The 57,287-nt window shown below is 52.2% G+C and carries 54 protein-coding genes, 3 tRNA genes, 2 rRNA genes and 1 pseudogene; 22 read left to right on the top strand and 38 right to left on the bottom strand.

Annotated elements, in window-relative coordinates:
- Positions 1-84 precede the first annotated feature (84 nt).
- Positions 85-339: a hexameric tyrosine-coordinated heme protein gene (locus HMPREF2981_RS05925; protein WP_172884782.1), complete on the bottom strand. Its 255-nt coding sequence runs from the start codon at positions 337-339 to the stop codon at positions 85-87.
- 350 nt (positions 340-689) lie between these two features.
- Here HMPREF2981_RS05925 and HMPREF2981_RS05920 point away from each other — a divergent pair, with 350 nt between their 5' ends.
- Positions 690-1,658 carry an MIP/aquaporin family protein gene (locus HMPREF2981_RS05920; protein ID WP_070449352.1) on the top strand — a complete coding sequence of 323 codons (969 nt, stop codon included), beginning with the start codon at positions 690-692 and terminating at the stop codon, positions 1,656-1,658.
- Between the two features lie 155 nt (positions 1,659-1,813).
- Here the strand turns inward: HMPREF2981_RS05920 and HMPREF2981_RS05915 are convergent, their stop codons facing one another.
- The 11 genes from HMPREF2981_RS05915 to HMPREF2981_RS05865 all read right to left on the bottom strand — a co-directional run bounded on the left by HMPREF2981_RS05915 (position 1,814) and on the right by HMPREF2981_RS05865 (position 15,043).
- Positions 1,814-2,437, bottom strand: a complete 624-nt coding sequence (locus HMPREF2981_RS05915; RefSeq protein WP_244864838.1) for a VanZ family protein — start codon at positions 2,435-2,437, stop codon at positions 1,814-1,816.
- 183 nt (positions 2,438-2,620) lie between these two features.
- Complete coding sequence (locus HMPREF2981_RS05910) at positions 2,621-3,070, bottom strand: fluoride efflux transporter FluC (RefSeq protein WP_238382438.1); 450 nt, start codon at positions 3,068-3,070, stop codon at positions 2,621-2,623.
- Positions 3,058-3,516, bottom strand: a complete 459-nt coding sequence (locus HMPREF2981_RS05905; RefSeq protein ID WP_070661627.1) for a fluoride efflux transporter FluC — start codon at positions 3,514-3,516, stop codon at positions 3,058-3,060. The genes HMPREF2981_RS05910 and HMPREF2981_RS05905 overlap by 13 nt, the downstream gene beginning before the upstream one ends.
- A 230-nt stretch (positions 3,517-3,746) precedes the next feature.
- Positions 3,747-6,497, bottom strand: coding sequence for an MMPL family transporter (locus HMPREF2981_RS05900; protein ID WP_238382439.1), 2,751 nt, complete (start codon positions 6,495-6,497; stop codon positions 3,747-3,749).
- Between the two features lie 58 nt (positions 6,498-6,555).
- Entirely contained in the window at positions 6,556-7,209 is a 654-nt protein-coding gene (locus tag HMPREF2981_RS05895) for a TetR/AcrR family transcriptional regulator (protein WP_070661624.1), read from the bottom strand.
- Between the two features lie 128 nt (positions 7,210-7,337).
- Entirely contained in the window at positions 7,338-8,903 is a 1,566-nt protein-coding gene (locus tag HMPREF2981_RS05890) for a sensor histidine kinase (RefSeq protein ID WP_070449358.1), read from the bottom strand.
- Positions 8,904-8,988: 85 nt separating this feature from the next.
- Complete coding sequence (locus HMPREF2981_RS05885) at positions 8,989-9,732, bottom strand: response regulator transcription factor (protein WP_004005894.1); 744 nt, start codon at positions 9,730-9,732, stop codon at positions 8,989-8,991.
- 184 nt (positions 9,733-9,916) lie between these two features.
- Positions 9,917-10,780 (bottom strand): hypothetical protein, encoded by an 864-nt coding sequence (locus HMPREF2981_RS05880; RefSeq protein WP_070661620.1) that lies wholly within the window; start codon positions 10,778-10,780, stop codon positions 9,917-9,919.
- A 350-nt stretch (positions 10,781-11,130) separates the two neighbouring features.
- Entirely contained in the window at positions 11,131-12,603 is a 1,473-nt protein-coding gene (locus HMPREF2981_RS05875) for a hypothetical protein (protein ID WP_070661617.1), read from the bottom strand.
- 11 nt (positions 12,604-12,614) lie between these two features.
- Positions 12,615-14,006 (bottom strand): hypothetical protein, encoded by a 1,392-nt coding sequence (locus tag HMPREF2981_RS05870; RefSeq protein WP_070661614.1) that lies wholly within the window; start codon positions 14,004-14,006, stop codon positions 12,615-12,617.
- Positions 14,007-14,269: 263 nt separating this feature from the next.
- Positions 14,270-15,043 carry a hypothetical protein gene (locus HMPREF2981_RS05865; protein ID WP_070661611.1) on the bottom strand — a complete coding sequence of 258 codons (774 nt, stop codon included), beginning with the start codon at positions 15,041-15,043 and terminating at the stop codon, positions 14,270-14,272.
- A 250-nt stretch (positions 15,044-15,293) separates the two neighbouring features.
- On the opposite strand from HMPREF2981_RS05865, the gene HMPREF2981_RS05860 reads away from it, so the two are divergent.
- The 6 genes from HMPREF2981_RS05860 to HMPREF2981_RS05835 all read left to right on the top strand — a co-directional run bounded on the left by HMPREF2981_RS05860 (position 15,294) and on the right by HMPREF2981_RS05835 (position 20,691).
- Positions 15,294-16,145, top strand: coding sequence for a PRD domain-containing protein (locus tag HMPREF2981_RS05860; protein WP_070661608.1), 852 nt, complete (start codon positions 15,294-15,296; stop codon positions 16,143-16,145).
- A 443-nt stretch (positions 16,146-16,588) separates the two neighbouring features.
- Positions 16,589-17,578: a mannose/fructose/sorbose PTS transporter subunit IIA gene (locus HMPREF2981_RS05855; RefSeq protein WP_070661605.1), complete on the top strand. Its 990-nt coding sequence runs from the start codon at positions 16,589-16,591 to the stop codon at positions 17,576-17,578.
- Positions 17,575-18,447 (top strand): PTS mannose/fructose/sorbose transporter subunit IIC, encoded by an 873-nt coding sequence (locus HMPREF2981_RS05850; protein WP_070449374.1) that lies wholly within the window; start codon positions 17,575-17,577, stop codon positions 18,445-18,447. The genes HMPREF2981_RS05855 and HMPREF2981_RS05850 overlap by 4 nt, the downstream gene beginning before the upstream one ends.
- A 9-nt stretch (positions 18,448-18,456) precedes the next feature.
- Positions 18,457-19,320: a PTS system mannose/fructose/sorbose family transporter subunit IID gene (locus HMPREF2981_RS05845; protein WP_070449377.1), complete on the top strand. Its 864-nt coding sequence runs from the start codon at positions 18,457-18,459 to the stop codon at positions 19,318-19,320.
- 104 nt (positions 19,321-19,424) lie between these two features.
- Positions 19,425-20,192 (top strand): HAD family hydrolase, encoded by a 768-nt coding sequence (locus HMPREF2981_RS05840; protein ID WP_048755410.1) that lies wholly within the window; start codon positions 19,425-19,427, stop codon positions 20,190-20,192.
- 70 nt (positions 20,193-20,262) lie between these two features.
- Positions 20,263-20,691 carry a hypothetical protein gene (locus tag HMPREF2981_RS05835; RefSeq protein ID WP_048755411.1) on the top strand — a complete coding sequence of 143 codons (429 nt, stop codon included), beginning with the start codon at positions 20,263-20,265 and terminating at the stop codon, positions 20,689-20,691.
- 170 nt (positions 20,692-20,861) lie between these two features.
- Here the strand turns inward: HMPREF2981_RS05835 and HMPREF2981_RS05830 are convergent, their stop codons facing one another.
- Together HMPREF2981_RS05830 and HMPREF2981_RS05825 are read right to left on the bottom strand one after the other, a co-directional pair.
- Positions 20,862-21,749 carry a nucleotidyl transferase AbiEii/AbiGii toxin family protein gene (locus tag HMPREF2981_RS05830; protein WP_048755412.1) on the bottom strand — a complete coding sequence of 296 codons (888 nt, stop codon included), beginning with the start codon at positions 21,747-21,749 and terminating at the stop codon, positions 20,862-20,864.
- Positions 21,750-21,778: 29 nt separating this feature from the next.
- Positions 21,779-22,576, bottom strand: coding sequence for a type IV toxin-antitoxin system AbiEi family antitoxin domain-containing protein (locus HMPREF2981_RS05825; protein ID WP_070661599.1), 798 nt, complete (start codon positions 22,574-22,576; stop codon positions 21,779-21,781).
- Between the two features lie 96 nt (positions 22,577-22,672).
- On the opposite strand from HMPREF2981_RS05825, the pseudogene HMPREF2981_RS05820 reads away from it, so the two are divergent.
- Positions 22,673-23,443, top strand: a pseudogene (locus HMPREF2981_RS05820) (LLM class flavin-dependent oxidoreductase); the annotation flags it as partial.
- A gap of 346 nt (positions 23,444-23,789) precedes the next feature.
- Here the strand turns inward: HMPREF2981_RS05820 and HMPREF2981_RS05815 are convergent.
- From HMPREF2981_RS05815 to HMPREF2981_RS05800, 4 genes are all read right to left on the bottom strand, one after another.
- The gene (locus HMPREF2981_RS05815) at positions 23,790-24,158 is read right to left on the bottom strand and encodes a hypothetical protein (RefSeq protein WP_070661597.1); all 369 of its coding nucleotides are present in this window, start codon (positions 24,156-24,158) and stop codon (positions 23,790-23,792) included.
- A 9-nt stretch (positions 24,159-24,167) separates the two neighbouring features.
- Positions 24,168-24,599 carry a hypothetical protein gene (locus tag HMPREF2981_RS05810; RefSeq protein ID WP_048751395.1) on the bottom strand — a complete coding sequence of 144 codons (432 nt, stop codon included), beginning with the start codon at positions 24,597-24,599 and terminating at the stop codon, positions 24,168-24,170.
- 172 nt (positions 24,600-24,771) lie between these two features.
- Complete coding sequence (locus HMPREF2981_RS05805) at positions 24,772-26,508, bottom strand: cation:proton antiporter (RefSeq protein ID WP_070661592.1); 1,737 nt, start codon at positions 26,506-26,508, stop codon at positions 24,772-24,774.
- A 252-nt stretch (positions 26,509-26,760) separates the two neighbouring features.
- Positions 26,761-27,651, bottom strand: coding sequence for a biotin synthase (locus HMPREF2981_RS05800; protein ID WP_070661589.1), 891 nt, complete (start codon positions 27,649-27,651; stop codon positions 26,761-26,763).
- Positions 27,652-27,811: 160 nt separating this feature from the next.
- Between HMPREF2981_RS05800 and HMPREF2981_RS11215 the strand changes: the two genes are divergently transcribed.
- The 5 genes from HMPREF2981_RS11215 to HMPREF2981_RS05775 all read left to right on the top strand — a co-directional run bounded on the left by HMPREF2981_RS11215 (position 27,812) and on the right by HMPREF2981_RS05775 (position 31,564).
- Positions 27,812-28,405 carry a TetR/AcrR family transcriptional regulator gene (locus HMPREF2981_RS11215; protein ID WP_037231446.1) on the top strand — a complete coding sequence of 198 codons (594 nt, stop codon included), beginning with the start codon at positions 27,812-27,814 and terminating at the stop codon, positions 28,403-28,405.
- A gap of 126 nt (positions 28,406-28,531) precedes the next feature.
- Positions 28,532-29,923: a galactokinase gene (locus tag HMPREF2981_RS05790; RefSeq protein WP_070661586.1), complete on the top strand. Its 1,392-nt coding sequence runs from the start codon at positions 28,532-28,534 to the stop codon at positions 29,921-29,923.
- Between the two features lie 101 nt (positions 29,924-30,024).
- A complete protein-coding gene (locus tag HMPREF2981_RS05785) occupies positions 30,025-30,189 on the top strand; it encodes a ribosome recycling factor (RefSeq protein WP_070661584.1) in 165 nt (54 codons plus the stop codon).
- A gap of 231 nt (positions 30,190-30,420) precedes the next feature.
- Entirely contained in the window at positions 30,421-30,726 is a 306-nt protein-coding gene (locus tag HMPREF2981_RS05780) for a glutaredoxin domain-containing protein (RefSeq protein WP_013398139.1), read from the top strand.
- Positions 30,727-30,745: 19 nt separating this feature from the next.
- Positions 30,746-31,564 carry a shikimate 5-dehydrogenase gene (locus tag HMPREF2981_RS05775; RefSeq protein ID WP_070661581.1) on the top strand — a complete coding sequence of 273 codons (819 nt, stop codon included), beginning with the start codon at positions 30,746-30,748 and terminating at the stop codon, positions 31,562-31,564.
- Between the two features lie 361 nt (positions 31,565-31,925).
- On the opposite strand, the gene HMPREF2981_RS05770 is transcribed toward HMPREF2981_RS05775, so the two are convergent.
- Both HMPREF2981_RS05770 and HMPREF2981_RS05765 read right to left on the bottom strand, forming a co-directional pair.
- The gene (locus HMPREF2981_RS05770) at positions 31,926-32,567 is read right to left on the bottom strand and encodes a rhomboid family intramembrane serine protease (RefSeq protein WP_246825343.1); all 642 of its coding nucleotides are present in this window, start codon (positions 32,565-32,567) and stop codon (positions 31,926-31,928) included.
- Positions 32,568-32,840: 273 nt separating this feature from the next.
- On the bottom strand, positions 32,841-33,368 hold the full coding sequence (locus HMPREF2981_RS05765; protein ID WP_004005916.1) for a peptidylprolyl isomerase: 528 nt from the start codon (positions 33,366-33,368) through the stop codon (positions 32,841-32,843).
- Positions 33,369-33,586: 218 nt separating this feature from the next.
- Between HMPREF2981_RS05765 and HMPREF2981_RS05760 the strand changes: the two genes are divergently transcribed.
- Entirely contained in the window at positions 33,587-33,928 is a 342-nt protein-coding gene (locus HMPREF2981_RS05760; protein WP_013398143.1) for a hypothetical protein, read from the top strand.
- Positions 33,929-34,075: 147 nt separating this feature from the next.
- On the opposite strand, the gene HMPREF2981_RS05755 is transcribed toward HMPREF2981_RS05760, so the two are convergent.
- The 18 genes from HMPREF2981_RS05755 to dnaA all read right to left on the bottom strand — a co-directional run bounded on the left by HMPREF2981_RS05755 (position 34,076) and on the right by dnaA (position 50,413).
- The gene (locus HMPREF2981_RS05755) at positions 34,076-34,465 is read right to left on the bottom strand and encodes a hypothetical protein (protein WP_070661575.1); all 390 of its coding nucleotides are present in this window, start codon (positions 34,463-34,465) and stop codon (positions 34,076-34,078) included.
- A 317-nt stretch (positions 34,466-34,782) separates the two neighbouring features.
- Positions 34,783-34,899 (bottom strand): 5S ribosomal RNA (gene rrf, locus HMPREF2981_RS05750).
- Positions 34,900-34,902: 3 nt separating this feature from the next.
- Positions 34,903-34,975, bottom strand: a tRNA-Ala gene (locus HMPREF2981_RS05745).
- Between the two features lie 83 nt (positions 34,976-35,058).
- The gene (locus HMPREF2981_RS05740; protein ID WP_004005919.1) at positions 35,059-36,102 is read right to left on the bottom strand and encodes a hypothetical protein; all 1,044 of its coding nucleotides are present in this window, start codon (positions 36,100-36,102) and stop codon (positions 35,059-35,061) included.
- 217 nt (positions 36,103-36,319) lie between these two features.
- Positions 36,320-36,805 (bottom strand): DUF3349 domain-containing protein, encoded by a 486-nt coding sequence (locus HMPREF2981_RS05735; RefSeq protein WP_004005920.1) that lies wholly within the window; start codon positions 36,803-36,805, stop codon positions 36,320-36,322.
- 47 nt (positions 36,806-36,852) lie between these two features.
- Positions 36,853-37,155 carry a hypothetical protein gene (locus tag HMPREF2981_RS05730; RefSeq protein ID WP_004005921.1) on the bottom strand — a complete coding sequence of 101 codons (303 nt, stop codon included), beginning with the start codon at positions 37,153-37,155 and terminating at the stop codon, positions 36,853-36,855.
- Positions 37,155-38,420, bottom strand: a complete 1,266-nt coding sequence (locus HMPREF2981_RS05725) for an inorganic phosphate transporter (RefSeq protein ID WP_070661572.1) — start codon at positions 38,418-38,420, stop codon at positions 37,155-37,157. Before HMPREF2981_RS05725 ends, HMPREF2981_RS05730 begins: the two co-directional genes overlap by 1 nt.
- Positions 38,421-38,832: 412 nt before the next feature.
- Positions 38,833-38,949 (bottom strand): 5S ribosomal RNA (rrf, locus tag HMPREF2981_RS05720).
- 3 nt (positions 38,950-38,952) lie between these two features.
- Positions 38,953-39,025: transfer RNA gene (locus tag HMPREF2981_RS05715), tRNA-Ala, on the bottom strand.
- Between the two features lie 27 nt (positions 39,026-39,052).
- Positions 39,053-39,166 carry a DUF2648 domain-containing protein gene (locus HMPREF2981_RS10795; RefSeq protein WP_115333524.1) on the bottom strand — a complete coding sequence of 38 codons (114 nt, stop codon included), beginning with the start codon at positions 39,164-39,166 and terminating at the stop codon, positions 39,053-39,055.
- A 22-nt stretch (positions 39,167-39,188) separates the two neighbouring features.
- A tRNA-Ile gene (locus HMPREF2981_RS05710) sits at positions 39,189-39,262 on the bottom strand.
- A 195-nt stretch (positions 39,263-39,457) separates the two neighbouring features.
- A complete protein-coding gene (locus HMPREF2981_RS05705) occupies positions 39,458-40,039 on the bottom strand; it encodes a DUF3566 domain-containing protein (RefSeq protein WP_070449406.1) in 582 nt (193 codons plus the stop codon).
- The gene (gene gyrA, locus HMPREF2981_RS05700) at positions 40,039-42,678 is read right to left on the bottom strand and encodes a DNA gyrase subunit A (protein ID WP_070661569.1); all 2,640 of its coding nucleotides are present in this window, start codon (positions 42,676-42,678) and stop codon (positions 40,039-40,041) included. Before gyrA ends, HMPREF2981_RS05705 begins: the two co-directional genes overlap by 1 nt.
- A gap of 79 nt (positions 42,679-42,757) precedes the next feature.
- Positions 42,758-44,818 (bottom strand): DNA topoisomerase (ATP-hydrolyzing) subunit B, encoded by a 2,061-nt coding sequence (gene gyrB / locus HMPREF2981_RS05695; RefSeq protein ID WP_179958860.1) that lies wholly within the window; start codon positions 44,816-44,818, stop codon positions 42,758-42,760.
- Positions 44,819-45,065: 247 nt separating this feature from the next.
- Positions 45,066-45,734 carry a DciA family protein gene (locus HMPREF2981_RS05690; RefSeq protein ID WP_083313861.1) on the bottom strand — a complete coding sequence of 223 codons (669 nt, stop codon included), beginning with the start codon at positions 45,732-45,734 and terminating at the stop codon, positions 45,066-45,068.
- Complete coding sequence (recF, locus tag HMPREF2981_RS05685; RefSeq protein WP_070661566.1) at positions 45,731-46,942, bottom strand: DNA replication/repair protein RecF; 1,212 nt, start codon at positions 46,940-46,942, stop codon at positions 45,731-45,733. The genes HMPREF2981_RS05690 and recF overlap by 4 nt, the downstream gene beginning before the upstream one ends.
- Positions 46,943-47,008: 66 nt before the next feature.
- Positions 47,009-48,136 carry a DNA polymerase III subunit beta gene (gene dnaN, locus HMPREF2981_RS05680; RefSeq protein WP_048752405.1) on the bottom strand — a complete coding sequence of 376 codons (1,128 nt, stop codon included), beginning with the start codon at positions 48,134-48,136 and terminating at the stop codon, positions 47,009-47,011.
- A 615-nt stretch (positions 48,137-48,751) separates the two neighbouring features.
- Positions 48,752-50,413 (bottom strand): chromosomal replication initiator protein DnaA, encoded by a 1,662-nt coding sequence (gene dnaA, locus HMPREF2981_RS05675; RefSeq protein WP_070661562.1) that lies wholly within the window; start codon positions 50,411-50,413, stop codon positions 48,752-48,754.
- A gap of 444 nt (positions 50,414-50,857) precedes the next feature.
- Between dnaA and rpmH the strand changes: the two genes are divergently transcribed.
- The 8 genes from rpmH (at position 50,858) to HMPREF2981_RS05635 (ending at position 57,216) form a co-directional block, all read left to right on the top strand.
- Positions 50,858-50,995, top strand: coding sequence for a 50S ribosomal protein L34 (gene rpmH, locus HMPREF2981_RS05670; protein ID WP_004005930.1), 138 nt, complete (start codon positions 50,858-50,860; stop codon positions 50,993-50,995).
- A 64-nt stretch (positions 50,996-51,059) separates the two neighbouring features.
- A complete protein-coding gene (gene rnpA, locus HMPREF2981_RS05665) occupies positions 51,060-51,464 on the top strand; it encodes a ribonuclease P protein component (RefSeq protein ID WP_083313860.1) in 405 nt (134 codons plus the stop codon).
- Positions 51,445-51,891, top strand: coding sequence for a membrane protein insertion efficiency factor YidD (gene yidD / locus HMPREF2981_RS05660; RefSeq protein ID WP_070661556.1), 447 nt, complete (start codon positions 51,445-51,447; stop codon positions 51,889-51,891). Before rnpA ends, yidD begins: the two co-directional genes overlap by 20 nt.
- Positions 51,892-51,945: 54 nt before the next feature.
- Entirely contained in the window at positions 51,946-52,971 is a 1,026-nt protein-coding gene (gene yidC, locus HMPREF2981_RS05655; RefSeq protein ID WP_070661553.1) for a membrane protein insertase YidC, read from the top strand.
- A gap of 29 nt (positions 52,972-53,000) precedes the next feature.
- Positions 53,001-53,555, top strand: coding sequence for a Jag family protein (locus HMPREF2981_RS05650; protein WP_070661550.1), 555 nt, complete (start codon positions 53,001-53,003; stop codon positions 53,553-53,555).
- The gene (gene rsmG / locus HMPREF2981_RS05645; protein WP_048778926.1) at positions 53,556-54,188 is read left to right on the top strand and encodes a 16S rRNA (guanine(527)-N(7))-methyltransferase RsmG; all 633 of its coding nucleotides are present in this window, start codon (positions 53,556-53,558) and stop codon (positions 54,186-54,188) included.
- Positions 54,189-54,696: 508 nt separating this feature from the next.
- Positions 54,697-55,533, top strand: a complete 837-nt coding sequence (locus HMPREF2981_RS05640) for a ParA family protein (protein ID WP_004005936.1) — start codon at positions 54,697-54,699, stop codon at positions 55,531-55,533.
- Positions 55,534-55,743: 210 nt separating this feature from the next.
- A complete protein-coding gene (locus HMPREF2981_RS05635) occupies positions 55,744-57,216 on the top strand; it encodes a ParB/RepB/Spo0J family partition protein (protein ID WP_037231457.1) in 1,473 nt (490 codons plus the stop codon).
- Positions 57,217-57,287 lie beyond the last annotated feature (71 nt).

Raw genomic sequence — 57,287 nt, 5'->3', positions numbered from 1 at the left:
AAAAGTACCTTTATGTGAATAAAGCGTTAAAAACCCGCTTTATTCACATAAAGGCACTTTTTATCGGGTAAATCCAGGTGAGGGTTAGCGCCAGTAGTTGTTGGCCGCTGCGATGGTCTGGAACTCGATGGCTACCACCTGCGCCGCAGCTGTCAGCGAGTCCGGGTCTACCGCGTATTCCGGGCGCCCCGCTTTGAGAGCATCCGGGTTAGGTTGAATCTGGTGGATGGTGTGCCGCGCGATGAGCATCGCCAACTGCCGCCCTTCTTCGGGGGTTTCGGTGATGAGAGTACCGCCGGGAATACCCTGTAGTTCTTCTGCCGGAAGTCGCTGACTCATGGTAAATACTCCAATCTGCATATACTCCTTCAACGCCACCATAATGAACTGCCCCGGGCACCCTCAAGCAAGTTTCCCCTGATGCTCGGGTTAAGCCACCCCTTATAGCCAGCACCGCATCGGCAAGCATATCCGCATCAACATCCGTGCCGCTTAAACACGCGCAATGAGCCTCCAAACCCTGAACTGTCACACGTGATGTACGCCCCACTTTTCCACACAAACCCACGAATACCGCTTATGTCTTTGGGTTACTTTATCCCAAAGTATTGCTATTTCAAGCTTCATCACGTCTTATAGAAACACATATAAAACCAAATATTCCAACATAAACACAAGCGGAGGGTTCCGTGCACACCATCAGCCCCTACCTCGCCGAATTCCTAGGTACACTCATCATGTGCACTATCGGATGCGGCGCCATCGCCACCGTCGAGCTGCGACGCTCCAAAGGGCACGGCGACAACTTCTTCACTATCGCCTTCGGCTGGGGTTTTGCCGTAGCCTTCGGTGTCTACGCCTCACACCCGTATTCCGGCGGGCACCTGAACCCCGCGGTCTCGGTAGGGTTGGCGGCTTTTGGCGAATTTGATTGGGCTAAAGTCCCCGGGTATGTGATCGCCCAGCTTCTTGGAGCCATGGCTGGCGCGGGGCTGGTGTACCTGAACTACCTGCCGCATTGGAAGGCCACCGCCGATCAGAAAATTAAGCTCGGCGTATTCTCCACAGTTCCCGCCATTCACAATTATTTCACGAACGCGCTCTCTGAAATTATCGGTACGTTCATGCTCGTCTTCTCGGCTCTGTACACCGGCGTGAACTTCAAGCCCACGATTACTACCGGCGGAGTGGAACTCTCCCTGAACCTCAACGATGTGCTCAAACCCCTCGCCTTCGGCTTCATGGTAGCTGTGCTCGTGGTCGGGCTAGGCGGGCAGACCGGGTACGCCCTGAACCCGGCGCGCGATCTGGGGCCGCGCATTATGCACGCCCTGCTGCCCATTCACAATAAAGGAACCTCACGCTGGTTCTATTCGTGGGTTCCCGTCTTTGCCCCGCTTGTGGGCGGTTTTATGGGAGGAGCGTTCTTCAAACTCTATTACGAGAGTGAGTTCACTCTCTGGGTTGTCATCTCGTCGGCATGCGCCATCGCGCTTTTAGGGTTTGCGTATTGGGCAAATAGCCACCTGTACCGCGCACCCAGTGCCGAGGTGATTCCCCAAGGCGAAGACACCCAGGCGACGGCGGCGAGGGCTGCGGCAACCTACACCGCTACCGGATCCATCCCGATTATCGAGAAGCGAACCTATCAGCAGTAGGCTCAGGTTAAGTTTGGGAGCGAAAAGTTGCAGCGGGAACGTGTCCTTCTGACTCGTTACCTCGTCAGCTTCGGAACGTTATTAGGTGCCTCGCACGCTCGGAATAACGTCCCTCAGCAACTGCAACTTTTCACTCCCAGATTCTCGATGCACCCTTACCCGATATGATCCGGCAGGTGGCGGTAGCGCATCCGACGGCGGATCCGACGCCACACAAGCACAAGGAGCGCACCGATCAAGGCGCCGACGGTGTTGTTGATAATATCGTCCACGTCGAAAGTGCGGTATGCGCAGGGCACCAGGCCCCAGTTGCCGCTCAACTGGCTCAGTTCGATGAAGAGAGACAGTCCGAAACCTGCCAAGGCTGAGGCACGCAGACCCCAGCGCAGGCATCCGGCAGTAAACAGCCCTATAGGAATAAACAGGCCGATGTTAAAGAAGAGTTGGGCGAATGCCCGCGAGGTCGCGCCGCCGGTTCCCGGGGTTTGCAGCATCTGGAATGCTTGAATCCAGCTCCAGCCAGCATAGAGGCGTGGATAGTATAGCTCTGAGTGGCATTTTCCATCATCCACCCCGATGGGGGTGAGGGTCAGAACCAAAACCACCGCCAAGAATAGTGAAAATATGCCGGTGATGATATAGTGCCGGGCTGTCAGCGACGATCCCGCGCGGCGAGCGCGCGTTCTCATCAGAAGAAAACCGAGGGCAAAAAGAGCGAGGGTAGCGCAGATGATTTCAAGACTAACCGTCCCCATCTGCTCCGATAGTAGTTTCCTCATCCACATTCCTCGTCAATAATGTACAGCGTCATAGGCAAGCCGTGAGTGGTAAAAACTCGCCTACCAACAGTGTAAAGCTATTGGGGCAACATCCAAGAACCGGAGCTTCACACGCCGCCGAATGCGCCCCTCACTTGTGCTGCACCCCACACGGATGCACCCTGTAGACCCTACCTAGCCGGGTTAGAAGAAAATATCGATAGGGATGATGGGGGCTACATCGTCCCCCAGCAACAGGACGAAGCAGAGCGTGCCCGCGAGCGCCGCGAGAACTGCCCCGATAACCTGCACGAGCCAGAGCATCAGGAATTTGGCCCGTTTGCCTTCGCGGCGTGCCGTAAGCGCTTCGACCATCGCGGTGGAGAAGGTGGTGAACCCGCCGAGCAGACCGGTGGTGATGGCGGTACACCAGAAGATGACGGATCCGGAGGCGCCGTAGTGAATATCGAGCGCATTCGGGTTAGCGACCGGCATAATCAGCAGCCCGTAGAGGAATGACCCCACCAGGTTAATCACGAATACGGGGCTGATAATAGAGCGTTCGGTGCGCAGCCGGGGCGACATTTTGACGTCGAGAAAATACCGGGTCATTGCCCCTAAACCGCCGAGCAGAAAGACCGTTAGTGAGAACATGATGAGTCCTCCTGAGCACTGGCACGGCGTGCCTCCCAGCGGGCGGCGATTTTTCCACCCATGAAAAGACCTGATGCTGCGGCCGCTAGACCGCCGATAAAGAGCACGGCAAGGCTGAGCAGAACGTACCACCCGTGCACCGTGTAATGAATGAATACCGCCTGCGCTGTCACCGCCGCGATGGACGAGTAGGTGGTGTACCCGCCCATCATTCCGGCACCGAACAGGAAGCGGAACGGGCGTACAGCATCCTCGCCGTGCATGCGAGTGCGCGATGCCCACAGCGCGGTCAGAAGCCCCAGGGTGAAGGATCCGATCAGGTTCGCAGCAAGCACGCCACCGGGTGTGTGGATGCGGCAGAAGGCGCCTATGCCTCCTCCTAAGAAAACCAGCAGCGGCGCGGGTATGCGGTTCAAGTATGCGGCGAGCGTTCGTCTTTCTGCCATCGTACGGTGCGCCCCTTCGATGCGCTCGGGGTGAGAACTCGTGTTCTCGCGGCGATCCCCTACTTTCACCTTAGACCACGGAAGTACAAAGACGTTAATAAGCGTGTTTTGTGTAGCCTGCCGCTCATCACCTAAAAGGCGCGAGCAGGTCTTTTTTGCTCCGACAAGGTAGAATTTTCCTACCTGCTCGGCACAATACGACCTGCTCGCGCGGTATGCTATATCAGCGCTTATTCAGTTTTCTTCTTCGCCCAGGGAATCTCGACCTCGGCTACTTTTTTCGCCGCGGACTCCTGTGCTGCTTCAGATTCCTGTGCTTTGGTTTCTTTCTCTTCGGACTCGCCGGATGCTTCAGATTCGCTAGACCCTTCATCACCATCGTCGGATTTATCCGAGTCTTTGTGGTCCAGCTCTTCCAGAAGGGTCGCGCCTTCCACGTCCATATTCGGAACGAGCTTATCGAGCCACTTCGGCATCCACCATGCTTTATCGCCCAGCAGGGTCAAAACCGCGGGGGTGATAGTCATGCGAACCACGAAAGCATCAACCAGCACGCCGAAGGCCAGGCCGAAGCCGATGGGGCGAATCATTGCGGATTCGGCGAAGATGAACCCGCCGAACACCGAAATCATGATGATCATCGCGGCAACCACCACACGCACCGCATGGTTGTACCCGGCGACGACGGCGGTTTTCGCATCCTTACCGTGCACATATGCCTCGCGCATGCCAGAGACCAGGAACACCTGATAGTCCATCGCCAGGCCGAAGAGGATACCAATCATCAGGGTGGGTAGGAACGCCAGGATCGGACCGGGATCGTGCACCCCGAAGATGGTACCCATGAAGCCCATCTGGTAAACCGCAACCACGGCACCGAAGCTTGCCAGAATCGAGAAGAGGAACCCGATTGAAGCAACCAGCGGCACCAGAATTGAACGGAACACCAGAATCAGCACGATAAATGACAGACCCATGACGACCGCCAAATACAGCGGCAGTTTCTGCGCCAATGTATTGGAGACGTCGATATTGCCGCCGGTCAGACCGGTCACACCCAGGCGCACATCGGTACCCTGCACGTTAACATCAACCTGCCGCAGCTTCTCAACCAGGTTCACGGTTTCAACCGAGCTAGGCCCATGTTTGGGGATCACCTGGAAAATCTGCAGGGTGTGATCATCAGTTTGTCCGATGGGAACTACGGTTTTTACGTTGTCGGGGTCTTTCTCCTCAACCGCATGGGCGATATCGAGCTGTGCCTGCTCGGCCTGCGCATCGCTCATGCCTGCAGGGGTGTGTGCCACTGCAACCACAGGACCGCTCATGCCTTCACCAAACTTGTCTTTAACAATCTGGTAGGCCTGGTACTCGGTGCTTTCCACCTGCGAGCTTTCTGCCGAGGGAAGACCCATGCGCATCTGACCCATGGGAATAGCGATAGCACCCAGTGCAGCCACACAGAGCAGAATGGTCACCACAGGTTTAGCGAGCACGATGCGCAGCCAACCGTGCGGGGTAGCCTCACGCTTTTCCTGCTCGGCGTGATGCGCGGCGATCTTCTCGGGAGTATCGATAGATGCCCACGTTTTCTTCGACATGACCCTGCGGCCGATCAGCGAGAGCATAGCGGGGGTCAGGGTTACCGAAATCAACACGGCCACGAATACGCACAGTGCCGCCGCATCGCCCATGTATCCCAGGAAGGGAATACCTGTCACGTTCAGGGCAAGCAAAGCGATAATCACAGTTGTTCCGGCGAAGAGAACCGCGTTCCCACTGGTGCCGTTAGCGACCGCGATAGATTTCCGCAGCGGCATACCGTCCATCAGGTTAGACCGGTGCCTGTTGAGAATGAACAGTGAATAGTCGATGCCCACCGCAAGACCAAGCATCATGCCCAGCATATAGGTGGTTGAGCTCATATCGACGAGGGATGAGAACGACAGGGTTCCCAGAATACCTATCGCCACGCCCACAAGCGCCATGATGATAGGCAGCCCGGCGGCAATAAGAGTGCCGAGCATAACGATAAGCGTAATGAGTGCCACCACAATACCGATAACCTCACCAATACCCATACCCACATTGGGAGATTCGGCGATATTCTGGTCAAAATAGACCTTCAAACCCTTCAGATCAGCACTCTTGAAGTGTTCCATGAGCTTTTCTTTATCAGCCTGAGGGGTTTCTGCACTCTTTGTCTTGAAGAAAACCCCGGCGATTGCGGTCGAATTATCTTCAGAAACCGTTCGGTAGTCGCTTGTCAGCTCCAAAAGCGCAGATTTGCGGGCGTATTCCGACTGCTGTTCGGGGAGTTTCTTCTCAGCATCGGCAAGTTCAGCAGACTTAGCGTCATATTCTTTCTGAGACTCTTCCAACTTGGCGCGTTGCCCATCCAACTGTCCCTGTTGGGAGCCGAGCTGTTCGCGCATAGACTCTAAAGCGCCAGCCGCTTTGGCTTGTTCGCGGGCTTCGTCAAGTTGTTTTTGTGCAGCATCCAGCTGCTCTTTACCGTCTTTAAGCTGTTTACCGGCTTCTTCAAGCTGTTTCTTACCGTCCTCGATGCGCTGCGGTGCGGCGTCGAGCTGAGGTTTGCTTTCTTCGAGCTGTTTTTTACCGTCGGCTATCTGCTGTTCGGTAGCAAAAGGGTCGCTGACGGCATCAACGGCTGAATTCTCATCCTTGAGGCTGTTCAGCGTGGTTATGAAAGCCTGTTTCTGTTCTTCGGTGATTGCGGACCCGTTATCCGTCTTTACAACAATCTGCCCGTTACCGCGGTTGGCATCGGGGTACCGAGTGGAGAGTTCGTCGGTAAGACGCTGGGTTTCGGTTCCGGGCATCGTGAAGGTGGTCTTCAGCTGTCCGTGGAATGCGCTATAGCTACCGGCAACACTGGCAATAACAAGCACCCAGATAGCAATAACCGCCCACGCCCTGCGTGCGGCAAAGCTACCTATGGAATATAGCCACTTAGCCACTATGGTTCTCCTCAAATGTCTCTGTATCGGTTGAGTATGGTGCGCGTATTTACCGCGCCTATGTGTATTTGCCGTCGATTAGCTCTTCGACATAGTCAAGGCAGTGTTCTATGTTTTCCCGCATTTTTTCGGCATTTTCGGGCGGCTGCGGGTTGCCTTCGGCGTCGTAGAAGGAGGTCGCGATTCCCTCGCAGATGGCGGAAGCAATGAGGTTCCCGAAGATTGCGATGCGCATCCGCGGTATGTCCTGCCGCTCCTGCCATAGCTTGTCAATAACCATCTCAATGGAGTTCAAATAGGAGGTTGAGCTGTACTCATTGAACTTATTATCGAGAGCGTAGTCGTGAAGGGCGAACAGCAGCCGAGCGTGGGGTTCTACGTGCTCGGCAAGGCGTTCGGTGGTGAATGCGGCACGCACGCCGTTGAGCATATCCCGCTCGGGATGCGCTCCTCTGGGGGTGCAAAAGTCGGGGATGACCTCAAAAATACGGCGCAGGTACTCGTTCAGGCGCTCAACGACGGCGGCTTCAACCGAGGAAAAATGGTTGAAGATGGTACGCCTGGATACACCGGATTCCTTGGCGAGCGCATCCGCCGTGAGCGCCTTAAGACCGCCTGCGAGCACGAGTTTTTCTGCCGCATCCATAATGGCGATGCGGTTCTCGGCTTTACGCGCGGAGCGTTTATCTACAATCTTTTGGGCAATACACACAGTTATTACACTAAGTGCAATATTGCACCAAGTGCAACTATTTTTTGTGTGAGCTCAACCATATTTCTGCACTCAGTGCATATTGTTTAAAAAGTCTCTGCTCGCCAGAAATCCCCGAGCCAAGCGGTCTATGAGACCGAAACCCCCTGCCGCATAAGCGGAAGACGTACCGAAAATTCGGTTCGTCCGGGACGGCTTCGCACAGAAATCAGCCCGCCGTGTGCCTGCACGATCGCCTGCACGATTGCCAACCCGAGGCCGGTCGTCCCGTCAGAGCCCGAACGCGCCTTGTCTGCCCGCGCGAATCGGTCAAAAATCTTGGGCGCAAACTCTGGGTCAATTCCGGGACCGTTATCCACAATGGTCATAAGCGCTTCACGCCGATCCGCAGATACCCGCAGCCCGGCAATAACGGTCGTACCCTCGTCCGTATGTTTGCGCGCATTAGAGAGTAGATTCAAAATAACCTGCTGAATCTGCGAGCGGTCCGCGATCATCTCAACCGGTTCATCCGGCACATCCATGCGCCAGATATGGTCGCGTGCCGCCGCCTGCATATCCGAAACGCTCTCGACAAGCAGCTCGGTTAGGTCGATGTTCTCAAATTTCGGTTCACGCCCTTCATCCAAGCGCGCCAGCAACAGCAGATCTTCCACGAGACGCGACATTCGTTCGGTCTGCGAATCGATGCGTGCAAGCGAGGACTGCCCGCCATCGGCAAGAGGTTCCGTCCACCGCAGCATATCGGAGTAGCCCTTAATGGCGGCCAGCGGGGTGCGCAACTCGTGGGATGCATCCGCAATGAAGGCACGTATCTGCTTTTCGGTACGTTCACGCACGTCAAGAGCTGAACTCACGTTATCAAGAAGTTGATTGAGCGCATACCCCACAGACCCCACTTCGGTGCGGGGATTCGCGTCCTTGGGGGTCACACGCACTTCGGGAGCAATAGTGTCAGATTCCAGATTGAGGCGCGCCACCTCGGTCGCCACACCGGAGACACGCTCTAGAGGCTTCATTGTTCTGCGAATTATGAACGAACCCAAAAATCCGGTACCGATCATCACGGCAACCGATCCAATACCCATTGTGATAGAGAGCATGGTAAGGGTCTGATACATTGCCCCCAGCGGCACACCGGTGATAAGCGCGTCTGAAGAAGGCCCCGGTGAGGAAACCTTCACCATGTATTTACCAACGTCAAGGTTCACTTCGGTAAGCTGACTCTCTTGATTTACGGTGTTCCGAAGAGAGTTAAGAGTCTCGCGGTCTTTATCGCTGAGCTCCTTGATACTCCCGTCAGCACTCAAATACCCCGAGAATTTGTAACCACCCTGATGATCAACACAAAGGTTAATGGTTCCGGCACCCTGACCTGGCGTATAGAGGGGGTTTTTCGGATTAGATTTATCGAGGCATTCAAAACCGTGGCCGCTGGGAGAATTATTGGGATTGGCGGCGCGATTCGCAGTTTCTTTGAGGGTACTGCCGATTTGTGATCGCAAAGAGTTCTGTAGCGTGGCATAGGTTGAAACGCTGGTGATAAAACAGGCGATTCCTAGAGCCGAAACAAGGATAAGAATAAGTCGCCTGCGCAGATGCGGCATTGGGCGTATAGCGGTTTTATCCCGTTTTTTTCGACTACCCTGTGGGGGCTGTGTCTCGGGAACACTGGGAGCTTCCACAATGGTCACAGACTTCACCCCTTCCAGGATATATTACTAAATCGGAATATAAGAATATATACACCTTGACTAGGTGCTTTACACAATCAGGGGCTTAAACTGCCGGTCGAATTACATAGCCAGCACCGCGTACCGTATGGATCATAGGTTCACGACCCACATCAATTTTCTTCCGTAGATACGAAATATAAAGTTCCACAATATTCGCCTGACCACCAAAATCGTAATTCCAGACATTATCCAAAATCTGGCTTTTAGAGACCACGCGCTTCGCATTTTCCATCAGATACCGCAGCAGGTCGAATTGGGTTGCCGTGAGAGCGATAGGTTCACCGCCACGGGTAACTTCACGGGTATCTTGGTTGAGCACTAGATCCCCCACAACGAGTTCGGCGTCGTCAATAGCGGCAACACCCGAACGCTGCACCAGCCTGTGCAGACGAATCATAACCTCTTCCATCGAAAACGGCTTGGTCACATAATCGTCGGCACCAGCGGCAAGCCCTTCGATGCGGTTATCCACCGAATCTTTCGCGGTCAAGAAAAGGCAAGGTACTTCAGGGTAAAACTTCCGGATGCGGTCCAACAGTTCCAGACCGTCGAAACCGGGCATCATAATATCAAGCACCAGCACATCAGGGCGCCAATCGCGGGCAATAGCTAAGGCTGCGGGTCCATCACCAGCCGACTGCACCTCCCACCCGATCATCTTCAGGCCCATGCTGACGAGTTCTTTGAGCATTTCCTCATCATCGACCACTAGGGCACGAATAGGGCTGCCGTCCGGATGTTCGAGGGTCGGCAGGTTTTTAGCGATTTCGGTTGCTTTGCTGCTCATAGTGTTAAGGGTAGCGGTATTTAAACGCCCGTGTAGGTTTAGCGGCTGCTTTTCGAGCAGAACATAAAATATACATGCCCCGTACACAGCCTGAACACAGTATTCCTAACCCGTCAATACAAGGATGTTCACAAAAAGTGGGTGACGCGCATTAGTCCACGTCACCCACATTATGAGGAATTATTTAGAGGCGAATACCGCTTGGGACTACTGTACGAGGCTGAAGCGGCACAACACCGCCGCCGCCGGGAGAGCCATATCCGTTAACGCGGGATGGCGTGGCTGTTTGGGCATCCGAGAAGTCTTCATCCCGAATCTCTCCTCGATCAGTGATCTCGGTGAGTATTTCTTTATCCCGGTCTCCCACCCGTATCTCTTGGGGAAATATTTCAATCCATGAGCCGTTAGAGCAGGTCATGACTTTTACTTCCCGGTCTTTAATATACCGATAGGTGCCGTCCGTGTTAACGTATGTTTCTTGTCGGGTTCCATACCCGTAATTAGCTTCGGTGATTTCCTGCCAGGAACCGTCAGCATGCAGTTCTGCGCTGTGGCTCTTTGTTTTCATGGTCCAGGTTCCATCAGCTTTGACTTCCCCATGTTCATCGCCGCGCTTATCGTAGATCCATGACCCATCGGATTCGTTGATAGTGGTCCATTTCTTATCTTTGCTGTCCACAGATTCGGTGGATCTGGGGCGGGGCTTACCTGCTTTGTTATCGTCAGTCAGCGCTATCTCTTTTTCGCTGATACCCTTTTTCTTGAGTTCTTCAAGATCCGGGTTTTTGCCGGATTCGTGGCTCGGGCAGGTGATTGGAAACTTAACGTCCCGCATAAAATCAAGACCCCGCGCCTTTTCCGGGTGCTCCAAGAGTTCAGATACTTCAATCTGCTGCCCAGCAGACGATGCGTTCGAGCCGGAGGATGACGCCGCAGCATGCGAGCTTTGGGTCGAGGAATTATTGGATGAAGATGCGGTTCCTGATGAACACGCACCCAGGGCAAAAACCAGAGCAGTGCCCAAAGAAAATACAGAAAGTCTATGCATTAAAAGTCCTTATCGGTGACTATGAGGGAAGTTACAGGATCAAATATACCCTGTCTCAGATCTTCGCCACCGAAGACACGCTTCTGCCGGTCATAGGAACCAAACGCAGGTACCCTTCTACGAACACTTTCTAGCGCCCATTATTTAACAGACTGCAAACCATTATTTAACCCAATACCCGCTTTTACCCTTATATTCCGGGGAATTTTTTGAAGGGTGCAGAATCATTATTTAACCTTCAGGCAAATATTATTTAACTCCGAGCCCTTGATGATGCGCGCAAAAGGGTGGCGCATCCAGCCATAAAATCTGGATGCGCCACCCTCTACCTTCTTCACAAACAATTTCCGTTAAGACACAGCCTGCTGACCGGGCTGCAGGGGCTGACGCGGGGTCAGCGGAATGACCCCTCCCCCGCCGGGACCATCACCTCCACCAATCAGTAAATCTGGTTGAGGAGGAACGTAAATATACCGTTCTTTATCTACCGAAGATACCTCGCTCTTACGTGATGACGATTCCCGATATACTTTGCCGTCCGGGGTGCTGTATACGGTTTCATAGGTGCTCTGAGTGCGCCACGTGCCATCAGATTTTACTTCTTCTGTTCGGTCCCGGTCTTTTCTCTGCCAACTTCCATCAGGGTTTACGTGAATAATATCTTCCCCGTCGCTGCGTGTATTATTTTTGATTTCCCATGAGCCGTCAGCATACAACACAGTAGTTTTATCATAATTACCGGAGTTATCAGAATCTTTCTGCGTCCACGTGCCGTCTGCTGCAACATGTATTGTCGTGTCTCCATCGCGCGATTCCCAGCTCCACGAACCATCCGGATTGACCTTAGCCATACCGAAGAAGGGGTCTTTTTCTGAACGTGGTCGGGGCTTGCCCGCTTTATTCTCATCCGTCAGGAGTATGCCCTCAAGTTCGGCGGTAGCATGCTTATACTCATCGGTTCCAGGAACAGCCTCTTTAACAGGCATTCCCAAAGGCAGAGCCGTACGCGGTTTCAGGGGAATAACACCATTTTGAGGAATATATAACCCCATATCGTACATACTATTCATGTATTCCCTAGGAGTTGTAACCCCACTCTGCGCCCCACGTGTGATAGATTTTTCCTCCCCGGTTTCTGTATTCTTTTCCACGGCTGTACCGTCAGGGTTTCCCGTGATGACCTTATTATTCGAGTATCCGCTAGACTTCCACGTGCCATCAGCATGTGCCTCAACATTGTCTGGGGAAGACGAATCGCTCTTACGCTCGACACTCCACGTACCGTCAGCATTAACGCGAGTTTTTGTCTGTGAAGAAGAAACTTTTTCAACCCTCTCCCAAGATCCATCTGCGTTAATCGTCATTTCGTGATATATGTCAGACCCCGTTCCACGCTTCACATGGAATGTACCATCGACATTAACTACAACTGATAATTTATCCTGGCCGCTGCCTTCTTCAACAGTCCACGAACCGTCGTCCTTGAGTTTTACATTCTTTCCTAACGAGCTCTGAGACTTCTGTTCAGCGCGCGGGCGGGGTTTACCAGCCTTATTATCGTCAGTAAGCCCCACAATCTGTTTCTCATGACTCTGTTCTTCATTCTTCTGTTTCTCCTCTGTTGGGTTCGTCGTGGGGGAAGCGGAAGAAGACTCGGGTGGGGCAGAAGATGATGCAGAGGAAGATGTAGAGGAGACAGGGGAAGATCCCTCAGATTTACCCGGGTTGGCTCGTTCCACAGTCATACAGGCGCTGAGCGCGAGCATGAGGGCGCATCCGGTGGAAAGAGGAACGACAATGCGGGTGAACTTAGTGATTTTCATCGGAAGTTTCCTTAAGACACGGCTTGCTGACCAGGTTGAAGAGGCTTACGCGGGGTCAGCGGAATGACCCCTCCCCCGCCGGGGCCGTCCTCTAAATAGGAGAGGCGCGGTTCATGGGGAACTTGAATATGGCTTACTTCATGTTCTCCCGAAGGGAGCTCGGTCTTCCGACCCGAACTCTTCCGAAAGACTTTACCGTCTGAGGTACTGTACTTGGTGTCGTATTCAGTTTGGGTGCGCCACGTCCCGTCCGCTTTCACCTCTACCGTTCGGAAGGAATCCTTTGAAGTCCAACTGCCGTCGGGGTTCACATGAACAAAGTTTTCTCCATCGCCCATTTTCATTTTAGATTCCCAAGAACCATCCGCGAACAACTGCGAACTTCCTTCACGGCCAGTTTCTGCGGAGTCCTTCTGATCCCACGTACCGTCTTCAGAAACACGTATGGCTGAACCTTTACTCTGCCAAGTCCATGCCCCATTCGGGCTGACGATAGCATCATCATCGATTTTCCTCTCTGAACGTGGACGGGGCTTGCCCGCTTTGTTCTCATCTGTCAGGAGTATGCCTTCAAGTTCGGCGGTAGCATGCTTATACTCATCGGTTCCAGGAACAGCCTCTTTAACAGGCATTCCCAAGGGCAGAGACTTACGAGGCTTGAGCGGAATAACACCGTTTTCAGGGACGATCTTATCAAGGCTAGAGGTATCGGCGATCGAGCCTTCATCATGGTCTTTCGGGGTCGTGACCATCTTCCACTCTAGCGGGGTAAGAGGTTTTTCCTCCCCCAACTTCGTGTTCTTTTTGATTGCCGTACCGTCGGGTTTTCCCGTTATAACCGCGTTCGTCCTTTCGGTAGATTCCCAGCTGCCGTCGGAACGCATCTCAACTTTTTCTGGGGAACCCTCACTCCCATATTTTTTCTCGATGGTCCACGTGCCGTCAGCATTAACGTGAGTTTTTTGTTCGCTGGAAGAATCTTTTTCGATTTTCTCCCAGGACCCATCAGCGTTGAGGGTAAATTCTTCCGTAGAATCTTCCGGATTTTTATTCTTCACCTGGAATGTGCCATCGGCGTTAACCGAAACCGATTCCGTGCGTCCATTATTGTCTTCTTCGACAGTCCATGAACCATCGTCCTTGAGCTTTACATTCTTTGTTGAATCCAAAGGCTTCTGATCAGAGCGCGGGCGCGATGTACCGGCCTTATTATCGTCAGTAAGCCCCACGATCTGTTTCTCATGCGACGTTGCAGAAGCTGAAGAGGATGCGCCGGAACCGCCATGAGTAGAATCTTCCGAACCGATTCCTTGTACAGAGGTCGAGCAAGCACTGAGTGCCAGCATGAGAATACATCCGGCAGATAGGGGACCAAATACGCGAGTGTGATTATCATTCTTCATCGGAAGTTTCCTTACGGCTATGTAGTCTATGCGGTGCTTTGATGCGGTGTTTAAAAATACCTTTAGTTTCAGTCTACGGTTCTTGGACAGACCCGATGCCGCTAACACCCCACGTTTTCTTCCAACACTCAGCGAATATAGAGTACGTTCCCATATTTCTTCCAGCAAAGCTCCAGATAGAAGGGTGTTTTAGACACAAAAAGGGTGACGCATCCAGCCGTAAAATCTGGATGCGCCACCGTACTACCGAGAGAGGTTCGAGGTTACTGAGCCTTCTCCCCTGCTTTAAGCGGGGTACGCGGTTTGAGAGGAACAACGCTGTTGCCGCCTACACCGCCAGGAGCATACAGGGTAGGTGGAACTGGAACTACGGAAGGAGTAAGTTCCTTCCCAACCTCACGCTTCTCTTGGCCTGGTTTCTCTTGGTAGACCTTGCCGTCGGCAGTTCCGTAGAGGGTAGAGTGCGAGTCCACACTGCGCCACGACCCATCGGCTTTAACCTCCATGCCCTGGGCCCCTTTAATCAGATCCGTATCACCGCTCTCGCGTACTCGAATCCAGCTGCCATCGGGGTTTACGTGAACGCGTTCATCTCGGGCCGCTTCATATTTTTCCCAGGTGCCGTCAGCATTCAGATTAGCCTTATCACCATTATTGCTTTCCCAAGTCCAAGTACCATCTTTTTGGACATGCATCGTTCCCAAACTACTGGTGTAGTCCCAGGAGCCATCCTCATGGATGGTAGCACCGCTGGAAACAGAACTATACGATGATGTCGGCCGCGGCTTACCGGCCTTATTATCATCGGTCAGGGCTTTTGAGGTAGCGCTCGAACTTGCCGAAGCCGAGGCGCTGGTGCTGCTGGAAGCTGAGGTGCTGGGCGATGCGGTTTCCGAAGCAGACGCGCTGCCGCTCGACGAGCTGGCGGCGGAAGACGAAGATGCCACACTGCTCACCGAGGAGGAGCAGGCGCTCAGTGCGAGCACCGCAACAAGAGCGGCGGAAAGCGGCATCGCTAGACGACGAGGGTTATACATAGAAGTCTCTTTCAACAGTGATTATTGCACGGTGTTTATAGCACCGACTTATTCATTCTATCGGCATCTCTCCATAAAATGCAGAATATACCCTTCATATTTTAGAAGGACTGCATCGTATTTTATGTTTATCGAGGTAAAAGGCGATAAGTCTAGAGCGCATAGATTCGCTTTCTCACGGTAAATAGCACGAGGGGGCTGTAAAATCTTGAGAAAGCATTCGATACCGCCCACACGGAAGGAGGGTTGCATGCGCATCAGCCGCATCTATAACAATAATGTCGCCCTCACCCGTGATTCCTACGGGCAAGAGGCAGTAGTTATTGGGCGCGGACTTGCCTTTGGTAAACGCAAGGGTGATCTGGTCGATCCGAGTAAGGTCGAGCAGACGTTCATTCCCGAGCACGATATTTCCGCCGAACGGCTCAGTTGGTCGCTCTCCGAGATTCCCCCGGAGATTCTTGCTATTGCCTCCGAACTTGAAACGAAGGTTCGCAATACCCCCGATATTAAAATCGCGAACTCCTTCATCATTCCTTTCGCAGACCACCTGCACTATGCTGTTGCGCGCGCTCGCGAAGGACTGCAGGTTGATTATCCTCTCGCACCAGAGGTAACGCTGCTGTATCCGCGTGAAGTTGAGTTCGGGCGCCGGGCACTTGATCTGGTACATGAGCGTTTGCATCTCACCCTAGATCCGCAGGAAGCTATTCCTTTGGCGTTACATCTCGTCAATGCCCAGTTTGCGACGGCCGATATGTCGCGAGCCTTCCGCATGACTGAGGTTTTTGCGCAGGTTTTTGATGTTATCGGAGCAACGTATGGTAAGCCGATAGACACAAATTCCATGTCGGCGGCGCGGTTTATCACCCATCTGCGTTATCTCTTCGTACGTGCCGATCGAGAGAACAATAAACAACAGCATATTACTCAGCCCGGTGTTTTGGCGGCGCTTCGGGCGGATGCGCCCCAAGCCTTCGCATGCGCACAAAAGGTTCTTCTCCTATTAGAGATGCAGCTCAATCAGCCGTTACGCCAGGATGAGCTCACATATTTGACGATTCATATTGACCGCCTCGCCCAAGAGATGTGGGGTTCTTAAAATTTAAACTCATCACCTCCGTACAATAAAAATTCTCTTGATCGTAAATAACGCAGAATTTTTAATGTTTTATTCACGATCACAAGCATTTTTAGTCAAAATGTACCTTACCCCCTGACAAGCCCTTCCAAAACTCAATATATTCCCATATTGGAATATAAGAATATACGCTATTAGTTCATCAAAATACAGCAAATAACAGCTCTTTACCCCCTGTCCGACTGATAACCTTTCACGCTCTCCACCCTCTAGACCATGTCCTTAAGAACGACATAGTTTAGGTCACATATACTATATTTATGTGCCGAGCGGTTCTCATGTAGAAGCATTTTTCCCTATATTTTTCTCCATATTTAAAACCGTTACCGACCGTGATATTCTCAAAGGGCTTAGACCCTTAAATACGGAAACAACACACATTCTGTAGTAACGAGAGGACCATCATGGTCACTATCATCGTGGCGGCACACGGGGAATCAGCACCCGCGCTCTTAAAGACCGCCAGCATGATCCTCGGAAACCTCGATAACGTGTATCCGGTGACATTTCTTCCCGGGCAGGGTCCGGAAGATTTGATCGAAGAGTACACGCGCATCGTTGCGGAAACAGGATCCGAAGAAACCCTTATTCTCGTCGACCTCTTCGGCGGCAGTCCCTACAATGCGGGCGCTCGATTCGCGGCAGAACACGAAAATATTGATGTTGTCGCAGGCGTCAACGTGCCAATGCTCATCGAAGTTATCAGCGGCGCCGGTCGCAAAAATGCAACCCTCAAGAGCCTGGTCGCCAAAGCCCATAAGGCGGGTGTGAAGGGTATTCGCTCCTTCCAAGAAGCCAACCAACCGGTACAGGAAGAAAATCCTTCTCAAGAGGCAAAACCCGCCGAAACACCGGCGGCACCGGAAATACCCGCAGAACAACAGGTTGAAGGCGGGCATATGGATGCTATTTTTACGCGCATCGACTCCCGCCTTATTCACGGGCAGGTCGCGGGCACCTGGGTTCCTTACGTGGCACCGCAAACCTTTATTGCCGCATCGGATGCAGCCGCCCACGATAAGCTCCGCAAGACCCTGCTGCTGCAGGTGGCGCCCGCCGGAGTCAAAACCAATGTGCTCGATATTGCTAAAGCGGGGCGCGTGTACAACAACCCCAAGTACACCGGCATGAAAACCATGTTTGTACTCGAATCCCCGGTCGATGTGGTGCGTCTGATAGACGAAGGCGTCGAAATTCCAGAGGTCAATGTTGGCGGCGTAACCTACAAAACCGGTATGACGCAGCTTTCTGAGGCTGTCTACGCGAGCGAAGAAGACCTCGACGCATACCGTGAACTTCTCAAACGCGGCGTCAAGCTGTACGTACAGCAGCTTCCCAACCACAACCCCGTCGATCTGGCAAAAATTTTGAAAGAGAAAGGTCTCGCCTCATGAGTCCCCTCGCATTTATTCTCGTCATTGTGGTGGCGTTCATTGCGGGTGTCGCATCCGTGGTGGACGAACGCCAGTTCCACCGTCCCCTAGTGGCATGTACCCTCATGGGTTTCGCCCTCGGCGACCCTACCACTGGCATTATCTTGGGCGGTATGCTCGAACTCATTGCCCTCGGGTGGATGAATGTCGGCGCGGCGATGGCACCCGATGCGGCGCTCGCATCATGTATCGCAACGGTCGTCGTTATTCACGGTCACCTTGATAAAGCGCAGGGCATCGCCGTTGCTATTCCGATTGCAGCAGCCGGGCAGGTGCTCACCATTTTCGTGCGAACTATTACCGTCTTCTTCCAGCATCAAGCCGACCGGTTCGCCCAAACGGCGAATTTCCGGGGTATTGAGCTCATGCATATCAGCGGCATGGTTCTGCAAGGTTTGCGCGTGGCTGTCCCAACCGCCGTGGTTGCCCTTATTAACTCCGAAACCCTGCAGAACTGGCTGCAGGCTATTCCTGCTGAAGTGACGAACGGCCTGCGTATCGCTGGCGGCATGATTACGGTTGTCGGTTTCGCCATGGTCATTAACATGATGAAGTCCCGCGCCCTCATGCCGTTCTTCTTCCTCGGATTCATCGCGGCAGCCGCTATTCCGGCGTCCCAGGAAATCACGCTCAGCGGCGGCAACCATGATGCTATCGGCAACCTCGCCGCAACCCTGGCAGATCCCGCGCAGCTGAACCTAGTCGCGATCGGTATTGTCGGGGCGTGCCTGGGACTGCTGTACACCCAGCTGAATCCAATCTTCCATAAGAGTGAGGCGGCACCAGCAGCCGCACGCCCAGCCGACGACCTCGACAACGAGCTTGAGTAGGAGCGAATCATGACTGAGAAAACTCAAGAAAAAGTAACCGCAGAGGTTCCCGACCTCACCAAGCGCGACAAGATTGATACGTACATCCGCTCCACCTTCCTGCTCGGCTCCTTCAACTTCGAGCGTATGCAGGCCATTGGTTTTGCGGTGTCGATGATACCCGCGATTAAACGTTTCTACACCAAGAAGGAAGATCAGGCAGAAGCACTCACCCGTCACCTGGAGTTCTTCAACACCCAACCCTGGGTCGCGTCCTCCATTATGGGTGTGACTGCCGCTATGGAGCGCGAAAAGGCAGCCGGTAAAGAAGGTATTGATGATGCCGCCATTACCAACGTGAAGGTTGGTCTGATGGGACCGCTCGCAGGCGTGGGCGACCCGATTTACTGGGGTACCGCGCGCATCGTGCTGGCGGCGGTAGGTGCATCCTTCGCTATTGCGGGCAATATTCTGGGACCGCTGATTTTCTTCTTTGGCATGACCGCGATTCGGTGGGCTACCCGCTGGTACGGCTTCAAATATGGGTACGAAAAAGGTACCCAAATCGTGGGCGAAGCGGGCGGCAACACCCTGCAGAAGATTACGCAGGGCGCCTCGGTGATGGGCCTGTTCGTGATGGGGTCGCTCGTATACCGATGGACGACCATCAACATTCCGCTCAAGCTCACGGAATACGAACAAAACGGTAAGAACGTTGAGGTCACCGTGCAGTCGATGATGGATCAGCTGCTGCCCGGGCTCGCCGCACTGGCCCTGTGTTTCCTGTGCATGTGGCTTCTGCGCAAGAGGGTTAACGCCATTTGGATTATTTTCGGTCTCTTTGCCGTGGGTATTGCAGGTTCCTACCTCGGATTCCTGTCACTTCCCTCGTAAGCCCTAGTGACTGTTTAGCCACCCTGCGGGATGCGCGCTCCGGTAGACTGGTACCGGGCGCGCATCCCGTGATTTTTAGCCACCGCACAGACCTGAGGAATCCCATGAAAAAACTGATGGCATTCGACTTGGATGGAACTCTGCTTTTTGACCGGACCATCGACCCCGCGAATGTACAGGCTATTCACCGCTGGCAGCAGGCCGGGAATCTTGCGGTGTGTGCGACGGGGAAAAGTATTTTCGCCACGAAACTTGCCCTCGATAAAACCGGCGTAACCTTCGATTACAACGTGTTGTACACCGGCGCGGTTGTGACCGATGCCGAGTACAACATCCTGCACGCGCAAACTCTGCCGGTGTCAGTGGTGCGCGCCTGCTATGAACGGTTCAAAGAAGAACCGGGGGTCGCTCTTTTTGCCACGACTTTAACCCATGACTATCGTCTGGCGGATAATGTGGGGTCTTCGACTAATATTCTGCCCGAGTTCCTGCCGCTGGCAGAGTCCGAGATTGATACCCAAGATTATGTGGGCGTGCCCCTGTGGATTCCTGAAGACGATGCTCGCGAGCGCACCTACCGCTGGATTCTTGAGGAGTTCGGTGATTCAGTGGATTGTCACAAGAATCAGGATTTTCTGGATATTGTGCCCCCGCGGTGCACGAAGGCGACCGGGCTGGCGTGGCTTGTGGAGTATCTGAAACCGGTTGAGTATGAAACCTACACGATTGGGGATTCCTGGAACGATGTACCCATGCATGAGTGGGCGGATCATGCGGCGTCGTTCAGCTATTCCCCGGATGATGTGAAGGCGCGAACCGAGGTTTCGGTGGATCATGCGTGGGAGTTTATTGACTCTTCGTTGGGTGCGTAGATTCTACGTTTCACGTGAAACTTTTTGCGAAAACAACGTCTATAGATTGTTAAAGCGGGGTAGATGGCGAATGTCTTCAACAAATAAAGAGCGCAATCCCGAGAGTTTTGGCGATGCTTTTCGGCAGGCCGCCCGTGAGTCTTTGGTGAAGAACCAGCGCGAGCGTTCCAGCGATATTGTTTCTATTGCCCCGATTCAACTGGCGCTCGCCGCGTTGGCTATAGGTATTTATGCCCTGTGGAATAGTTGGTTGTGCCTGATCCCGCTGGGAGTGGTGCTGGTGCTCATGTGGGTGCGGTACACCATGCAGCGGCAGATTTCCCGCGATTTTACGCAACTGGATGCGGCGCGCACGGCTTGGCGTAAAACCCGCGATAAGCAGTATTTAGAGTTTATGGCGGAGAATGCCGGGCGCATCCTGAAGGAGAATAAGGCGCTGACCAAGGATGCGCGCAAGCGTGTGCAGGAGTACGCTGACTACGCCTCATCCCGGCTTTAATCCGCTGCCCCCGTTTTCCCGCGAAAGAAAGGCTCTTTCATATGGACGAAAGAGCCTTTTGCAGCGATTCTGCCTGCTGAGTAGTACACCCAGGGGTGTTTTGATCACCCCTGCCGAGTACGTTGCTGCATTTATTACATATATGTAATAAATGCAGCAACGTACCTAACCTAAACCCATGCTTCCCCATTCCAGACTTCTTCTTTAAGTTCTCCCTTCATCACCTGATCCAAGAAATTTTGGGCAAAATTTTGAGCTTGAGAATACGACTCTGGGAACATTTGGGGTTCATCTACTGATTTTGCGATAAGTTTCCTGTATTCCTGATCATTCCAGTTCTCAGGGAAAATTAACCCCTGACAATATGGGTCAAGGTTATTTTCTAGCCTTTTAGCTTCCAGTGCTTTGTACAGATCTGCCGCACGTATCCCAAGAGACTGCTGCGCAAGTACTGGAATATCAATAAGATCTTTAATACGTGTGCTCCGAGAACCGCAATGTCCTACCCCTGGATATACCTGCATAGTTGCAGTTACTTTATCTGCAATATGATCTACCAGTGGATATAGGCTAATATTAGGCATTTCAGGAACATCAAAGACTTCTGCTAAATCATTTCCTGGATAGGATTCATAAGGGGCTGTCGTTATATCTCCCACAACAAGGTCAATATCAATCGGAGAGCATACCGGAGCTCCTGATGCTTTCGAAAGTATGGAAACTTGAAGTTTTCGCCCTGCTTTATCACCCGGCATGACGATATTACCTTTTTCTCGTAGCCTCATCACAACATCATCAGGCGGTATATGTGCGGGGTTTCGGATAAGAATATCCTGTAATGCTTTGTGAGCATCCTGGATAGTTGATTGTGTACTGAAAAGGTCAATATCCCTAGTAGCACGGGCTTTCGTATCTCGCCATAAAAGCGCATTACCCCCTTTGAGAACCCAACCGTGTGGTGATGCCCCAAATATACGTGCTAATACAATGGCACGGTTAAATTCCGCGTCCCGTCGAGCGGGTGCAATATCAGAATATCTTCCTTTACCATCTTTCACTGAGGTGCGTGCCTGAAGGTATGTTCGTGTCAAGATTCTTCTTTCATGGTCGTGTTTTTATAAATTTTCCGGGATATTTCAACTCGATCTGAGGGATAGATGATATCGGGATTACCAATATGCCCACGACCCTCAACCGGCATAATTTTTTCGCCAGATTCTAGGTATGAATCCAAAGCCGGATGCGCAGAAACACGTGTTTCAATCCTGGTTTTGAGAAGCTCACCCATAATCCAAGGTGCGGACGCCGAGTAAACCCTGTAAGAGTACTTGTGCACTGCATCCACAACATCAGACCAGTGAACCTCATACTCTTTCTGAATAAGTTCCTGCAGAACGAGTGAAACCTTCTCAAGGTCGCGGCCTTCCCGCAAGAAATCACAGATCAGTCGGGTTGGAGGAACCAAGGGAAGACCTTCAACAATAGTGGCTTCAGCAGACATATCTTGGCGACGCGACAGACGAATATCCTCGAAAGAGATCTGCTTACGCTCCCGTGAATAAAACTCGTACTGCTGTGTATAGAAGTCGCCTACCCCATATACTTCGGCCGCAGAGGCAGAAGCAACAATAAATTGGGGAGAATCCCACAGTCTCTCCCCCGCACTCTTTTTGGGGTCCAGCGAAAGCCACGCCGCGCGAAGATCGCGATGGATATCCCAGCGAGCAGAGGACAAAACGTACACACCTCGCCGCACCTGCTGTACATACCCTTGACGCACTTTACGATGCAGAGTCGCACGGCTTACCCCGCGCACATCCACCTGTGCCGAGGTTATGAGCCCATACTGTTCGCCCGCAAGAACTTCTACGTCTAGCCATCCCATACTGAGATTATTTCATATATGAAACAAAAACAGTAATATTTGAGATTACAAACTCATTTTAGAAGGTCTTATACTCACGACTGCCTCACAAGAACCTGGTTCGGCAAGGATATTCGCGAGGGCGTAAACCTCGCTATCGAGAACTATGCTCTGTTGCATAAGCTCTGGCGCGAAGAGCGTGTGAACAGGTCGGGGCGCTTCCGCACGCCGCTCAACGGATTTACCTCAACCCCGCGCCCGCTCAACGGTGTTGCCCCGTTCGTATGGCACGGCAGCATCCGTACTCCCAAAATTGCGGAGCAGGCGGCATACTACGGCGACGGCTTCTTCCACAACAACATCTTCTGGCCTAAGGAACACACGCAGCGCATGATTGAGCTGTACCGCGAACGCTACGAATATTACAGTCACGGCAGTGCCGATCAGGCTATCGTAGGTCTGAGTGGGCAGATCTTTATGCGCAAGAATTCACAGGATGCGCGCCGCGAGTTCCGCCCCTTCTTTGATAACGCCCCGGTCTACGGCAGCGGTCCGTCGATGGAGGACTTCATGGAGCAGACCCCGCTGACCGTGGGTTCGCCGCAGGAGGTTATTGAGAAGACCTTGAGTTTCCGCAATTATGCGGGCGATTACCAGCGTCAGATATTCCTGATCGACCATACGGGTCTGGAATTAAAGACCGTGCTGGAACAGCTCGATCTGTTGGGTGAAGAGGCTGTGCCAGTACTGCGCAGGGAGTTTGCAGCTCTAAAACCCACCCACGTGCCGGAGGCGCCCACCCACACCTCGCTGATTGACTGTAAGGAACGCGGTGAAGCGCCCATTCTCGGCGGTACGCGTGCTCAGCAAGCCCAGCGGGCTGCGTAATTCAGCGGTGCATTCTATGGTATTGCCAAGGGTACCGCAGTAGTCGATGCCGGTTCGGGCGATGATCCGCGTCGCCTTACAGTCACCCCGTTTGAGCAGCTTCTTCGGGATGCTCACGACGGGTAACGATTATCTCGCGTGCGGTTAGATATAGAGGTGGGCGGACTATCAAAATCCGCCTACCGTTATATTCTTATTTTGGAATATATACCTTTTGACATGGCAATATTCCATTATTGATATAGAAAGATGTAGGGGAGATTCGGTACAACAGTGCATCGAATCTCCCCTTGCTATCAGGTTTTCCGTGAGGGCGAATGTACGCCACGCTTATTTTCTGAGGGCCTTATGTTCTTTTTACAGAAGCAGCATCTTTTACTATGTTCTGAGCAACCTCTGGAGCATCAGGAAGATCCTCCGGCAGAGGTTCTGCATCCATATCCACAGCCGGTTCAGCAACTTCTTCATCAAGACGCTGCACCACTGGTTCGCCGATCTCTAGTTCTGATTCATCGGGACGTTTGAGCTGAGCGCCAAGATGAGTCAGTTGATCGCGGTTAACCAAGACAACTAATACCAAAGCGTTCAGAAAAAGACCGACGATAAAGAAAATCCAGCCGATCAGCATAAACCTTCCTCCACTGAGCACAGCACCTACTATCAGCAGTGCCGCCGAGCATAGATATGCGGGTGAGAGAAGGAATTTTGTGTTCATAGCAGACCTTTAGCGAACGTTTGAGCGTGGGTGAGAGCCTCGTGAACCGTTGGGTTTTGAGGGAAGAACTCCAAGCTTACCGGCGTCAGACTCGCGGGTCGAAGACTGTGCGGCTTCATCCGATGCGGAGTTTTCTTCTTCACCATCATAAGCCCCGTCATCACCCTCAGGACTGTCATGACGCTCCGTATTTTTATCGCGCATAGCGCCCACAAGGTTATTTTCCATCTCACTTAAGCTTGTCACCAAAGCGGGCGTAGGCTCTCCTTGAGCCTTGGAAATAGTGACCATGTGTGCAAGAACATTCAATCCCAGCGCGGCAAGAACTAGAATCCATCCGAGCCACAGCAGCCATGTCTGTGAGAGGCTAATCAGCAAGGCACCGACCACGATAAGAAGTAGGGAGGTGAGATAGGCGGGCGAAAGTTTTTTAGAATTCATGGGTTTTCACAGCTTTTCAATTATAAAGAAACGCATAAAATATTCGTATACATTATGCGTTTGAACGGCGTAAAATTCCTCTTAATCCAATTTTAGATGATATGAGGTCTCAAAGCATTTCATACCGTGAATTTCCTTAATTTTCCCAGGTTCACGGTGTGAAAATCATAGCTTAACGTTGTTCATCAAATATGGCATTAGAAACATATGGCGAAGAAGGGGCGTCCTTCACGATGGGAATAGTCGAAGTTCCCAGATGACTGCGGAGCATGTTATACCTTTCAAGAGCTACGGCAGGCAACGAAGGCAGAATAAAGTTATTATTCGTGCGCACATTCTCAGCCTGAACCAGAATATCCAACTTACGAATTACTCGGGAAACATCGTGGGAATCGTAACGATCCTGAGCTGAAATCACTGCACGCTGTGCCGCCATCAGCGCCGCATCACGCAGACGAATATAGTCGCTTCGCTTATCCTTGAGCTTTTCGATATGGGGCTTATATTCCTCAGGCAGGCTCTCGATAATCTCGTCGCGGCGAGTAATAGCGGTGTACATATCCTTCACGCGAGCGTAGGTCTCTGGATCAACCGTTGCTTCTGCTTCTTCCTGCAGGGCTTCCAAAGCCGCATTCTGAGCCAGTTTGAGCAGTTCGGGAACGGCCGTATCTTCCTCATGGTTCACCTGCACCTTCAGAATCCTCACCACAAACGGCAGGGTCAGCCCGGGCACCACAAGGGTAAAGAACAGAATCGAAATCATCATCACGATAGCGTCTTCACGCACCTGTTCCATACCGTCGATCATGGGAATAGAGAGCGCAAGAATCAGGGTCACTAGGCCGCGCATCCCCGACCAGGTCATCACGATAACCTCGGCGAAGGATTCGGGAGCACCTTCATGCACCGGGCGGGCAGCCTTACCAACCAGCCAGATGACTGTGAACCACACAAGACGAATTATCATCGCGACCACAGCAATAACGGCACCATCGACGAAGAGACCGGCAATACGCTCTGAGTTGGCTTTATAGATAATTTCGCTCGCCTGCAGGCCGATCAGCCCAAAAGCAATACCGGTCATGAGCAATTCAATAATCTGCCAGAAAGATGAGGTCGTTAGACGATCCTCAGCTTCTAAGGCCACCAAATACTTAGTGCTAGTGAATTGAATTGCGGCGATCACCACGGCAATAACGCCGGATGCGTGAATATTTTCTGCCACCAGATAGGCAGCGAAGGGAATTACAAGAGTTACGGCATTTCTCGTCACCACATCGTGGGCGCGCAGACGCACATAACCACCGATCCAGCCAAACGCAAAACCGATAATAACCGCCAGAACCGACCCTAAAGCGAAGTCCCTCATAACTTCGAGTGGTTCAATGGCGTGGTGTTCCTCCATCGAATGAATAGCAGCATGAAAGAGCACAATCGATATAGCATCGTTGAAACTACCCTCAGTCTGAAGCGTGCCAATCAAACGTCGTGGAATACCGACAGGCTCGGCAACGGCCTCAACAGCAACGGGGTCAGGGGGTGAAACCGCGGCACCGAGCGCCAGAGCGACAGCGACCGTCATTCCGGGAACCCACCACAGGGCAACACCGGCAACGACAAGCGCAGATGCCGTGGTGAGCAGCACCGAATAGAGGAGAACGGATTTCCAGCGGCGCCGGAGTGTACCCCAGGAGAACTTTACACCGATAGCCCACAGCAGCGGTGGCAGGAAGATCGGCAGAATAATATCGCTGTCGATTTCAATATGAGGTCGATCGGGAGGTAGCAGCAGCGCTCCAACACCCAGGATGGTCATCATCACGGGCCAGGGAAGATTAAGGCGATCGCCAACGCTCACCATAATGACTGTTGCAAGTAGAATCAGAACTATAACGGATAAGTAGAGCATTGTCTCTCGTATCAACCCCTTGTATTTTTAGATACACTCATACTCAACTTTACCGGAGAGTCACAGGTAACAGCCCTTCTCGCAGGAGAGTTGGGGTAATGTTCACCTACAAGACGAATAACCGTAAGGTAATACTATTCCAATTTTGGAATATATCGCTTTTACCCCGCAAAGACAGGGAACCCCTTCACCAAAATCAACCTCTGCGATCTTGGTGAAGGGGCAATTATGTTCCGTGAGGGAAGCTAGATGCTATGCCGTCCCACAGCCGCCGGAACCGCATCCGCACCCACCAGAAGCGGCGGGTTTCGGAGTTTCAACCGGCTGAGCGGAATCATGCCCACCACAGCATCCGCCTTCGGAATGCGCGTGCTGTTCTGTCGAGACGGAATCGGATTCGCAGCCGCCCGACCCACAGCCGCATCCTCCCGAGGATGCGGCAGGCTCGCTTTCGTGTCCGCCACAGCATCCGCCGCCATCAACGGAACCGCAGGCTGAGCCGCGTGCCTCACGGTGACCCATCAAATCAACGCCGAGCTCCGAAAGATACGCTAGGTACCCGGCGAGCGCATCACGACTGCCCGAACCGGCGATCACAATCCCGCCGTGACGCAGTGCTTTGAGGGTTTCATTCACGAGCGGCCAACGCTCAATATCATCGGTAATGGTAATAGCACTCACAATATGCATAGCCAGAGATGCCAGCGAACGCAGCGACTCTTCGTAGCCTTCGGGAAGGTGAATAACCTTATCGGGGGCCGCAAGCCGCAAGACGGAGAGGATGCGCATCAGCGTCATCGGAACCGCCTGCTGAGGTAGTTTTACGGTAATGCCGGTAGATTTCCCAGCTCCTAAAGCCACCATCCGGTCAGCGAGTTCATGAGAATCAATATCTTGGCTTATATCTAAAATTTCATAAGAATCAATAGAAATTGAACGTGTACCTAATGCTTCAGCTAATTCCTCATCTTCAGTATGAATTGCTATTACATTGCGAAATTCTTGGCGGCGAAGTGCAGATGCTGCTTCAATAAGCGCAAAATCTTGACCGTCTTCAGTGCTGAGAAGCGACTGCGCTTCATCGCGGGTCAATCCCTCTCCCCCGCTAATGCGTGCCACAAGTTCGGAATATGCGTTACTCATACCATTTATTAAACACCTACGTAAGCCTCAATTTTTACAGTTATGCCACTAGCAATTTCTATAGTTTTCTACATAAATACAATTACTTCTTCATACTCTTTACGAGAATTTATAGGTGTTTTTCATGACAGCAGAGAGATTTCACCCGTAAAATAGACGTGTGGTACTTTCTCAAGCAAAAATTTTAGACACAGCATTTGATCTTCTGGTAACCAATGGTTTAGCGGATTTGTCGATGCGCCGTTTGGCGGCTGAACTTCAAGTTGCTCCCGGCGCCCTCTATTACCATGTGAAGAATAAACAGCACCTTTTGGTACTTCTTGCGAACTATATCTTGGATAAGAAAGCTCCAAAAGAGCTTCTTATGCCCGCGGATTCTAAGGATCCAGAGGCAGTGAAAGAGTCCTTGATCGTGCGCGGACAGGTTCTTTTCGAGACTATTTATTCTATTCCAGAATTTCCTGAAGTTATTCGCCTGGCATTGGCAACTAATCCCGAGCGGCTCAAGCCCGTGGCGGCCATTGCCTATGACGCTCAAAATATGGGGTTTGAGCCTGGGGAGGCGCTGCGCCGGGCCCGCATGCTCATTCACCTTGCCTTGAGCCTGGTGGAGGAGGCACAGGCTATTCCTGTATTGACTTCGCTAACTGCGGAAGCCGAAGAGAATCCCCTGCAGGAAATTCCTAAGCCGGTGTGTGAAGCATATACGGCTGATATTTCCACCGCGATCGATGGACTCATGCTCTCCAAATAATTCCCGCATACAGATGCATATGCATCAGCCGGGGCTGCTGCCGTTGTGCAGTCGTGCCCCGGTGCGCAGGCGTGCAGATGGTATGTTGAAGAGTACCGTTTTATCGCATTGCCTGAATGGAGTCCTATGACGACCACCGCAATCCCGCAGTGGGCTTCTCTGCCCGAACATCAGGATGAAATTCAGCGGGTACGTCAAGAGTTTCGACAGACCTATGGTAAAGAGCCCGATGGGGTATGGTCCGCCCCCGGTCGTTTGAATCTCTTGGGTGAATACATCGACTTTCTAGGTGGTTCGTGCATGCCCATGCCGCTACCCTACCGTACCTACATTGCGGGGTCGCTGCGCCGGGACGGGGTGCTGCGCGCATCCTCTCTGCAGATGCCCGGAGACGAACGCACAATCGTGATTCGGGATATTCAACCCGGGCATATTAAGGGCTGGTTCACCTATGTTGCCGGTGTTGCGTGGGCGATGAATCATGAAGGTGGTCGCGATATTATGCTTCCCGGTCAGTTCGGGGCTGATTTGCTCATTAACTCGCGGGTTCCCGTGGGAGGGGGGCTTTCTTCGTCCGCCGCTTTAGAATGCTCCACAGCACTGGCGCTTCTTGACCTTTCCTGTCCGCTGCGCCCCGGTTGCCCGGATACTGATGCGGTTCCTTCCGACCGCTCCCCCGATAACGATGCACTCCGGGCTCGCCTGGCGCAGGTATGCATCACCGCAGAGAACAAGGTTGCGGGCGCCCATACCGGCGGACTCGATCAGACGGCGTCGCTGCGGTCAAAGCTAGGTCAGGCTTTGGTCGTCGATTTCCGTGATTTTTCGATAGACCCTATTCATCTGAACCTGCAGAAGCACGGGCTAAGTTTTCTTGTTGTTGATACGAATACCCCGCACGCGCTTGCACATAATGGTTTTGCCGACCGGCGTGCCGCCTCTGAATCGTGTGCGAAAGCGCTTGGTCTCACCTTTCTGCGTGATGCTCTTCCCGAAGATCTTTCATGTGCACACCACGACGAACGTGAGGCTAAAGAGTGGCGTTTGGAACTGGTAGATTCTTCGGTTAATCGTTCTCTGACAGCATTAGAGGAACGTGAGGGTCCGGCAACTTTCCCGCGCGGCTGGGTTCGCCATGCGTTTCATGATATGACACTGGTGGGGCGCGCCAGCTACCTGCTCAAACATGCGGATGATCTGGGGTATCGGGCTTTTGAAGAGGCCGGGCGCATCTTTACCGAGTCCTTTATTTCAATGCGCGACGAGCTTCGCGTCTCCCGCCCGGAGATCGACGCTGCGGTTGAAGCATGTCTGGCACACGGGGCCTTAGGGGCGCGCATCGTTGGAGGCGGTTTCGGCGGCGCCGTGATGGCTCTTGTTAAAACATCCCGACTTGAGGAAACAGCTCAGGTGATCGCCCAAGCATACGCCGAACACGGGTACGCCGAGCCTCGTTTTCTGCCGATGGTTGCCGGTTTTCCTGCGGATTGTGATTGGCTCTCGGAGAACTTTAGATAAATTTCACCCTAACTCATGTCATGATATTTCGAGGGTTGTTTATACTCTGTACAACCTCTACACTGTGTTTCAACCAGTCACCCAAAATAAAGGAGAGTCTTATGGGTTTCGATCCGAAGAACATCGTCGAGCAGGGCATCGACAAGGCAAAGAACCTCGTTAACGACAAGGCAGGTAAGGACATCGTCAACGACGAGCACACCTCGAAGGCTGAAGAGGTCGTCAATGAGAACGTCCAGAAGATTACCGATAAGTTCGGTAAGTAAGACTCTAGTCTTCAAGAATTCCCCGCATTCATTTTCATGATGCGGGGAATTTTTCTGTATTCGAAGGCCTTTACCAGCAGATTCGTGATTCTTTCGCCTATGCTGGAATTATCGTCTCAAACGCTCTGTTTTTGTAGTGTTAGACAGCCCGCATGCAGCCTGTTGCTTTACCTCGATGGGTCACAGTAACCGCGGCGGGCTCCCTATTGTGTTATACCTTTGGAGATCAAAATGCTCGAACGTCAGCAAGCAACCCAAGAAGACGCACGCAAAGTTCAGGAAGACGGCGGAGTCGTCATCTATTGGCGCCCTGGATGCCCCTTCTGCGAGCGCCTCGATTCGTCGTTAGGCGACCTGGGCAATCATGCAACCTGGGTCAATATTTGGGAGGATCCTCAGGCGGAGGCTCATGTGAAGAGCCTCAACGACGGCAACGCGGTTGTTCCCACACTCGATACCGGCGATATGCATTTCGTGGTAGCTGACCGCCAAACTCGCGAAAAAGCCGCAACTCTCATTCGCAACACTCTTTCCTAAACCGCCGAAGGACTCCCCTATGCCGCGTCCACCGCTGAACCGCGATACGACCCTTTGCATTTCCCTGTCTGGACGACCGTCAAACCACGGTATCAAGTTCCACAATTATCTGTACGAGAAACACGGCCTTGATTACCTGTATAAGGCGATGACAACCACGGACATTGAGGGTGCTATCGCGGGTGTGCGCGCCCTGGGTATTCGCGGATGTTCCGTTTCTATGCCCTTCAAACAGGCGGTTATTCCGCTCATGGACGAGGTCGATCATTCGGCGCAGGTCATTGGGGCGGTCAATACTATCGTCAATACGGACGGGCACCTGCACGCCTACAATACCGACGTGATTGCAGTAGCTTCCTTGCTGAAATCGCATACTGTTGATCCTAAGCTGCCGTTTCTTCTGCGCGGTTCGGGTGGCATGGCGGCGGCCGTTGCGGGTGCCTTCTACGATGCTGGGTTCCGGGCGGGCACTATTATCGCTCGCAATGAGGATGCAGGCACGGCGCTCGCACGCCGGTACGGGTATGCGTGGGCGCCTGAACCCGGCGATCTTACCGCTCCAGTGATTGTGAATGTTACCCCGATCGGTATGTCTGGCGGTGCCGAGAGCGAGCAACTGGCGTACCCGCAGTCCACGATTGAGGCGGCGTCGGTAGTATTCGATGTTGTGGCGATGCCTGTGGAAACCCCGCTGATTCGTGCTGCTCGCGCTGCTGGTCGTGAGGTTATCACGGGCGGCGAGGTGATTGCTCTGCAGGCGGCTGAACAATTCCGGCTGTATACGGGTGTTACGCTTAGCCCCGATGACATTGCTCAGGCTGAGGCGCAGGCGAACTAGTCTGTACAAGCGTTCCTCTGGGTGCAGTTCGTTGATCGAGCTGCACCCGTTTTTTGTAATTACACATCCTGGGTTTTAAGTTTTCCACAGGTGGGGATAAACATGGGGAAAACCTTACATGCCTGTAATTTCGAGATGATAAAGCCTTCTATCCACAGGTATTTACGGGGTACTAACAAATGTGAAATTACATCACTGTAGTTATTCACAGTGTGGAAAACTCATGTGGATAATCAAAAAATACAGGTGTTTTTCTGTGTTTTAAAGCAATCGGTGGACCACCGTATCCCGCCCTATCCCCACAGGGAAAATTGGGATGCTGCGGCCCACCGAAAATTAGTTATCCACAGGTTTTTCGAGATTACCTTCGGATACTTCGTGTTCGCTGAATAATCTGAGGCGCTAAAAGCGCTGCCGTGGCAAGAGCACCGACCACAAAACCGCCCGCATGAGCCTGCCAGGAAATCCCGGGAACGAGGAAGCCAAAGGCAACGTTCACGGCGATCATAATCATGAGGGCCCGTATATTATCCCGTTCACGCAGAACCACCATAATCACCAGGTAGGCGCCGATCAGCCCGAAGATACCGCCGGATGCGCCCACAACCTCCGCAGTTGGATCGTCCAGAAGAAGCACGCCGAAAGAACCGCCTACGATGGAGAACAGGTATACGAGCAAATACCGCCACCATCCCATCATCTGTTCTAGGGCAATACCAAAGATGTAGAGGGAGAGCATATTCATCACAATATGCGAGTAATCGTTCTGTGAGTGCAAGAAACCACTGGTTAGCACGCGATAGTACTCCCCTGTGAATTCGGTGTAGTCCCATTTCAGGGCAAACATGGAATACACCCAGTACTGCGGGATGATGAGCTGAAGCAGATATACCACCAGGTTAATCCCGATCAGGGTGTACGTTACGTAGGGAACGAACCTGCGCGGTGCGCGCGCCTGATATTGGCGTCCATATAGCTCTCGGTAGCAGTCAGGACAGATCATCCCGACGTCCAGATTAATTTGACATTCCCCGCAGGCGGGACGCATGCACCGTTTACACCGTGCATAGCTCACACGGTCGGAATGCCGCGGGCAGGTGGGCTCCGTCTGAGAGCTATTTTGCTGTGGATTAGATGGGTAGTCCACGTTTTTCCTTTCATACGCTCTTACTCAGTCCCTCGGTTCCCGTGGTTCGGCTCATGGATTACGAGAAGAACGCAGATACGGTGAAGGACCCGTCCCGGTTGCCCAGGCGGGTCCTTTCCCAGCACGAAATTAGAGTTTCTTGATGTCGATTGAAGAGATAACGACATCCTTCACCGGGCGATCCTGTGCACCGGTTTCAACGCTTTCAATAGCGTCTACAACCTTCTTTGAAGCCTCGTCAGCAACCTCACCGAAGATGGTGTGGCGACCGTTCAGCCAAGGAGTCTCTGCCGTGGTAATAAAGAACTGCGAGCCGTTGGTGCCGGGACCTGCGTTTGCCATTGCGAGCAGGTAGGGCTTAGAGAAAGAAAGCTCGGGGTGAATCTCGTCCTTGAACTGGTAGCCGGGGCCGCCAATACCCATGCCGAGAGGGTCACCGCCTTGAATCATGAAGTCCTTGATAATACGGTGGAACACCACATCTTTGTAGAGCGGAGTGTTCATGACCTCGCCGCTGCGGGGGTGCTTCCACTCTTTAGAACCGTCTGCCAGACCGATAAAGTTCTCAACGGTCAGCGGTGCATGGTTGCCAAAGAGATCAACGACAATATCACCGTAGTTGGTGTGAATAGTTGCTTGAGCTGTTGCATTAGTCATAGGTCTATTTTGTCATGTTGTCTCTATGATGCGCTAGAAGCCGCGCTATCACGGCGTCACGTTAAATTTAGCCTGCTGAGAAAACACGGGCGGTTTATCAGTATTTTTAGCTGAGGTGAGGGTTTCAACAAGCATTTTTCAGGGTAATTCCTTATGCTGAGAGGTGAACATTTACCCGCGTACGTGAGGTATTGCGGTATGACTAATGGAGGTTCACGATGTTCTGCAAGAAGCGCAAGGCTCGTAAAGCCGCGAAGAATTCGGCTGTCGTCGCCGCTATGGCCATGGCAGAGAAGGCCGATGACCTGAATATCCCCGGGCACGCAGATATGTTTGCTGAGAAGCTCACCGGCAAGAAAAAAGCCATGAAGAAGGCTCGCAAGACCGCCTCGAAAACCGCACGCAAGGCCCATAAAGAGCTGGCACGCATCGAGCGCAACGGCGGTAAACGCCCCCGTAAGGGTCTAGCCCTGGTGGGTCTGGTTCTTGCGCTGGGTATTGGAGGCGTTGCCGCCTACAACGCGGCCCGCCCGGTTGAAGACCCCTGGAAGAGCGCCTAGTTACCCCTCTCCCCCATATCCGAAAAGCCATTTTCTTGATTCCCTTGTTCTACAGGGTGGATCGCGGAAGATGGCTTTTCTGTTTTTAAGGTTCCTCTACTGAGGTCATATAAATCTGATGCCAGTACCAACGTGCAAACACGTAGTTCACTGTGTACGCCCAGTGGGTTCTAGAAGCTTCAAGATGGCAATCGAGACAAAGAGAGCCGATACCAGCCAGAGGAGATCTCCCCAGCCGAAAGGCCGAAAGAACGCGACGCCAAAGACCGTGATCATCGCGGATGCTGCTGCCAAGATTACCGAGGTGGTCAACGGAATACGGCGTGGCAGAAAGAAGTGGGCAGTCCACAGTAAAGCCATCAGGAAGAAAATGGCGGATAGTCCTCGCCACCACGGTTCCAGCTTGCTGATCCCAGCTTCGCCCGAGGTGACAACTGCGGCTATCCAGCCAATGATAACTAGTGCCACAACGGTCACGGCCATAAGACCTGAAGCCACGCGGGACATGTCGTTGTCCTTTTTCGTCATATCGGTCATCAAGGTGCTCCCATCGCCCGGGCAGAGCTTCTATCCTACTGTTTACACCTATCACGGTAGATCACAAAGGGCGGCGCTAAAAGCATCATCGGACGGATATTGGGCTGAATATTCAGCGCCGTAGCAGATAGAGTCTGCTGAATTATCTGGTGAAGAAGACTATTTCGACAAGGATAAGTCATATGCACAGCAGAAGGCTAGTAGGTTCGGTATCGTGCAGACATACATTCTGACCATTAGCCCGTTGTATATGAGCAAGCAGGCAGATATAGCAAAGGGGCCTCAGACATAACGTCTGAGGCCCCTTCAAAAAACTAGTCCGGCGACAACCTACTCTCCCACACCCATCAAAGTGCAGTACCATCAGCGCAAAGAGGCTTAGCTACTGGGTTCGGAATGGAACCAGGCGTTTCCCTCTCACTATAATCACCGAAACGTGGAGGCGAGGGGACTCGAACCCCTAACCCTCTGCTTGCAAAGCAGATGCGCTACCAATTGCGCCACGCCCCCGCGGTGCTCTACTACTATAAACTACTTTTTATAACGTAAGCAAATCCAGCAGAGCGTTTCTTATGAGAAGTACATCACAAGATTTACAGACCCCTAAAAATTGTTTCCTTCACACGAATGTGCATTTCTTTGAGTCCCTCCAGCGTGACCCTCTGTTCACGCATATACGTTTGAGCCACATCCACGAGGTCTTCGGGATTTCCGTCAATAACAATAATCAGGCTGTCCTTCTCCCCCGACTTACGGCTGCTGCTTTTTCCTGAGGTATCGTCTATCCAACGTGCCGTGAAGCTCTTCAAGTTATTGAATTCCTGGGTCTCCATAGCATCCTGAAGCGCCATAGTTATCAGATTCAAACGCTCGGCGCCCAAAACCTGAATTGAAATATCCGCGGTAGCACCCGAAGGAACCTGAAGTTTATTGCGCTGCACGGTATATTGCACTCGCATTCCCTGCGAGAACTGCGCGTTTTGCAGGGTTCGCAGATTTTCCTTGATCTTGTTCCATGCGCCCTTCGTGAGGCTTGCATCGACGTCAAGGGTATTCGAATCGTTGTCTTTTTGAATGCTCAACGCATCAACAGCATAGCGAGGTACTGAAACCCCAAGAATTGTTCCCCACTCAGCTTCGGATATTCCTTGTGGGGCAGGAATGGTCATAGCTGCTTCATTATCCGAGGGTTCAAGAGTAATGGACTCGGGGTGTCCATATTCCCACAAGGCCGAAAGAGCACGTGCGGTACCGGCAGAATCTTGTCGCCCACGACTCGTTATCGAGATACGCCCAATAAGTTCAAGATTATCCTCAGAGTTATCGTCCTTGTTCCGACCCTGAATCGTAAATTCTTCGACCTTGAGATAGGTTCCGTCAATATTCTCTCGAATATCGCGCTCCCATTTTTCAAGCTGTTTCCTCCGCGAAACAGTCGCCGCCGCCTCATCGCCTAATATTCCGGCACGTGCAAACTGGGGCATCATCGCAACAACGTCGGCAGCCACGATGCATCCCGCCGTCAGCAAAAGCGAGCGCCTGCTCAGAGAATTCACGCGCTGAGGAACATATTTCTTCCATCCGCTAGACTGAGCATCTTTGTGTGCAACATCGTTATTTTCCGCGTTCTGCGACATTACGATATTCCTTTCACCGGTGAGTGAGATTCTACGTTTTTATCTCTACTCCCAGAATACCCAATACCGTCGCAGAAGAACTCATCAGGACTGTCTCATCCGCTTCACATCACATGAGATTACGTTCAGGCAGATTAGTACGCGCGCCATAAACACTTAAAGCTGTGGGGCAAGAATTACTGCAATTCTTGCCCCACAGCTTTGTCTTCGGATTATCCTAGGCAGATTCAGCTTTTTGAGTCTCTTCTTCATGCTGCCCGGCGTTGTTTTGTTCAAGTGCCTCGTTCTGGAGTGTCACATCGGCTGCCGCAAGTTCGGCAATACGGATTTCCCCGGTAGTGGGGTCATCATAGGTGACATATTCAGGATGCCCCTCGATCTCAGTACCGTCATTTACGTGAGTCTCCGATATTAAGAAACCGTGTGCACCTAAAATTTTGGCGACTCGGTCAATATCTTGAGGGGTTGGTGTATGGTCTACCACACGACGAATGTATTCGTTAATGCGTTGGTCACTTACATACGCCTCGCCGCGAGCGGCACGCGACTGCATAAGACGACGCACAACTTCTTGAAGCTGTTCGTCAGTCAAACGCATTTTCAAAATTGCCATAACCGCTGCACGGTCTTGAACAGGAACGTCCTTCGGGTAACCGACACTGAGCCAGTCAACAACACGCGAGATGATGTTTTTATCCGGCATCGGATACCTCCTCTATACGTTCATCATATCTATCTTCAAGCATGTATTTAGTGACCTCCACCGGTCACACCAAAGATATTCCACCCAAAAGTATGGAAGATGAAATCTTTGGCGACCCACAGAATGCCAATAAACACAATTCCTATGATGATAGCAAATACAACGCTCGCGGCAATCTTTGAACCGCGACTAGGAGGCTGAATCTCGATGAGTTTACCGTCTGCCGTGTACTCGGTATCCCCCGCCAGCAAGCGCATTCCAAAGGCATAGAGCGCTGGCAAACCGGCACCTAAGAAAAGCCCAGCAAGAACAACAGGGACGATCTTTTCAAACAATTCGAAAAGAGACATTATGCACCCGCCTTTTCACGTGCCGGAGAGGGTAATTCAGGAATGTCTTGATTATCGCTTTGGCGACTCTCAAGAGTTTCGTCCTGAGTCTTCTCAGTCTCCCCACCCTTGGTGTCGTTCCAGTCGGCGGTTACGTTCGATGCGTCCACAGCATCCTTCTGGGAATGGCGCCACATCCAGATACTAAAGGCCAGCAGGATCAAGAAGACAACCAACTCGCCCACGTAATGAGTATTCGTCAGGTTATTCAGTCCCGTACCAATCAGCCACGTAATAGCACCGATAGCGGCAGCGGCGGGAAGAGTAATAACCCAGGCGATCACCATACGCCCGGCAACACCCCAGCGTACTTCTGCGCCTTTACGACCCAAACCGGTACCCAGAATTGAGCCGGTAGCAACATGGGTGGTCGAAAGTGCCATACCAAAGTGCGAGGAGGTCAGAATAATTGCTGCAGATGCTCCGTCGGCGGCTACGCCCTGCGGGGTATCAACTTCCACAATGCCCTTACCCAGAGTGCGGATAATACGCCAGCCGCCCAGGTAGGTACCCAAGGCAATGGCTATGGCACAGGATGCTTTGACCCAGAACGGGATAGCATCGTCGTCTTTTACGGTACCGGAAGCAACTAGGGCTAGGAAGATCACGCCCATAGTTTTCTGCGCATCGTTGGTGCCGTGCGCCAAGGACATAAGGGATGCGGTGCCCACCTGACCCCAACGGAATCCGTTGGTCTTCTTATCATCAGATACCGGCGAGGCGACGCGGTAGACCAGCCATGTACCCACCGTAGAAACAAGAGCCGCCACAACCGGGGACATCACGGCGGGAATTACGATCTTGGAAACAACGCCTTCCCACTGCACACCATTGAGCCCCATAGCGGCGAGCGCAGAACCGATCAAACCGCCGAAAAGAGCGTGGGAAGAACTGGAGGGAAGCCCAAAAAGCCAGGTCAGCACATTCCAAAGAATACCGCCTACAAGACCGGTAAAGACGATCAACATAAGATCGGAACCGTTGGTACTGATATCAATCCTGTCAAGGTTTACCAGCCCTTTACCGACGGTTTTAGCAACCTCGACGGATAGAAAGGCACCCACTAGGTTCAGCGATGCTGACAACGCCACCGCTGTCTTAGGCTTAAGCGCACCGGTAGCGATGGAGGTCGCCATCGCGTTTCCGGTATCGTGAAAGCCGTTTGTGAAGTCGAAGGCCAGTGCCGTCAACACCACAATCACGAGGATGATAAGTTCAGTAGTCACATTTTGATTATGGAATGTCTCGCGTAAAATCTAAAGTATTCTTCCCCGAAACGAAATAACACTTAAAACAACATAAACCAACACAATGCCTGTGGGCTACAATGCCTCATCTTGACCTAAAAACCCGAGAAATAAAGGATATACGGATAATAAATCCACCGTATACCACGAACCTTTTCCATGGTTTTCTGTGGTTTATAGCGTTTCCTAAGATTCTCCCCAACAGCAGGTCTCCTCATGTATAACACGTGTTCATCTACTGTTCATGTAGATGCGAGGATTTATGACGTAGCGCGATTATAAGGTTTGTAATTCTATCTAGGAACACTACATATTCGAGAGAATTCAGCGGCATTTTGGTGATAAAACGAAGGACCCCGAGTTCTATGCTCGGGGTCCTTTTCTAAAACTAGTCCGGCGACAACCTACTCTCCCACACCCATCAAAGTGCAGTACCATCAGCGCAAAGAGGCTTAGCTACTGGGTTCGGAATGGAACCAGGCGTTTCCCTCTCACTATAATCACCGAAACGTGGAGGCGAGGGGACTCGAACCCCTAACCCTCTGCTTGCAAAGCAGATGCGCTACCAATTGCGCCACGCCCCCGCATTAGCGGAAAATCGCTATGAAGTTCTAAATGGAATCTGTAGATTCCTGCCAGGCCTGACGGACCTGCTGCGACTGAACCTTTTTGAAGCCCAGAAATGCCACGATCGAGACAGCCGCAAGAACAAAGAGCTTTTTCATAGCAACCTTTCGTCATGGAGAGTGGGCGTACCAAGACTTGAACTTGGGACCTCTTCGTTATCAGCGAAGCGCTCTAACCGCCTGAGCTATACGCCCTCCCATTCCGGCGGAATTCTCCGCAAGAACGAAATATAACTATACAGATGTTTTCCCCTGTTGCCAAATCTCTTAGATGTGCATTACAACACAGGGAGAAACCCCATAAAACCAGAAAACCGGGGGAGTATCACTCCGATACTCACCCCGGTCGATAACGCACAAAGACGGCGGTTTTAGATACTCAGGACTATCTTATGATTCGTCGCTGAGGGTCAGCGTAATACCACCCACGAGCTTAGCGGCCAAGTTATACAAAATTGCGCCGATCATACTCAAAAGCGTGAAGATAACGGTGTTAATGACCGACAGAATAGTCGTTGCCAAAGCCACCTGACCGATATTGACCATCTGGGTAATATCAATATTAGTGTTACCGGTACCCATGGAGGTTAAAATCTGGTTCACGCCGGTAAAAGCACCCGAGGCCTGCAAGAAAAGCCAGAGGATTACCGAAGCCACAATGGTCACAATGCCCAGAGCCATAGAGAGCAGGAAGACCATCTTCGCAACCGACCAGGTATCAATTCGCTGAACCACCAGACGAGCGCGGCGAATACGCGAGCGTGGAACCGGGCGGATAGACTGGCGTCGTTGTCCCTTGTTTTTAGGGCGTGTACCATTGGCAGGACGCTTCGCAGAACGCTGTTGTGATGAACCACCAGGCTTAGATGCGTTGCTTTGCCGGTTAGAAGCATTCGTACCTCCCGCAGGGGTTCCCTGTGCTGCGGGTGCCGTTTGTTTTCCTGGAGCCGACCCCTGTGGGTTTGCGCTCATTAGTTACCTCCGTCTACATCGGTGGATGCGGTGGTTGGCTTATTTTCTTGCGTATCCACCACCTCGGAATTTATCACAGATTCTTCTGTGGCTTCCACCTCAGCGTCGTCTTCTTTCTGTTCATCTAGCTGGCGATCTTGGTTACGAGCAATACCAATAATGCTATCGCCCTTACCCGGCTTCGCAAAGATAACACCCATAGTGTCGCGTCCCTTGGCAGGAACTTCGCTCACATTGGTGCGAACAACCTTACCGCTCTGCATCACCACGAGCACCTCATCGTTCTCAGATACGATCAGGCCACCCACAAGAGCGCCACGGCCTTCCACAAGCTTAGCAACCTTAATACCGAAACCGTTACGACCCTGAACGCGATATCCCTCAACATGAGTACGCTTAGCGTATCCGCCCTCGGTCACTACGAACACGAAGGACTCAGGGATAACAACCTGCGCCGAGATCAGTTCATCACCGTCACGGAACTTCATACCGGTCACGCCCGAAGTCGAGCGCCCCATAGGACGCAGAGACTCATTGTTAGCGTGGAAGCGCAACGACATACCATTGCGCGAGATCAGCAGAATATCATCTTCGGGGGAGACAAGGAACGCAGAGACCACTTCGTCATCATCACGCAGGTTAATCGCGATTAGACCAGCGGTACGGTTCGTATCATAGTCGCTCAGGCGAGATTTCTTGACCAATCCGCCCTTCGTGGCAAGAACCAGGTACTCGGCATCCTCATAGGTCTTCAGATCCATGACCTGGGCAATATGCTCATCCGGCTGGAATTCCAACAGATTTGCCAAATGCTGTCCCTTGGCGTCACGCCCAGCCTCTTGCAATTCATAACCCTTGGTGCGGTATACGCGCCCCAAATTGGTAAAGAACAGAATCCAGCTGTGCGTGGTGGTCACGAAGAAATGTTCCACAACATCGTCGCCGCGCAGCTGAGCGCCTCGAATACCCTTACCGCCGCGATGCTGGCTGCGGTACTGGTCGCTGCGGGTACGTTTGATATATCCGCCGCGGGTAATCGTTACGACGACTTCTTCCTCAGGAATAAGGTCTTCCATCGACATATCGCCGTTGAAACCGCGCAGAATCTCGGTGCGGCGGTCATCGCCGTAGCGATTCACGATCTCGCCTAGCTCCTCGGAAATAATCTCGCGCTGGCGATCTTCAGAGGCAATAATCGCGTTGTATTCCGAAATGAGGCGCTGCAACTCGTCGTGGCGATCCTGAATCTTCTGGCGTTCCAGAGCCGCCAGACGACGAAGCTGCATATTCAGAATTGCCTGAGCCTGCGCTTCATCAATATCCAGGAAGTCCATCAAGGCCGAACGAGCTTCATCGGCTGTGGGGGAGCGGCGGATAAGTGCAATAACCTCATCCAGAGCGTCCAGGGCCTTGAGCAGACCGCGCAGAATATGTGCTTCTTCCTCAGCCTGGCGCAGACGGTACCGAGTACGACGTACAATCACGTCCATCTGGTGGTTTACCCAGTGGCGAATAAAGGCATCAAGTGAGAGAGTACGCGGCACGCCATCCACAATCGCCAGCATATTGGCGGAGAAGTTCTCCTGCAGCTGGGTATGCTTATACAGGTTGTTGAGTACAACCTTGGGCACGGCATCGCGTTTGAGTACGATCACGAGGCGCTGACCGGTACGGCCTGAGGTTTCATCACGCAGATCGGAAATTCCGGTGACTTTACCTTCCTTGATGAGATCGGCAATCTTAATCGCCAAGTTATCGGGGTTTGCCTGGTACGGCAGCTCGGTCACCACAAGGCAAGTGCGCCCGTGGATCTCTTCGACATTGACAACCGCGCGCATCGTAATGGAACCGCGGCCGGTACGGTAAGCATCCTCAATACCCTTAGTACCCAAAATGGTGGCACCGGTGGGGAAGTCCGGTCCCTTAATACGCTCCATGAGGGCGCTCAGAAGCTCTTCATTCGTGGCGTTCGGGTTCTTCAGGAACCATTCCACACCTGCGGCAACTTCACGCAGATTATGCGGAGGAATATTGGTTGCCATACCCACAGCGATACCTGAGGAACCGTTCACCAGAAGGTTCGGGATGCGCGCCGGCAATACCGTGGGCTCAAGCGATTTACCGTCATAGTTAGGCTGAAAATCGACGGTATCTTCATTGATGTCACGCACCATTTCCAAGGCGATAGGTGCCATCTTCGTCTCGGTATAACGCGGAGCCGCAGCGCCGTCATTACCGGGGGACCCGAAGTTACCCTGACCGAGCGCCAGGGGATAGCGCATAATCCAGCTCTGGATCAGGCGTACAAGGGTACCGTAAATGGCACTGTCGCCGTGGGGGTGGAATTGACCCATCACATCGCCCACCACGCGAGCGCACTTATTGAAGGCACGATCGGGTCGATACCCGCCGTCATACATCGCGTAGATGACACGACGATGCACAGGCTTGAGTCCATCACGCACATCGGGCAGGGCGCGACCGATAATAACCGCCATTGCATAGTCCAAGTAGGAACGCTGCATCTCGGTCTGCAGATCTACCTGTTCAATATGACCGTGGGGATCGTCAAGCACAATCTCACCACTATTTGTGGTGACCTCGATATCTGGGTTTTCGCTTTGGTTTTCTTCACTCATGAGTTTTTCCGTTCCTCTGTGACTCTCTCGCTTATATTCCGTTTGGGAAATATAGCCAACTGGCTATATGCCAAACTCTTTAGATATCGAGGAATCGAATGTCCTTGGCGTTCTGCTGAATAAAGTCGCGGCGGGCTTCTACATCCTCACCCATCAGAACCGAGAAGATCTGATCGGCTGCAGCCGCATCCTCCATCTTCACCTGAAGCAGGGTACGGCGTTGAGGATCCATCGTGGTATCCCACAGTTCGGTATAATCCATCTCGCCAAGACCCTTGTAACGCTGAATGCCATTGTCTTTAGGTAAACGCTGATTCTTTGCCTGGCCGCGTGCCAGAGCCTCATCTCGCTCGGCATCAGAGAACACATAATCGTGCGGAGCGTTCGACCACTTGATGCGGTACAACGGAGGCTGTGCCAAATACACATATCCGGCTTCGATAAGCGGGCGCATAAAGCGGAAGAGCAGGGTTAGCAATAGGGTGGTGATGTGCTGGCCATCCACATCGGCATCTGCCATGAGAACGATCTTGTGGTAGCGAGCCTTCTCCAGGTCGAAATCGTCGCCAATACCGGTACCGAAAGCCGTAATCATAGCCTGAATCTCAGCATTGGAAAGCGCTCGATCGAGGCGGGCACGCTCCACGTTGAGGATCTTACCGCGCAGCGGCAAAATGGCTTGGCTATTTGGATCGCGCCCCTGCACTGCCGAACCGCCTGCGGAGTCACCCTCCACCAGATAAATTTCAGAGATCGACGGATCCTTTGAGGCACAGTCCTTGAGTTTGCCGGGCATCGAACTGGTTTCCAGCAGTCCCTTACGCCGAGTCGTCTCTCGCGCTTTACGTGCCGCCATACGTGCCTGTGCCGCCGTAATAGCGCGGCGCACCACATCCTTGGCAACAGCAGGGTTACGATCGAACCAATCGGCCATATGATCGTTAATCTCGCGCTGGGTAAAGGATTTTGCCTCGGAGTTACCGAGCTTCGTCTTCGTCTGCCCTTCGAACTGCGGCTCGGAAATCTTAATCGAAATAACCGCGGTCAGACCCTCACGCACGTCTTCACCGGTGAGGTTATCGTCTTTATCCCGCAGCAGTTTATTTTCGCGAGCATAACGATTCACCAGAGACGTCAGCGCAGCACGGAAACCTTCTTCGTGAGTGCCGCCTTCGTGAGTGTTGATCGTATTCGCATAGGAGTGCACCGATTCTTTATAAGAACCGGTCCATTGCATAGCTACCTCAAGCGCCATATGGCGCACAGTGTCTTCAGCCTCAAAGTAGATAATATCTTCGTTAATAACGGTTTTTGAACCCGCGTTGAGGAAGTGCACGTAGTCGAAAAGACCATTATCGTAACGATAGGTGACCGTGCGGTGTCCTTCAGCGTTTGCACCTACACGGTTGAGAGGGAGAACTTTATCTTTCTCATCCTCTTCTTCGGCGACCTCGTCGCCCCCCTCAAATTGATCACGCTCATCGGTGAGAGAAATTGTCAGTCCCTTGTTCAGGAACGCCATCTGCTGGAACCTGGCACGCAGAGTCTCAAAATCAAACTCAACGGTCTCAAAAATCTCGGGATCAGGGTAGAACGTCTGAATAGTACCGGTCTTCTGAGAGGCTTTACCGCGGCGCAGGGGACCATCAGGAATACCACCGTTAGCAAAAGAAATGTGCCAGGAATAACCCTGACGGTGGACTTCGGTTATAACCTTTTTTGAGAGCGCATTAACGACAGAAATACCCACGCCGTGCAAACCACCGGAAACGGCATATCCGCCGCCACCGAATTTACCGCCAGCGTGAAGAACAGTCATAACGACCTCGACCGTGGATTTATGCTCAGTTGGATGCTCATCCACGGGAATACCGCGGCCATCATCTTGAACGCGCACGCCACCATCGGCCTGAATTGTAACTTCAATATGACTTGCGTAACCTGCGAGCGCCTCATCTACAGAGTTATCGACCACCTCGTAAACCAGATGGTGTAGACCGCGTTCGGTTGTCGAGCCGATATACATACCGGGACGTTTACGAACCGCTTCCAGACCCTCCAAAACGGTAATGTCAGATGCGCCGTATTCATGGGGTTGTTCAGATGTCACGAGTGCGTAACTCCTTGGGGTAGATCTCATGCCCGGTGATGTATCACCGCTGCACCTAGATGAGCGCAGCATCAGCATATTCTCTACTATTCTACCGAATTTCACGACTTTACGCCCATATTTTGAAGGGTGTGGAACGGCTTATTTCGGATATACAGCCTTCTAAGGCTTTTCTGAGCATACTCACCCCGGTATGCGGTGGGGGATATATACCGTACCGTTATCTTCGTTTCCGGCGATTTAGGCCCTTATGACGCAAAAGTGTCAAATAAGCGGGTTATCCGTAAGTGTCTCGTACCCCTCGGCCTCCCGGTGCCCGTTTAGGACCGCGCGATGCCCAGCGCCCGTTATTCGGCCCGTAAATACGGATGTTCGCCACCACGCCTTCACCAAGCTCACGCGCGAACATCTGCACAATTTGATTACGCATGAGCCTAAGCTGCGTTGCCCAAGCGGTCGAATCACACTGCACATCGACCACGGCATTCTCAAAGCGCGTGGGTTTAGCGTGTGTGGCAAGTTCGGGCCCAACGAGTTCGCTCCATCGTGCCATGACGCTGGAGACCGCCACAGGCTCTTTCCACCCACGAGAACGAATCAGATATGAAATCACGCCGTCAAGCGGTTTAGGATCGCGAGAATCTTCACCGGATGCGGTATAGCCGCCCAACGCGCGCATATCAACCCGTTGGGCGCGAGGTTTTGTTCGTTTCCCCGGTTCGGCGCTCATGGCAGAGCCAAATTCACGAATAATCTTTTTTGCGGAGAATGCGTTGAGTCGCCCCTCGCCGCGGGCGGCTGCGGCGGCGCGCATCCGTTCTACCATGGCGGCGGGGGCATCGACCTCATCACGATAATATTCTTGCTCGGGATCAAGCGAAGATTCTTCATGATTCGACGGTTGCATGCCTATTTCCTCACCGTCATCCCAGAGTTTCTCGCTCATGAGGACAAATCCTCAGTCTGCGGTGCGTCTGTGGTTTCGGGCGCATATGCGGCGTGAGCGGCACTCACCCGCACTAAGTGGTACGTCCCCAGTTCCTCGGGAATATCGCTCAGCACGGCACTGGTGAGCAAAACCTGTTCTGCCTGGGCTACTAAAGCACCGAGACGGTGACGTCGTTCTGAATCTAGCTCGGCAAAAACATCGTCAAGAATAAGAATGGGGGAGGACCCGGGTGAATCGTCATCGGCACGATGCACAAACCAGGAAGCCAACCGCAAAGAAAGCGCAACCGACCAGCTTTCTCCGTGGGAAGCAAATTGTTTAACAGCTAACCCGCCCAAAAGCAGCGTTATATCGTCCCGATGCGGTCCCACCAGAGTCACCCCGCGCTCCAGTTCGGCGGCACGGCGCTCGCGCAAGCGCTGCGCCATCGCATCTTTAATATCGTCGATGCTCATACGCGAAACATGTTCGAGCCCTCGCTCGGTGATCTCGGGAAAAATCGTCGAATCGTAGGTAAATGAGATGTCCTTTGACCCATCGGTAAGCCCGGCGTAGGCGCGCCTCAGGTGGGGAAGCAGAAGCCATAGAACACGAAATCGTGCTGCGAGGAGCTGTGCCCCTAGCTGAGCCAATTGTTCCGACCACACGTCAAGGGTGTGCATCGCGTTTTCATCGTCTGCCGCCAAGGAACCGCGGCGCTGCAATGTTTTCAACAGCGAATTGCGCTGGCGCAAAATGCGTTCGTATTCCTGACGGTACCCGGCAACAACGGGTCGCAGCGAAACCGCTAAATCATCAATAAAACGGCGTCGCCCCGCGGGTTCACCTTTGACGAGCTGCAAATCTTCGGGCGAGAACAACACGGTGCGCGTAATCCCTAGGGCTTCGCGGGCGCGCACGGGAGCGGCTCGATTGATGCGCACCCGATTGCTCGCCCCGGGTGCTATCTCGAATTCGGTGACCGTTTGTTGTGAACCACGCACCGTACGCACACGAATATAGGCTCGGGATGCGCCCACCCGCACGAGCGGACCATCATGACTTACGCGGTGCGAGGAAAGATTCGCAGTGTAGTCGATAGCCTCAATAATATTGGTTTTTCCAACACCGTTAGGCCCTAAAAAAACGGTAACTCCGGCGCTCAGCGGTAGGTTGAGAAGGGGGTAGGTGCGGTAATCAAGAAGCGAAAGATGATCAAGATACACAATACCCCCTTCTATAAAAACGAATGTTTATTCTAATTTTCTATGCCCCGGTACCAAAACGCACGATTAGTTAGCGGGCAGGCGAATCGGCTGAACCAGGTACCGGTAGCTAAGATCTTCTTCACTTAGCGGTTCATCCTGACCGGAGAGCACGGCAGGTTTAGGAGCCTCAGTAAAGGAGAAACGTACAAAGTCGGTATCGAAGGCACCCAACCCCTCCGAAAGGTACGTGGGGTTGTATGCCACCGTAATTTCGTGACCGTCCAGCTGCGCGGGCATCGATTCGGATGCGCGAGCCTCATCACCGCGCCCGGCATCGATCGAAACCTGTCCGTCTTCGGTGAACTGAAGGCGCAGGGGAGTGTTACGTTCCGCCACAAGGGAAATACGGCGCGCCGCCTCCGCCAAATCTGATGTACGGACCACAGCATGAACCGCGGTTTCGGTTGGGAAGAGGGCACGAAGATTCGGGTACTGACCGTCCATGAGGACACTCGTGGTTCGGCGGGATCCCGCAGAGAAACCGATAAGATCGCCATTTTCAGGAAGTGCGATAGAAAGTTCTCCTGAGCTTGAGAGGGTACGCCCCACCTCGGTCATGGTTTTGGCCTTGAGCAGAACCGCAGCCTCAATTTCAGGATTCTCAGGGTTCCAGGTAATTTCGCGCATTGCCAGGCGGTACCGGTCGGTAGCAAGAAGAGTCATGGTTGAACCGGAGATTTCCAGGCGAATACCGGTAAGCAACGGCAAAGTTTCGTCTTTGGAAACCGCGATCTGAACCTGGGAGACAGCCTTAGCGAATTCCGCACCATCAACGGTACCGGAAATCTGCGGTAGTTCGGGAAGCTCCGGATAGTCCGCCACCGGCATACCCGCCAGCTGGAACTTTGCGGAACGACAGGTCATAAAAATTGTAGAATCATTAGCCACGAACTCAACGTCTGCATTAGGCAGCGAACGACAAATTTCGGCAAGCATCTTACCCGGTACTAAACAGGTTCCTTCCTGCTCTACCGACGCCTCGATCGTCTGCTTAGCGCTAATTTCATGATCGAAGCTCGAAATAGAAACCTCACCACTTTCAGCTTTGATGAGAAGGCCGTTGAGCACGGGAGAGGTAGGACGAAGAGGTAGCGAGCGTGCGGTCCAACCAACCGCCTCGGCAAGTACGTCACGTTCAACGGTAAATTTCATCAAAGAGCCTTTCGGTGATGAAGCAAACGGGTTTGGAAAACAACGATGATGAGCTCATGGATGCGTATGGAATTGAGAACCCTACATCGTGCGTGTGTAGTTTATGCAAAACTGCATAATCCATCCTACCGGATACAGGTTCGTGAAGGAGAGGGTACAGGTTAGTTCCGCTCAGAGGGTTTAGAAAATTTTGTAATTACATCTTTAGGAAGGTAGATCATGCAGGACAGCTTCAGAAGGTTATGAAAATTGTAATTACAAAAATCTGGTGTTGTTACCTCATTACCATAGTCAAGTCAGTTGGATACTGCGTTCGATTGGACCTGCGTGGGTGCACTTCATGTTATGTGAGGGTGTTTTCTTTAAAGTACAGTAATGTTAATAACCCCTGTGGATATCGTGGAAAAACCAGAATTTCCCTGTAAAATCAAGGAAATCATCTGTGGATATTAAGTGGACAAAAATTAGCGTTTCTGAGGATGTATTGTGTATGGATATTTATACATCTACCTTCGTCCACACATCATGAATAATCATGCACTTAATATCCACTTAACACGTCGATTTAACGCACATGTTATCCACAGGCTGTTTAAACCTTGAAATTCCGGGGAACTACCGGCTTTCACGCTGATCCTGCTTGATTTTGTTCGTCAAATCGGTGACCTGGTTAAAGGTAGTGCGTCGTTCGGCCATTTGTGCCCCTACCTTCCGTACCGCGTGCATGACCGTTGTGTGGTCGCGGCCGCCTAATTCCTGCCCGATGCGCGGCAACGACATATCCGTAAGCTCCCGCAGTAAGTACATGGCAATCTGACGTGCATTTGTGAGAGTTCGAGTGCGGGATTTTGACCGTAAATCCTCTAGAGTCACATCGAAATAGGAAGCCGTGGTCGCCAGCACTTGCCCCGAGGTAATTTCGGCGTCGCCCGCATCTGTAATGAGATCCTTGAGCACAACTTCGGCTAAAGCAACATCGACGGGTTGTTTATTGAGCGAGGCGAATGCCGTTACACGAATGAGCGCGCCCTCCAACTCGCGGATATTCGCCGTAATATGCGATGCAATATATTCCATCACATCATCAGGAACGTTGAGCGATTCGCTCTGTGCCTTCTTACGCAAAATAGCGATACGAGTCTCCAACTCGGGAGGCTGAACATCGGTAATCAGACCCCACTCGAAGCGTGAACGCATACGCTCGGCAAACCCGGTGAGCTGTTTTGGCGGCAAATCAGAGGTAATCACAACCTGCTTTTGGTGATTATGCAGGGCATTAAAAGTATGGAAGAACTCTTCCTGTGTATGTTCTTTACCCGCCAAAAACTGGATATCGTCGATCAGAAGCATATCGACATTGCGATAAATCTGCTTGAAAGATGACCCCTCATCGTCACGAATCGAATTGATGAAATCGTTCGTGAACTCCTCAGAATTTACGTACCGCACGCGCAAGCTCGGGAAAAGATGCTTGGCATAGTGCCCAATCGCGTGCAGGAGATGGGTTTTACCCAGCCCCGAATCGCCATAAATAAAGAGGGGATTATAGGCTTGGGCGGGGGACTCGGAAACAGCAAATGCTGCAGCGTGTGCAAAGCGGTTAGATTGACCAATCACAAAAGTATCAAAGGTATAATTTGGGTTCAGACGTGCCGAAGAATCCCAACCGGAATCCGAAGAAACAGCGGTATGAGTATCCGTGGCTGGGGAAGAAATGTCCTCAGTCTCTGCAGGAGAAGAAATCGGCTGAGCGGGAACGGCAGAGTCCACATGCTGCGGCGTGTGTACTTCGGAAAAATCGGTGGGGGAGGGGGAAGAACTCTGCGGGCGCTCGGCAAAAATGGCGGGATCAACCGGTGAAGCTGCCGGTGCATCGGCAACGGGCACATCCGCAGTTTGATGAGGCGGTACAGGGGTGTGGAGCTCGGCCTCAACCTCATGAAGTGGGGGCATAGGAGAATCATCTTCGATCTGCGGTATCGAAGGCGAAACCGTCTGAGACGTTTGTGCAAGCGATTCATCAATCGTAAAAGCCTCTGATACACCGGGACCAAAAACGGTGGTCAGAGCCTGTTGGAAGGGCGCCTTGAGCTGAGACTGAAAAATATTGCGGGTTAGTTCGCTGGGAACGGCAATCAGAAGAACAGTTCCCACGAAAGCCTGAGGCTGTGCAAGATTCACAAAACCACGCAGACGCTGAGAGACCTCAGGATTCGCTTGCAGAATGCTTATGACCTGTTCCCAGCGTTCCTGAAGCTGCGTGTGCTCAGCGTTCATCAGTGATTCCCCTCGTAAAGATGACAAAGATATGTACAGATTCTACCGTAGGTTATACACATGATAAACAGCTTATCCACAGGAGTTATACACAATGTGGAAAAAATGTGTCTTTCCTGAGGATAACCGGTTGAAAAATTCTTGAATTTCGTTATTTTTCCTTGATATATCAAGGAAATTAAGTGTATAACAAGGATGTGGAAAACTGTGGATATGATGTTTTGAAGGCCCGTTGAGAACATCTGTGGATAGTCTAATCCCCACAACCTGGGGATAACCTGGGGTTATGTGTGGGGCGGATTAACTTGCTTTGCAGCATAGACTCTTCTAAAGTTGTTCTGTTGTATGTGTACCGCCTACCTCGAAGTGTCGAGGTACCATCGGGCACGAAAAAGCTTAGAAATCCTAACCAGCGGGTAGGATTTTGTGTCCAAGGAGATAAGTATGAGTAAACGTACTTTCCAGCCGAATAACCGCCGTCGTGCGAAGAAACACGGTTTCCGTCTTCGTATGCGTACTCGTGCCGGTCGTTCTATCCTGTCGAACCGTCGTTCTAAGGGTCGTTCCAAGCTTTCGGCATAAAGAACTCAGCAAAACCCGCTAACGCATTCGTGTTAGCGGGTTTTCCACTACAGGGAAGGAAAACGTGCTGCCAATCCAGCACCGGATGCGCACCAGCTCCCAATTTTCCGCGGCTTTTCGTTCCGGTACCCGCTCAGGGCGCCGGAACTTAGTTGTATATACGGCTCAAAAATCCGGAAATACAACCCTGATAGGTTTCATTGTGTCAAAAGCCGTTGGAAATGCTGTGACTCGTAACCGTGTTAAACGGCGTTTGCGTGAACTCGCTGCCGCAACCGTTAGCACCTACCCGCAGGGACTGTATATTGCCGTGCGGGCGCTTCCCGTATCCGCTGGAGCGAACTGGGAAGAATTACGCGCAGACTATCGAGGTGCTCTAGAATCCTCTCTAAAAAAACTTGACCGTCAAGATCAACGCTGCAATGTTGAAAACCGTGGGGGAGGGGACTATGAACCATCGTCGATGTGATGAGCGTTTTCACCCTCATCACAGCAGCACACATCATCCCCACACACATCAGCTTGATCCCGATGAAATCCTCGCACAAGCGCCCCATGAGTTTGTGCATCCGGTATCTTTTCTGCATGCGGTCTACACCCTGCCGCAGAATATTCTGATTGGGCTTATTAAGGCTTATCGTAAAGTCGTATCCCCACTCTATGGGGATGTGTGCCGGTATTATCCGACCTGCTCCGCCTACGGGTTGGAAGCGGTCACCACTCACGGAGCCCTCGGCGGTCTCAGCCTGACCGTGCGGCGCATCCTGCGGTGTAACCCTTGGGCAACCGGTGGAGTTGATCCCGTTCCGCCCGGAAAACGGACCTTTACCCCCGGTCAGGAACCTAAAATTATGCTCCTGAACCATCCCCTAGAAACTCACTCGAACAACCATTAACGGTTGTCGAGATTCCTACAAAGACTTAGCCGAGTCATAAGGAGAAAACCTCCCGTGAACATTTTTGACATGATCCTCTGGCCCTTTAAATTGGCCGTGTCAGCTGTGCTGTGGTTCTTCCACACGATCTTTACCAGCATTGGTATGGATCCGTCCTCGGGCTTCACTTGGGTGCTGTGCATCATCTGTTTGACCCTTGTTATGCGTGCCGTAACCATTCCCCTATTTATGCGCCAAATTAAATCGATGCGCGGTATGAACGCCATGCAGGGTGACATGGCAAAGCTACAGGCTAAATACAAGGGTAAGAAAGATCAGCTTTCCCGCCAGGCTATGGCGCAGGAGCAGATGGCACTATTCAAGAAGCATGGCACCAGCCCCTTCTCATCCTGTTTACCGATTATCGCGCAGATGCCGATCTTTCTTGGCCTTTATCAGGTGCTCATGGGTGTTTCCGGGGCAGCTGCTAAAAATGAAGGTATTCTGCTGCTTCCCGCAGAACTGGTTAAACAGTTCAATGAAGCCTATATCTTTGGGTCACCTATCTTCTCGACCATGATGAATCCCGGCAACGGTAACCATGCCGCCACCGTTGTCCAGGCCATCATCATGATTCTGCTCATGAGCGGTACCCAGTTCTTCATTCAGAAACAGCTCAGCGCCAAGAACATTTCCGAGGCAGCCAAAAGCTCCCCGATGTTCCGTCAGCAGCAGATGATGATGTATATTTTCCCCGTTATTTTCGCGGTGACGGGTATTAACTTCCCTCTTGGTGTGATGTATTACTGGACCGTCTCAAACTTCTGGGCTCTCGGGCAGCAATGGTGGGTTATCCGCAATAACCCGACTCCCGGTTCCCAGGCTGAAAAGGAACTCAACGAACGCCGTGCCGCTAAAGGTCTACCCCCCGTTGGAAAAACCAAGGAACAGCACGAAAAAGAGCTTGAGGAGGCGCGTGAGCGTGCCGCCGCGGGCCAGCGTCAGCAGCCCATGAGTAAGAAACGCCAGAAACAGCAGCGCAAGGGCGGCGGACAGAATAATTCGAGCAATAAAAACTCGAATAAACCGAAACTCAACTAAACACAGCATCGATAAATTCAAGGAAAACCATGACTGAAATATTTGAAGAAACCGCAGAATCGCCAAGCACCGCATCGGATACTGAGGCTGTCGGAGAAATCGACGAAGTCAGTATGATTGAGGAAGAAGGGGATATCGCCGCTGACTATCTTGAAGAACTTCTCGATATCGTCGATCTTGACGGAGATATTGATATTGAGGTGCGCAACCAGCGCATCTACCTCTCGGTGGTCAATGATGACGATGGGAACGAAGATCTGCGCCACCTTGTTGGTCGCCGCGGTGAGGTCTTAGACGCTCTGCAGGAACTCGTGCGCCTGTCGGTTCTAGCCGCCAGCGGCAACCGTTCGCGTCTTATTCTCGATATTGCGGGTTACCGTGCACAACGTCGGGAACAGCTTACCGAAATAGCCTTCGACGCCGTCGAGAAGGTGCGTGCCTCCGGCGAAGATTTCCATCTGAAGCCACTGGGCGCCTATGAACGCAAGGTTGTACACGATGTGGTTGCTGAACAGGGACTCTACAGCGAGTCTGAAGGCGAAGGTACACGTCGCCATGTGGTGATTTCCCTTCCGGAGGCGTAAATGACGGTTCCTTGTGAAGGTCAAGACCTTGTAGCCGCCACTGCAATTTTTGGCGATCGGCTGCCTCTGGCACAGCGCTATGTGGAACATTTAGCGACGACGGGGATTGAGCGCGGGCTCATTGGTCCGCGCGAAGTACCGCGCCTATGGGCTCGTCACGTGCTCAACTGTGCCGCCGTGCAGGAATATATCGCCGAAGGTGCATCTGTGGCAGATGTAGGCTCTGGAGCGGGTCTGCCGGGGCTTTGTCTGGCTATTGCCCGCCCCGATCTATCGATCACGCTCATAGAGCCTCTGGAACGCCGTGTGATATGGCTTCATGAAGTGGTTGAGGATCTAGGCCTTGAGAATGTAAAAATTCTGCGCTCGCGTGCCGAACAGGCTATCGGGCAGGTTGATGCCGATGTGGTGACTGCTCGCGCCGTATCTGCGCTGGTGGGTCTTGTAGATATTACCCTGCCGATTTTGCGCGGTACCGGTGAGCTTCTGGCTCTCAAGGGGCGTTCTGCACGAGAGGAGATTAAAAAGGCCAAGAAGAAACTCAACCGTTACGGGGCTCGTGAGACCGAAATCCTGACGGCGGGGGAGGGGCTTCTGGATGAGCCCACAACCGTTGTGCGAGTTACACTCTAGCCTCAATAAACTCTGAAGCTGCGAGCTTCATAGGGGTTGAAGATACATCCGAGAATGTATTTTCAACCCCTTTTTTATGTTCGTTGCCTGATACCGGAGAAAGAGAGTGTTTGTGGTACACAAGAGATGAAGGGGAACTTTCGGCGGAGGCACCGTAGTTTTTCGTGAATGTGGAATATTAAAAATGAGTAGTAGAACTTTTATAACTTTTCCTGGTTGAGAGGTTGATAATCGGTTCATGATGCTGTGCTGAGAGTGAATACTTGGGAGTGAAATCATAAATTTCCGTGAAAAAATACGAATCCTAGACAACTTGTCGAGGGTGTACGTGGTATATCGCTGTTTTGACAGGTAATCTTAAAGAGGAACGCGCAGACCGGAGACAGCATCGGTGTTTCACGTGAAACATCCTTGATGCTCTTTATCCAATGTTTCACGTGAAACATGGTGTGCGTATCTTTATCTGGCGAAAGACACATCAACCATCAGCATCAGGCGCGGAGGATATATGACGATCACCCCCGGTGGCTCGACGCCGCCTTTACTGCCCAAGCCCCCACATACACGCGTCTTTACTATCTCGAATCAGAAGGGTGGAGTCGGTAAAACGAGTACCGCCGTGAACATTGCGGCCGCCCTTGCAGAAGCGGGAATGAACGTTTTAGTCATTGATAATGACCCCCAGGGAAATGCTTCGACGGCTCTCGGTATTGAGCATGGCGTGGAGCTTCCCAGTACTTACAACACTCTGATTGACGATACTCCGCTTTCCGATATTGTGCAGGAGTGCCCTGATCTCGACAATCTGTGGTGTGCACCCGCGAATATAGATCTTGCCGGGGCAGAGATTGAACTTGTTTCGGTCGTGGCACGTGAGAAACGCCTTAAAAATGCTTTGGAGGACTATACTGAGTGGCGTGCCCAGCAGGGGATGGGACGGCTCGACTATGTATTTATCGACTGCCCGCCAAGTCTTGGACTGCTGACTGTTAATGCTTTTGTGGCGGCAGAGGAAATCCTGATTCCTATTCAGTGTGAATACTATGCCCTGGAAGGTTTGAGCCAGCTGCTCAAGAATATTCAGATGATTCAGAAACATCTGAATTCCAATCTAGAGATTAGTACGATTCTGCTGACTATGTACGACGGACGTACCAATCTTGCATATCAGGTAGCGGAAGAGGTACGGGAACATTTCCCGAAGGAAACTCTACAGACCAAGATTCCGCGTTCTGTACGCATTTCGGAAGCACCGAGCTACCAACAGACCGTTATCAGCTATGATCCAACGTCTACCGGTGCTCAGGCCTATCGTGAAGCGGCGCAGGAAATTGCGCGCCGCTAAGAGGAATACGGAGCATATAGATGCTCTGAAATATCGGCATATCAGGATTGGTAATTACTCCGATATTATCCATAAATAAACTTTTTGAGATTTATATCTAGGGAAATACCGAATTTTCTGAGCGCAGATTTTACGGTGCTGCAAGGTTCATATGAAGTGTAATCGGCATGTATGAGAGCGGTAGAAAATTTGGTGTGAGGAAGGAAAAATATGGCAGAGAAGCGACGGGGTCTCGGAAGGGGACTGGGTGCTCTCATTCCCAATAATACGACGCCTGTTGTGACTGCTTCCGATGTTGCCGAGAAAGAGGCGGAAAAAAAAGTAGCGGCGACTCGCAAACCTCAGCAGGAGGAACAAGCCGCCGCATCCTCAGCAAAACGCCCGAAGACTCGCAACGTAAAGCCGGAGCCGCAGAAAAAATCTGCCCCGAAAAAGGAACCGTCTGCGACAACGAAACGGACAGAACAGCAAGAGAACCGCATCTCTTCGTCGCAAAAGGCTACGGATCCGAAACCTCAGGAATCTTCTGCTGAGACTCGGAAACCTTCTGGTTCATCGAAGCCGCAAAAGGTTTCTGCGATTAAGATGCCTAGTCTTAAAGCCCCTGCCGTGAAAGCGGGGGAGAAAAAAGAAGAGAACGTACACGTCTCATCTGCTTCTTTGTCCGCATCGCAGCCTGTGCAGAAATCAGATGTTTCACGTGAAACATTGTCTCAGCCTCGCGAAGTTCAGAAGAAGAAACCTCGTATGGATATGGGTGCGGCACTTCGCAATACGACGTTAACACGCCGCCCGGTAGATTTCTTCTTTGGTGAAGAAACGAAGGAAGCTGAGGAAGAGGGTAACAGCAACCTTGTACCCGTTCCTGGAGCTCAGTTCGCAGAAATCAAAGTTTCTGATATTCACCCGAACCGCAAACAGCCTCGCGTTGATTTTGATGAACAAGACATGGCTGAGCTCATCCATTCGGTTCGCGAGATTGGTGTTCTGCAGCCTATTGTGGTGCGCCCTTCACGCGAGAAAAATGCTGAAAAATATGAGCTGGTAATGGGCGAGCGGCGTTGGCGCGCAACCCAGGCTGCGGGTCTAGAAACTATTCCTGCCATTATCCGTGACACGCAAGATATTGATCTGCTTCGAGACGCCCTGCTGGAAAACCTGCATCGCAGCCAACTGAATCCCATTGAAGAGGCGGCTGCATATCAACAGCTTATGGAAGAGTTCAGTACCACCCAGGAGCAGCTTGCAAAGCGTATTGGGCGCTCTCGCCCGCAGATCTCAAACACGATTCGTTTGCTTAGGCTTCCTCCCCTCGTACAGCGCAGGGTAGCGGCAGGCGTTATCGCTGCCGGGCATGCGCGCGCCCTGCTGACTTTAACCGATCAGGCAAAGATAGAGACCATTGCTCAGAAGATCGTGAATGAAGGGCTTTCTGTGCGTGCCGTTGAGGAGCTTGTTGCCCATGCGAGCGAAGCTCCGGCAGAGAAAGAGCGGAAGACCCCGCAGCCACAGAAACATCACGAGCGATTGGACTATATTGCGGATGCGTTCGCCGACAAACTGGATACATCGGTTAAGATTTCGCTCGGTGCTCGTAAGGGCAAGATGACTATTGAGTTTGCTAACGTCGAGGATCTCAACCGCATTATTCGGGTTCTAGATTCTGATTTCAAAGGTTCTTAGTCCATGTGATAGCTTAGAATCCTTCCCGCATAATCTACTGGGGGTGGTGATGTTTCACGTGAAACATCACC

It is taken from the genome of Rothia sp. HMSC069C01 (assembly GCF_001814655.1).
Lineage (GTDB): Bacteria > Actinomycetota > Actinomycetes > Actinomycetales > Micrococcaceae > Rothia > Rothia dentocariosa.
The sequence above is the reverse complement of the archived record's forward strand: the minus strand, read 5'-3'. Positions and strand labels throughout refer to the sequence as shown.

What these genes read in the sequence shown, in the direction of transcription:
- HMPREF2981_RS05650 (WP_070661550.1), top strand. Translation starts at nt 53,001, where the DNA reads ATGACTGAAATATTTGAAGAAACCGCAGAATCGCCAAGCACCGCATCG.
- HMPREF2981_RS05840 (WP_048755410.1), top strand. Translation starts at nt 19,425, where the DNA reads ATGAAAAAACTGATGGCATTCGACTTGGATGGAACTCTGCTTTTTGAC.
- HMPREF2981_RS05775 (WP_070661581.1), top strand. Translation starts at nt 30,746, where the DNA reads ATGCCGCGTCCACCGCTGAACCGCGATACGACCCTTTGCATTTCCCTG.
- HMPREF2981_RS05825 (WP_070661599.1), bottom strand. Translation starts at nt 22,576, where the DNA reads ATGGGATGGCTAGACGTAGAAGTTCTTGCGGGCGAACAGTATGGGCTC.
- HMPREF2981_RS05810 (WP_048751395.1), bottom strand. Translation starts at nt 24,599, where the DNA reads ATGAATTCTAAAAAACTTTCGCCCGCCTATCTCACCTCCCTACTTCTT.
- HMPREF2981_RS05880 (WP_070661620.1), bottom strand. Translation starts at nt 10,780, where the DNA reads ATGCATAGACTTTCTGTATTTTCTTTGGGCACTGCTCTGGTTTTTGCC.
- HMPREF2981_RS05925 (WP_172884782.1), bottom strand. Translation starts at nt 339, where the DNA reads ATGAGTCAGCGACTTCCGGCAGAAGAACTACAGGGTATTCCCGGCGGT.
- gyrB (WP_179958860.1), bottom strand. Translation starts at nt 44,818, where the DNA reads ATGAGATCTACCCCAAGGAGTTACGCACTCGTGACATCTGAACAACCC.
- yidD (WP_070661556.1), top strand. Translation starts at nt 51,445, where the DNA reads ATGAACCATCGTCGATGTGATGAGCGTTTTCACCCTCATCACAGCAGC.
- HMPREF2981_RS05765 (WP_004005916.1), bottom strand. Translation starts at nt 33,368, where the DNA reads ATGACTAATGCAACAGCTCAAGCAACTATTCACACCAACTACGGTGAT.
- HMPREF2981_RS05770 (WP_246825343.1), bottom strand. Translation starts at nt 32,567, where the DNA reads ATGATCTGTCCTGACTGCTACCGAGAGCTATATGGACGCCAATATCAG.
- HMPREF2981_RS05790 (WP_070661586.1), top strand. Translation starts at nt 28,532, where the DNA reads ATGACGACCACCGCAATCCCGCAGTGGGCTTCTCTGCCCGAACATCAG.
- HMPREF2981_RS05640 (WP_004005936.1), top strand. Translation starts at nt 54,697, where the DNA reads ATGACGATCACCCCCGGTGGCTCGACGCCGCCTTTACTGCCCAAGCCC.
- HMPREF2981_RS05740 (WP_004005919.1), bottom strand. Translation starts at nt 36,102, where the DNA reads ATGTCGCAGAACGCGGAAAATAACGATGTTGCACACAAAGATGCTCAG.
- HMPREF2981_RS05910 (WP_238382438.1), bottom strand. Translation starts at nt 3,070, where the DNA reads ATGTTCTCACTAACGGTCTTTCTGCTCGGCGGTTTAGGGGCAATGACC.
- HMPREF2981_RS05760 (WP_013398143.1), top strand. Translation starts at nt 33,587, where the DNA reads ATGTTCTGCAAGAAGCGCAAGGCTCGTAAAGCCGCGAAGAATTCGGCT.
- HMPREF2981_RS05885 (WP_004005894.1), bottom strand. Translation starts at nt 9,732, where the DNA reads ATGAGCAGCAAAGCAACCGAAATCGCTAAAAACCTGCCGACCCTCGAA.
- gyrA (WP_070661569.1), bottom strand. Translation starts at nt 42,678, where the DNA reads ATGAGTGAAGAAAACCAAAGCGAAAACCCAGATATCGAGGTCACCACA.
- rpmH (WP_004005930.1), top strand. Translation starts at nt 50,858, where the DNA reads ATGAGTAAACGTACTTTCCAGCCGAATAACCGCCGTCGTGCGAAGAAA.
- HMPREF2981_RS05865 (WP_070661611.1), bottom strand. Translation starts at nt 15,043, where the DNA reads ATGTATAACCCTCGTCGTCTAGCGATGCCGCTTTCCGCCGCTCTTGTT.
- rsmG (WP_048778926.1), top strand. Translation starts at nt 53,556, where the DNA reads ATGACGGTTCCTTGTGAAGGTCAAGACCTTGTAGCCGCCACTGCAATT.
- HMPREF2981_RS05845 (WP_070449377.1), top strand. Translation starts at nt 18,457, where the DNA reads ATGACTGAGAAAACTCAAGAAAAAGTAACCGCAGAGGTTCCCGACCTC.
- dnaN (WP_048752405.1), bottom strand. Translation starts at nt 48,136, where the DNA reads ATGAAATTTACCGTTGAACGTGACGTACTTGCCGAGGCGGTTGGTTGG.
- HMPREF2981_RS05905 (WP_070661627.1), bottom strand. Translation starts at nt 3,516, where the DNA reads ATGGCAGAAAGACGAACGCTCGCCGCATACTTGAACCGCATACCCGCG.
- HMPREF2981_RS05835 (WP_048755411.1), top strand. Translation starts at nt 20,263, where the DNA reads ATGTCTTCAACAAATAAAGAGCGCAATCCCGAGAGTTTTGGCGATGCT.
- HMPREF2981_RS05800 (WP_070661589.1), bottom strand. Translation starts at nt 27,651, where the DNA reads ATGAGTAACGCATATTCCGAACTTGTGGCACGCATTAGCGGGGGAGAG.
- HMPREF2981_RS05815 (WP_070661597.1), bottom strand. Translation starts at nt 24,158, where the DNA reads ATGAACACAAAATTCCTTCTCTCACCCGCATATCTATGCTCGGCGGCA.
- HMPREF2981_RS05870 (WP_070661614.1), bottom strand. Translation starts at nt 14,006, where the DNA reads ATGAAGAATGATAATCACACTCGCGTATTTGGTCCCCTATCTGCCGGA.
- HMPREF2981_RS05755 (WP_070661575.1), bottom strand. Translation starts at nt 34,465, where the DNA reads ATGACCGATATGACGAAAAAGGACAACGACATGTCCCGCGTGGCTTCA.
- HMPREF2981_RS05860 (WP_070661608.1), top strand. Translation starts at nt 15,294, where the DNA reads ATGCGCATCAGCCGCATCTATAACAATAATGTCGCCCTCACCCGTGAT.
- HMPREF2981_RS05805 (WP_070661592.1), bottom strand. Translation starts at nt 26,508, where the DNA reads ATGCTCTACTTATCCGTTATAGTTCTGATTCTACTTGCAACAGTCATT.
- HMPREF2981_RS05850 (WP_070449374.1), top strand. Translation starts at nt 17,575, where the DNA reads ATGAGTCCCCTCGCATTTATTCTCGTCATTGTGGTGGCGTTCATTGCG.
- HMPREF2981_RS10795 (WP_115333524.1), bottom strand. Translation starts at nt 39,166, where the DNA reads ATGAAAAAGCTCTTTGTTCTTGCGGCTGTCTCGATCGTGGCATTTCTG.
- dnaA (WP_070661562.1), bottom strand. Translation starts at nt 50,413, where the DNA reads ATGAACGCTGAGCACACGCAGCTTCAGGAACGCTGGGAACAGGTCATA.
- HMPREF2981_RS05730 (WP_004005921.1), bottom strand. Translation starts at nt 37,155, where the DNA reads ATGTCTCTTTTCGAATTGTTTGAAAAGATCGTCCCTGTTGTTCTTGCT.
- HMPREF2981_RS05635 (WP_037231457.1), top strand. Translation starts at nt 55,744, where the DNA reads ATGGCAGAGAAGCGACGGGGTCTCGGAAGGGGACTGGGTGCTCTCATT.
- HMPREF2981_RS05735 (WP_004005920.1), bottom strand. Translation starts at nt 36,805, where the DNA reads ATGCCGGATAAAAACATCATCTCGCGTGTTGTTGACTGGCTCAGTGTC.
- HMPREF2981_RS05705 (WP_070449406.1), bottom strand. Translation starts at nt 40,039, where the DNA reads ATGAGCGCAAACCCACAGGGGTCGGCTCCAGGAAAACAAACGGCACCC.
- HMPREF2981_RS05855 (WP_070661605.1), top strand. Translation starts at nt 16,589, where the DNA reads ATGGTCACTATCATCGTGGCGGCACACGGGGAATCAGCACCCGCGCTC.
- HMPREF2981_RS05690 (WP_083313861.1), bottom strand. Translation starts at nt 45,734, where the DNA reads ATGAGCGAGAAACTCTGGGATGACGGTGAGGAAATAGGCATGCAACCG.
- HMPREF2981_RS05780 (WP_013398139.1), top strand. Translation starts at nt 30,421, where the DNA reads ATGCTCGAACGTCAGCAAGCAACCCAAGAAGACGCACGCAAAGTTCAG.
- HMPREF2981_RS05875 (WP_070661617.1), bottom strand. Translation starts at nt 12,603, where the DNA reads ATGAAAATCACTAAGTTCACCCGCATTGTCGTTCCTCTTTCCACCGGA.
- HMPREF2981_RS05915 (WP_244864838.1), bottom strand. Translation starts at nt 2,437, where the DNA reads ATGAGGAAACTACTATCGGAGCAGATGGGGACGGTTAGTCTTGAAATC.
- HMPREF2981_RS05785 (WP_070661584.1), top strand. Translation starts at nt 30,025, where the DNA reads ATGGGTTTCGATCCGAAGAACATCGTCGAGCAGGGCATCGACAAGGCA.